The 57671-nt window shown below is 74.4% G+C and carries 42 protein-coding genes and 1 pseudogene (1 of these 43 running past the window's edge); 28 read left to right on the top strand and 15 right to left on the bottom strand.

The features are described from left to right. On the bottom strand, positions 1-481 hold the beginning of the coding sequence (locus tag ACZ60W_RS08710; protein WP_469754654.1) for a LacI family DNA-binding transcriptional regulator. It extends 605 nt beyond the left edge of the window; the window shows 481 of its 1086 coding nt (coding positions 1-481); its start codon is at positions 479-481; its stop codon lies off the left edge, out of view. A 166-nt stretch (positions 482-647) separates the two neighbouring features. Between ACZ60W_RS08710 and ACZ60W_RS08705 the strand changes: the two genes are divergently transcribed. Continuing rightward, positions 648-2579: a DUF2264 domain-containing protein gene (locus ACZ60W_RS08705; RefSeq protein WP_469754653.1), complete on the top strand. Its 1932-nt coding sequence runs from the start codon at positions 648-650 to the stop codon at positions 2577-2579. Positions 2580-2597: 18 nt separating this feature from the next. Here ACZ60W_RS08705 and ACZ60W_RS08700 read toward each other — a convergent pair whose 3' ends face one another. Both ACZ60W_RS08700 and ACZ60W_RS08695 read right to left on the bottom strand, forming a co-directional pair. Next, positions 2598-3371 carry an SDR family NAD(P)-dependent oxidoreductase gene (locus tag ACZ60W_RS08700; protein ID WP_469754652.1) on the bottom strand — a complete coding sequence of 258 codons (774 nt, stop codon included), beginning with the start codon at positions 3369-3371 and terminating at the stop codon, positions 2598-2600. A 28-nt stretch (positions 3372-3399) separates the two neighbouring features. Next, positions 3400-4074, bottom strand: a complete 675-nt coding sequence (locus ACZ60W_RS08695; protein ID WP_469754651.1) for an MOSC domain-containing protein — start codon at positions 4072-4074, stop codon at positions 3400-3402. A gap of 80 nt (positions 4075-4154) precedes the next feature. Here ACZ60W_RS08695 and ACZ60W_RS08690 point away from each other — a divergent pair, with 80 nt between their 5' ends. Beyond that, complete coding sequence (locus ACZ60W_RS08690) at positions 4155-5048, top strand: LysR family transcriptional regulator (RefSeq protein ID WP_469754650.1); 894 nt, start codon at positions 4155-4157, stop codon at positions 5046-5048. Positions 5049-5319: 271 nt separating this feature from the next. Here ACZ60W_RS08690 and ACZ60W_RS08685 read toward each other — a convergent pair. Further along, positions 5320-5640 (bottom strand): annotated as a pseudogene (locus ACZ60W_RS08685) (WhiB family transcriptional regulator); the annotation flags it as partial. A gap of 432 nt (positions 5641-6072) precedes the next feature. Here ACZ60W_RS08685 and ACZ60W_RS08680 point away from each other — a divergent pair. The 4 genes from ACZ60W_RS08680 to ACZ60W_RS08665 all read left to right on the top strand — a co-directional run bounded on the left by ACZ60W_RS08680 (position 6073) and on the right by ACZ60W_RS08665 (position 10404). After that, a complete protein-coding gene (locus tag ACZ60W_RS08680; protein WP_003948568.1) occupies positions 6073-6684 on the top strand; it encodes a response regulator transcription factor in 612 nt (203 codons plus the stop codon). Positions 6685-6927: 243 nt separating this feature from the next. Further along, complete coding sequence (locus ACZ60W_RS08675; protein ID WP_026058283.1) at positions 6928-7530, top strand: sigma-70 family RNA polymerase sigma factor; 603 nt, start codon at positions 6928-6930, stop codon at positions 7528-7530. A 140-nt stretch (positions 7531-7670) separates the two neighbouring features. After that, a complete protein-coding gene (guaB, locus tag ACZ60W_RS08670) occupies positions 7671-9173 on the top strand; it encodes an IMP dehydrogenase (protein WP_469754649.1) in 1503 nt (500 codons plus the stop codon). A 106-nt stretch (positions 9174-9279) separates the two neighbouring features. Beyond that, complete coding sequence (locus ACZ60W_RS08665) at positions 9280-10404, top strand: GuaB3 family IMP dehydrogenase-related protein (RefSeq protein ID WP_017239635.1); 1125 nt, start codon at positions 9280-9282, stop codon at positions 10402-10404. A gap of 67 nt (positions 10405-10471) precedes the next feature. Here ACZ60W_RS08665 and ACZ60W_RS08660 read toward each other — a convergent pair whose 3' ends face one another. Both ACZ60W_RS08660 and ACZ60W_RS08655 read right to left on the bottom strand, forming a co-directional pair. Beyond that, positions 10472-10966, bottom strand: a complete 495-nt coding sequence (locus ACZ60W_RS08660; protein WP_469754648.1) for a hypothetical protein — start codon at positions 10964-10966, stop codon at positions 10472-10474. Positions 10967-11055: 89 nt separating this feature from the next. After that, a complete protein-coding gene (locus tag ACZ60W_RS08655) occupies positions 11056-12297 on the bottom strand; it encodes a nucleotide sugar dehydrogenase (RefSeq protein ID WP_469754647.1) in 1242 nt (413 codons plus the stop codon). 300 nt (positions 12298-12597) lie between these two features. Between ACZ60W_RS08655 and ACZ60W_RS08650 the strand changes: the two genes are divergently transcribed. The 6 genes from ACZ60W_RS08650 to ACZ60W_RS08625 all read left to right on the top strand — a co-directional run bounded on the left by ACZ60W_RS08650 (position 12598) and on the right by ACZ60W_RS08625 (position 26027). Further along, positions 12598-14304: a glycerol-3-phosphate dehydrogenase/oxidase gene (locus ACZ60W_RS08650; protein WP_469754646.1), complete on the top strand. Its 1707-nt coding sequence runs from the start codon at positions 12598-12600 to the stop codon at positions 14302-14304. 302 nt (positions 14305-14606) lie between these two features. Then, positions 14607-16940 carry a serine/threonine-protein kinase gene (locus ACZ60W_RS08645; RefSeq protein ID WP_469754645.1) on the top strand — a complete coding sequence of 778 codons (2334 nt, stop codon included), beginning with the start codon at positions 14607-14609 and terminating at the stop codon, positions 16938-16940. 158 nt (positions 16941-17098) lie between these two features. Then, positions 17099-20434 carry a protein kinase gene (locus tag ACZ60W_RS08640; protein WP_469754644.1) on the top strand — a complete coding sequence of 1112 codons (3336 nt, stop codon included), beginning with the start codon at positions 17099-17101 and terminating at the stop codon, positions 20432-20434. 119 nt (positions 20435-20553) lie between these two features. Then, on the top strand, positions 20554-22302 hold the full coding sequence (locus ACZ60W_RS08635) for a serine/threonine-protein kinase (RefSeq protein ID WP_469754643.1): 1749 nt from the start codon (positions 20554-20556) through the stop codon (positions 22300-22302). Positions 22303-22477: 175 nt separating this feature from the next. Further along, on the top strand, positions 22478-24142 hold the full coding sequence (locus tag ACZ60W_RS08630) for a succinic semialdehyde dehydrogenase (protein ID WP_469754642.1): 1665 nt from the start codon (positions 22478-22480) through the stop codon (positions 24140-24142). Positions 24143-24215: 73 nt separating this feature from the next. Beyond that, positions 24216-26027, top strand: a complete 1812-nt coding sequence (locus ACZ60W_RS08625; protein WP_469754641.1) for a GMC oxidoreductase — start codon at positions 24216-24218, stop codon at positions 26025-26027. A gap of 679 nt (positions 26028-26706) precedes the next feature. Here the strand turns inward: ACZ60W_RS08625 and ACZ60W_RS08620 are convergent. After that, the gene (locus ACZ60W_RS08620; protein ID WP_469754640.1) at positions 26707-26997 is read right to left on the bottom strand and encodes a chorismate mutase; all 291 of its coding nucleotides are present in this window, start codon (positions 26995-26997) and stop codon (positions 26707-26709) included. A 324-nt stretch (positions 26998-27321) separates the two neighbouring features. Between ACZ60W_RS08620 and guaA the strand changes: the two genes are divergently transcribed. The 4 genes from guaA to ACZ60W_RS08600 all read left to right on the top strand — a co-directional run bounded on the left by guaA (position 27322) and on the right by ACZ60W_RS08600 (position 31870). Beyond that, positions 27322-28914 (top strand): glutamine-hydrolyzing GMP synthase, encoded by a 1593-nt coding sequence (guaA, locus tag ACZ60W_RS08615; RefSeq protein WP_469754639.1) that lies wholly within the window; start codon positions 27322-27324, stop codon positions 28912-28914. A gap of 117 nt (positions 28915-29031) precedes the next feature. After that, a complete protein-coding gene (locus tag ACZ60W_RS08610; RefSeq protein ID WP_469754638.1) occupies positions 29032-29820 on the top strand; it encodes a class II aldolase/adducin family protein in 789 nt (262 codons plus the stop codon). 177 nt (positions 29821-29997) lie between these two features. Continuing rightward, positions 29998-31230, top strand: coding sequence for a hypothetical protein (locus tag ACZ60W_RS08605; RefSeq protein WP_469754637.1), 1233 nt, complete (start codon positions 29998-30000; stop codon positions 31228-31230). Between the two features lie 91 nt (positions 31231-31321). Beyond that, complete coding sequence (locus ACZ60W_RS08600; protein WP_469754636.1) at positions 31322-31870, top strand: DoxX family protein; 549 nt, start codon at positions 31322-31324, stop codon at positions 31868-31870. Here ACZ60W_RS08600 and ACZ60W_RS08595 read toward each other — a convergent pair. Next, the gene (locus tag ACZ60W_RS08595; RefSeq protein WP_469754635.1) at positions 31777-32040 is read right to left on the bottom strand and encodes a hypothetical protein; all 264 of its coding nucleotides are present in this window, start codon (positions 32038-32040) and stop codon (positions 31777-31779) included. The two genes, ACZ60W_RS08600 and ACZ60W_RS08595, sit on opposite strands and share 94 nt — an antisense overlap. Continuing rightward, positions 32027-33361, bottom strand: a complete 1335-nt coding sequence (locus ACZ60W_RS08590) for a PspC domain-containing protein (protein ID WP_469754634.1) — start codon at positions 33359-33361, stop codon at positions 32027-32029. Before ACZ60W_RS08590 ends, ACZ60W_RS08595 begins: the two co-directional genes overlap by 14 nt. Before the next feature lie 156 nt (positions 33362-33517). Between ACZ60W_RS08590 and ACZ60W_RS08585 the strand changes: the two genes are divergently transcribed. Together ACZ60W_RS08585 and ACZ60W_RS08580 are read left to right on the top strand one after the other, a co-directional pair. Continuing rightward, entirely contained in the window at positions 33518-34780 is a 1263-nt protein-coding gene (locus ACZ60W_RS08585) for a PspC domain-containing protein (RefSeq protein WP_469754633.1), read from the top strand. Next, the gene (locus tag ACZ60W_RS08580; protein WP_469754632.1) at positions 34777-35490 is read left to right on the top strand and encodes a LuxR C-terminal-related transcriptional regulator; all 714 of its coding nucleotides are present in this window, start codon (positions 34777-34779) and stop codon (positions 35488-35490) included. The genes ACZ60W_RS08585 and ACZ60W_RS08580 overlap by 4 nt, the downstream gene beginning before the upstream one ends. A 27-nt stretch (positions 35491-35517) precedes the next feature. Here the strand turns inward: ACZ60W_RS08580 and ACZ60W_RS08575 are convergent, their stop codons facing one another. Next, positions 35518-36621, bottom strand: a complete 1104-nt coding sequence (locus tag ACZ60W_RS08575; RefSeq protein WP_469754631.1) for a C40 family peptidase — start codon at positions 36619-36621, stop codon at positions 35518-35520. A gap of 344 nt (positions 36622-36965) precedes the next feature. Here ACZ60W_RS08575 and ACZ60W_RS08570 point away from each other — a divergent pair, with 344 nt between their 5' ends. Then, entirely contained in the window at positions 36966-37319 is a 354-nt protein-coding gene (locus ACZ60W_RS08570) for a hypothetical protein (RefSeq protein WP_469754630.1), read from the top strand. Between the two features lie 134 nt (positions 37320-37453). After that, positions 37454-39901: a DNA helicase PcrA gene (gene pcrA, locus ACZ60W_RS08565; RefSeq protein WP_469754629.1), complete on the top strand. Its 2448-nt coding sequence runs from the start codon at positions 37454-37456 to the stop codon at positions 39899-39901. 72 nt (positions 39902-39973) lie between these two features. Here pcrA and ACZ60W_RS08560 read toward each other — a convergent pair whose 3' ends face one another. Together ACZ60W_RS08560 and ACZ60W_RS08555 are read right to left on the bottom strand one after the other, a co-directional pair. Beyond that, a complete protein-coding gene (locus ACZ60W_RS08560; protein ID WP_469754628.1) occupies positions 39974-41683 on the bottom strand; it encodes a M23 family metallopeptidase in 1710 nt (569 codons plus the stop codon). Between the two features lie 219 nt (positions 41684-41902). Then, positions 41903-42697: an esterase/lipase family protein gene (locus ACZ60W_RS08555; protein ID WP_469754627.1), complete on the bottom strand. Its 795-nt coding sequence runs from the start codon at positions 42695-42697 to the stop codon at positions 41903-41905. Positions 42698-43002: 305 nt separating this feature from the next. Here ACZ60W_RS08555 and ACZ60W_RS08550 point away from each other — a divergent pair, with 305 nt between their 5' ends. After that, entirely contained in the window at positions 43003-43416 is a 414-nt protein-coding gene (locus ACZ60W_RS08550) for a cobalamin B12-binding domain-containing protein (protein ID WP_366304704.1), read from the top strand. 249 nt (positions 43417-43665) lie between these two features. Here the strand turns inward: ACZ60W_RS08550 and ACZ60W_RS08545 are convergent, their stop codons facing one another. Both ACZ60W_RS08545 and ACZ60W_RS08540 read right to left on the bottom strand, forming a co-directional pair. Beyond that, the gene (locus tag ACZ60W_RS08545) at positions 43666-45333 is read right to left on the bottom strand and encodes a DUF5691 domain-containing protein (RefSeq protein ID WP_469754626.1); all 1668 of its coding nucleotides are present in this window, start codon (positions 45331-45333) and stop codon (positions 43666-43668) included. 38 nt (positions 45334-45371) lie between these two features. Beyond that, on the bottom strand, positions 45372-46721 hold the full coding sequence (locus ACZ60W_RS08540) for an SWIM zinc finger family protein (protein ID WP_469754625.1): 1350 nt from the start codon (positions 46719-46721) through the stop codon (positions 45372-45374). A gap of 191 nt (positions 46722-46912) precedes the next feature. Between ACZ60W_RS08540 and ACZ60W_RS08535 the strand changes: the two genes are divergently transcribed. The 6 genes from ACZ60W_RS08535 to sucD all read left to right on the top strand — a co-directional run bounded on the left by ACZ60W_RS08535 (position 46913) and on the right by sucD (position 54830). After that, positions 46913-47326 carry a hypothetical protein gene (locus ACZ60W_RS08535; RefSeq protein WP_469754624.1) on the top strand — a complete coding sequence of 138 codons (414 nt, stop codon included), beginning with the start codon at positions 46913-46915 and terminating at the stop codon, positions 47324-47326. Between the two features lie 121 nt (positions 47327-47447). After that, the gene (locus ACZ60W_RS08530; RefSeq protein ID WP_469754623.1) at positions 47448-48605 is read left to right on the top strand and encodes an ATP-binding protein; all 1158 of its coding nucleotides are present in this window, start codon (positions 47448-47450) and stop codon (positions 48603-48605) included. Then, on the top strand, positions 48602-50908 hold the full coding sequence (locus tag ACZ60W_RS08525; protein ID WP_469754622.1) for a DUF5682 family protein: 2307 nt from the start codon (positions 48602-48604) through the stop codon (positions 50906-50908). The genes ACZ60W_RS08530 and ACZ60W_RS08525 overlap by 4 nt, the downstream gene beginning before the upstream one ends. Next, the gene (locus ACZ60W_RS08520; RefSeq protein ID WP_469754621.1) at positions 50905-52296 is read left to right on the top strand and encodes a VWA domain-containing protein; all 1392 of its coding nucleotides are present in this window, start codon (positions 50905-50907) and stop codon (positions 52294-52296) included. The genes ACZ60W_RS08525 and ACZ60W_RS08520 overlap by 4 nt, the downstream gene beginning before the upstream one ends. A gap of 451 nt (positions 52297-52747) precedes the next feature. Next, a complete protein-coding gene (gene sucC / locus ACZ60W_RS08515; protein ID WP_033210588.1) occupies positions 52748-53926 on the top strand; it encodes an ADP-forming succinate--CoA ligase subunit beta in 1179 nt (392 codons plus the stop codon). A gap of 19 nt (positions 53927-53945) precedes the next feature. Beyond that, the gene (gene sucD, locus ACZ60W_RS08510; protein ID WP_056651031.1) at positions 53946-54830 is read left to right on the top strand and encodes a succinate--CoA ligase subunit alpha; all 885 of its coding nucleotides are present in this window, start codon (positions 53946-53948) and stop codon (positions 54828-54830) included. Positions 54831-54913: 83 nt separating this feature from the next. Here sucD and ACZ60W_RS08505 read toward each other — a convergent pair whose 3' ends face one another. After that, positions 54914-56197: a sigma factor-like helix-turn-helix DNA-binding protein gene (locus ACZ60W_RS08505; RefSeq protein ID WP_469754620.1), complete on the bottom strand. Its 1284-nt coding sequence runs from the start codon at positions 56195-56197 to the stop codon at positions 54914-54916. 119 nt (positions 56198-56316) lie between these two features. On the opposite strand from ACZ60W_RS08505, the gene ACZ60W_RS08500 reads away from it, so the two are divergent. Further along, positions 56317-57671: cell division protein PerM (locus ACZ60W_RS08500; RefSeq protein WP_469754619.1), on the top strand; the 1355-nt coding region annotated here is incomplete at its 3' end.

Below are 57671 nucleotides of genomic sequence, written 5' to 3'. Positions count from 1 at the left end.
GCACGGCCGGCACGGGGAGGCCGGCCAGCCAGTCCCCGTACGCGAGGCGGTCCTCGGGCCCCCGCCAGCCAGGGGCCACGAGCACGCCCTCGGCGCCGGCCGCGAGCAGCCCCTCGGTGCGGGCCCGGTCCTCCTCGGGCCGGTAGTCCGAGATGCGCAGCACCAGCCGGGCGCCGGCGCGGTCCGCCGCCTCGTGCGCGCCGCGGATGACCTCGGCGAAGTAGTACGTGGCGGAGGGGGCGAGCAGGCCGAGGACCAGGCCCTCGCCGGACCGCGCGCCGGCCGCGTGCTGCCCTTGCGGCCAGGAGACCTGTCCGTGCACCCGGTCGAGCAGCCCCTGCCCGGCCAGCGCCTCGACGTCCCGGCGGGCGGTGACGGGGGAGACCCCGAGGCGCTCGGCCAGTTCGGAGACGCGGGCGGTACCGCGCTCGCGCACCAGGGCCAGCAGTCGGTCGTGTCGTTCGGCAGCACTCTCGCGCACGGCGCAGTTCCCCCTCGCGGTGATGGTGGTCCCTCGACCCTAGTCCCAGAAATGATCGAACGACAGGACTTTCGATCATTCGCTCGTGATCTCTTGACGGTTCGATCGAAGCCCGTCCAGGATTCCGGGCGACGCAGACGCCGACAGGGAGCCCTCAGGGAGCATCATGCCCACGCCGCCCGAGAACCGTGAGCTCAGCCCGTACACCGGCTGGACCCGCCGCCACTGGGAGGCCACCGCCGACCGGCTGCTCCTCGCCGTCCGCCCGTACGCCTCGCCCGGACGCGCGCTGATCGACCTCCCCGGCCCCCGCCCCAGCTGGTCCGGAGCCCGCTCCGACGGCCTGGAGGGCTGGGCCCGCACCTTCCTTCTCGCCGCCCTCCGGATCGCGGGCGCCGGCGGCGAGGACCCGCACGGCCACCTCGACCGGTACGCCGGGGGACTCGCGGCCGGGACCCGGGACCCGGGACGGGACGACCCCGACTCCTGGCCCCAGACGACCGGCACCCGCCAGGCCGTCGTCGAAGCGGCCTCGGTCGCCCTCGGCCTGCGCCTCACCCGGCCGTGGCTCTGGGACCGCCTCGACGACCGCACCCGCCGACGGGTCGCCGACTGGCTCCTGCCCGCCCTCGGGCCGTCCCCCGTCGACAACAACTGGTGGCTCTTCGGGCTCACCGTCGCCGGCTTCCTCCAGGACGCCGGCGTCGAGACCGACCGCGCCGCCGCCACCGTCGACCGCTCCCTCGCCCGCGTCGAGGACTGGTACCTCGGCGACGGCTGGTACAGCGACGGCGACAACCGCGCCTTCGACCACTACAACGCCTGGGCCCTGCACTTCTACCCGGTCCTCCACGCCCACCTCGCCGGCGACCGGGAGCTCCTCGACCGCTACGGCCCCCGGCTCCGCGCCCATCTCGACGACTACGCCCACCTCTTCGACGCCGACGGCGCGCCCCTGCCCTACGGGCGCTCCCTCGTCTACCGCTTCGCCGCGGCCGCCGCCCCCTGGCTGGGCGCCCTCACCGGGCACACGCCGCTCACCCCCGGCGCCACCCGCCGCCTCGCCTCCGGCTCCCTGCGGTACTTCCTCGACCGCGGCGCCACCGACGAGCGCGGACTCCTCACCCTCGGCTGGCACGGACCGTACCCGCCGCTCGTGCAGGAGTACTCGGGACCGGGCTCCCCCTACTGGGCGTCCAAGGGGTTCCTCGGTCTCCTCCTGCCCGCGGACCACCCCGCCTGGACCGATCCCGAGGAGCCGCTGCCCGCCGAACGGGCCGACACCGTCCGCGCCTTCGCCCCCGCCGGGCTGCTCGTCCAGACCACCGCCGCCGACGGACTCGTCCGCCTCCACAACCACGGCAGCAACCACGTGCACAGCGCGGAGGGAGCCGAGGACGACCCCGGCTACGCCCGCCACGCTTACTCCACCCGCACCGGGCCCACCGGCCCGCCCGCCCCGGCCGACAACCACTTCGCCCTGCTCGTCGTCGGCGGGCCCACCCCGCGCGGCCCCGCCGTCCCGGCCGGCACCGGACCCGGCTGGGCCGCCTCGGTCCACCGGCCGCTGCCCGGCGTGCGGGTCCTCTCCGCGACCCTCGCGCACGGCCGGGCCGAGGTCCGGGCCCATCTCGTCACCGGTGCCCCGGAGGGGACCCCCGTACGGCAGACCGGCTGGGCGACCACCCCCGGCGGGCCGCACGCCCGGCTCCACCCGGCGCACGGCTACCCGGCCGGGCGGCCGGCCGGCGAACTCCCCACCGGGGAGACCCTCCAGGGACCCGGCAGCCGCACGCTCGCCCTGCACGGCACCACCAGCGGCCGCGAGAGCCTCTTCGTCGCGCTCGCCTCGCTCACCGGCGCGCCCGACCCCGTGCCCCTGGCCGACCTGGCGCGCGTCCGGGTCGACGGCCGCACCCTGCACGTGACCTGGCACGACGGCTCGACGACACGGCTGCCGCTCGACGCCCCTGTTGCGGCCGACGCGGCCGACGCGTCCGGGGCGACCGGGGCGTCCGGGACGACCGACGCGACCGGGGTGACCGGGGCCCCGGGCCTTTCCGGGGCGTCCGGGCCTTCCGCTGCGGGGACGGCGTGAACCGGGTGCGGAGGGGCGCTACTTCGGCCCGTACTTGCGGCCCGCCCGGGAGGAGACGCCGCCCAGCAGCCCGCGCGGCGCGAGCTTCACGACGCCCATGAGGGCCTTGTAGCGCGGGTCGGGGATCGACAGCGTCTTCCCCCGGTCCAGGTCCGCCAGCGCGGCGGTCACCAGCTTGTCCGCGTCGAGCCACATCCAGCCCGGGATGTTGTCCGTCCCCATCCCGGCCCGCTCGTGGAACTCGGTCCGCACGAAGCCGGGGCAGAGCGCCATCAGCCGCACCCCGCTGCCCGCGAGGTCGCGCGCCGCGCCCTGGGTGAACTGCACGACCCACGCCTTGGAGGCGCCGTAGGTGCCGCGGGGCACGAAGGCGGCCACCGAGGCCACGTTCACCACGGCGCCCCGGCCCCGCTCGTTCATCGACGCGGCGGCGGCCGAGGTCAGCCGCAGCACCGCCTCGCAGTGCACCGTGAGCATCTTCAGCTCGTCGGCCATGGAGACTTCCAGGAAACGCCCCTTGTTCCCGAAGCCCGCGTTGTTCACGAGCACGTCCACCGGGCGCCTCGGGTCGGAGAGCCGGGCCTCGACGGCTGCGATGCCCTTCTCCTCGGAGAGGTCCGCGGAGAGCACCTCGGCCTCGATGCCGTGGCGGTCGTGCAGTTCGGTCGCCTGCTCACGGAGCCGCTTCATGTCCCGCGCCACGAGCACGACGTCGTGGCCGTCCGCGGCGAGTCTCCGTGCGAAGGCGGCCCCGATGCCCGCGGTGGCGCCCGTAATCAGTGCAGTCGTCATACGGGCACGGTAGTGCCCCGTCGCGGCGCTACGGCCGGCCGTACTTCTCCGCGTACTGCCGGGTCAGCGCGAGCAGTCCCGACTCCATCCACTCCGCCGCGGCCAACATGTCGGGAAGCAGGGTGCGTTCGGCGGTCGCGGCCCGATGCAGCAGGGCGACGGTGACGTGATGGTCCGGCCGGTGCACCACCGAGACCGGGTCGCCGGCCCGCACCTCGCCGGGCACGACGACCCGCAGCAGCGCGCCGGGACCGGCGGTCGAGGCCGTGAACCGCTTGACCCACCCCTTCTCCCCGAGGAAGCCCTGGAAGGTGCGGCACGGGATGCGGCCGCCGGTGACCTCCAGGACCACCTCGTCGCCGATCCGCCACCGCTCGCCGATCAGGGCCCCGTTGACGTCGAGACCGAGGGTGGTGAGGTTCTCGCCGAAGGAGCCGTTGGCCAGCTCGCGGCCGAGCTCCCCCTCCCACCGGTCCATGTCCTCGCGGGCGAAGGCGTACGCGGCCCGGTCGTTCCCGCCGTGGAAGCGCAGGTCGCAGACGGCGTCCCCGGCGAGCCCGCCGCCGCCGACGCCGGGCGGCCCGGGCGCCGCGATCCGTACCGGGCCGTCGACGGGCCGCTTGTCGATGCCCGTCGTTCCCGTCGCGGAGTCGGTGTACTCCACGGCCCGGGCGCGGCCCACATTCACACTCAGCAAGGTCATGGGGGCACTTTAAGGGCATCGAACTCAAAGTCTATGGAGAACATTGGCCGCCTCATCCAAGATTCGCTTATGCTTGGACCATGATCGAGGCCCGCCACCTCCGCGTCCTGCGCGCCGTCGCCGCCACCGGCTCCTTCTCGGCCGCCGCGCGGGAACTCGGCTGCACCCAGCCCGCCGTCAGCCAGCAGATGAAGGCCCTCGAAGCCTCGGCCGGCACCCCGCTGCTGATCCGCACCGGCCGCGAGATGCGGCTCACCCAGGCGGGCGAGGTCCTGGTCCGGCACGCCTCCGGCATCCTCGCCGGGCTCACCGCCGCCGAGGAGGAGGTCGCCGCCATCGCCGGGCTCCGGGCCGGCCGCGTGCGCCTGGTGTCCTTCCCGAGCGGCAGCTCCACCCTCGTCCCGACCGCGCTCGCCGCGCTCCGGGCGGCACACCCCGGTACCCGGGTCTCGCTGGTCGAGGCGGAACCGCCGCGCTCGATCGACATGCTCCGCGAGGGCGACTGCGACGTGGCCCTCGCCTTCCGGTACGGCGCGGGGCAGGCCGAGTGGGACGACCTCGTCGTCCGGCCGCTGCTGGCCGACCGGCTCGTGGGCCTGGTGCCCGAGGGGCACCGGCTCGCCGGGGCGGACGCGGTCGGCATCGCCGAACTCGCCGAGGAGTCCTGGATCGCCGGCTGCCCGCGCTGCCGCCGCCAGCTCGTCGAGGTGTGCGAGGAGGCGGGGTTCACCCCCCGCATCGACTTCGCCACCGACGACTACCCGGCCGTGGTGGGCCTGGTGGGCGCGGGGCTGGGCGTGGCCGTCCTGCCGGAGCTGGCCATCGAGTCCGTCCGCCCCAAGGGCGCCAGGACCGTGACCGTGGAACCGGCCGTCGAGCGCGAGATCGTGGCCCTGACGCTGCCCGACCTCGCCCAGGTCCCGGCCGTCGCCGCCACGCTGGACGAGCTGACCCGGGCCGCCGCGCGCGCGTGACGGCGCTCCGCCCACGGCGCGCGGGGGCTCCCCGTGCCCGGATGGGGGCGTGAAGACTCACCGCCCCGGCGCGAGCCGGCGTGGCCGGCCGTCCCGCGCGGGCGCACGGGAGGGACCCCGGCCGCCACGCGCGCGCGGGCAGGCCCGACACGCGCGTGTGCGCGGTGTGCTGATCAATTGCAGAAACGTTCCTTCACATACGCTCCACGATCGGCCGGCCCGCGGCCGCGGCCGATGTCGTCATGGATGTCATGGGAGTCATGGGCGCCGTGCTCGCGGCCGACGCGGTCGTCGGTGCCGCCGAGATCAGGCGGTTCCGGGCGCGTCCCATGAGCTCTTCGCGTTCGTCCTCGGTGAGGCCGCCCCATACGCCGTAGGGCTCCCGCACGGCGAGTGCGTGTGCCGCGCACTCCGCGCGTACCGGGCACCGCATGCAGACCTCTTTCGCCGAGTTCTCACGCGCACTCCGTGCCGCGCCGCGCTCTCCCTCGGGGTGGAAGAACAGGGAGCTGTCGACGCCGCGGCAGGCCGCGAGCAGTTGCCAGTCCCACAGATCGGCGTTGGGTCCGGGAAGGCGGGAGAAATCTGCCATTGCGCTTGTCCCCTTGAAACCGTGTCGAACGGATAGGTGGGCGGGTGGATGGCTGATCGGCGGGGCCTCCGGGTCCCCGACAGGTCGAGGTGTGCACACCTACTGTCGAAGTAGATGTAAATATGACTCATTGCGAATCTAGCCACAGACACTGCGAAAAGGGAAGAAAAGCCGCTAAATGGGGCATAGCTTTCGATCTGGGACGAGTGACCCCGATGCTCTGCTCCGTGTGCGGCCCCTCACGTAGAGTGCCGAAGTCGTGCGTCCGGCCCGTAACTCTTTCGAGTGACCGTCGTTGAGTGGGTGGAAGCGGTTGAAGGAACAAGTGATCGGGCAGGTGTCCGAGAGCGTCAATCGCACAGGTGACGATTACGTACAGCCCTGGAGGCTCAAGGTGACGCGCTACAGCTGCGAGAGCCGCGGAGGTCAGGCATGACATCCGTCCTCGTCTGCGACGACTCCCCGCTTGCCCGAGAGGCGCTCCGCCGCGCGGTCGCGACCGTGCCCGGCGTCGAGCGCGTGACCACCGCGGCCAACGGCGAGGAAGTCCTCCGCCGCTGGGGCGCGGACCGCTCGGACCTGATTCTGATGGACGTACGCATGCCCGGTCTGGGCGGCGTCGAGACCGTCCGTCGGCTGCTCTCCGCGGACCCCGGCGCCCGCATCATCATGCTGACGGTCGCCGAGGACCTCGACGGCGTCGCGCTCGCGGTCGCGGCCGGCGCCCGCGGGTACCTGCACAAGGACGCCTCGCGCGCCGAGCTGCGGGCCACCGTCACCCAGGCGCTCGCCGACCCCACGTGGCGGCTCGCCCCGCGCCGGCTCCGCTCCGCCGAGATGGGCGCCGCGCCCACCCTCACCGCGCGCGAGATCCAGGTCCTGGAGGGCATGAGCCACGGCCGGTCCAACGCGGAGATCGGGCGCGAGCTCTTCCTCTCCGAGGACACGGTCAAGACGCACGCCCGCCGTCTCTTCAAGAAGCTGGGCGCGTCCGACCGGGCCCATGCCGTCGCCCTCGGATTCCGCTGGGGCCTGGTCCGCTGAACCGCAGGTCGCCCGCCATGTCCCCGTCCGGGTCCGCGTCCGTCGCGGGGCGGACGGGGCCGGCTTGTGTCACTTCCCGGCCGGATGACGCATCCTTGAGATGTGGAGTTCCTCGGGGACGAGTCGATCGAGCGGGAGGGGAGGGCGCGGGAGATGAGTTCCGGCGCACCTGCTCATAACGCTTCGGTGCACAACTACGGACGCGGTGCCGCGAACGCAGAAGCGTCGGGGCACCATGGAGCGATGCGCGACGACGAGACCGTCAGGTCCCCCATGCCCGCCGGGCAGGGGGAGATCGGCGCGCTCGTCGGTCGCGCGGTCGACGGCGACGCGCAGGCGACGCACGACCTGCTCGCACGGGTGCACCCGCTCGCCCTGCGGTACTGCCGCACCCGCCTCAACCGGCTGCCCGGCGACGCCCGGCACTTCGTCGAGGACCTCGCCCAAGAGGTCTGCGTCGCCGTCCTGATGGCGCTCCCGCGCTACAAGGACACCGGCCGGCCGTTCGAGGCCTTCGTCTTCGCCATCGCCGGCCACAAGGTCGCCGACCTCCAGCGCGCCGCCATGCGGCACCCGGGGTCCACGGCCGTGCCCTCCGACGAGATGCCCGAGCGGCCCGACGACTCCCTCGGCCCCGAGGAGCGGGCCCTGCTCAGCGACGACGCCGAATGGGCCAAGAAGCTGCTCGCCAACCTCCCGGAGAACCAGCGCGAACTGCTGGTGCTGCGGGTCGCCGTCGGACTGACCGCCGAGGAGACCGGCCAGATGCTCGGCATGTCCCCCGGCGCCGTCCGGGTCGCCCAGCACCGCGCCCTCAGCCGGCTCCGCGCACTGGCCGAGCAGTAAGTCTCGCCGGGCCCAGTCGTCCCTTTCGTACACGTGGGAACGTCCAAAGCTTCCCGGTGATCTTGATCGTGGAATGAGACACCGCTTCAGCCCGTTAGCATGGACATCCCGCACCGATCAAGGCCATTTGGGAAGGTGTCATGACTGCCAACGTCGACGGAGTGCCCGAGAAATTCGCGACACTCGGGCTGACCTACGACGACGTGCTGCTCCTGCCGGGCGCGTCCGACATGGCGCCCGACCAGATCGACACCGCCTCGTACATCTCGAAGAACGTGCGGGTGAACATCCCGCTCCTCTCGGCCGCGATGGACAAGGTCACCGAGTCCCGCATGGCGATCGCCATGGCGCGGCAGGGCGGTGTCGGCGTGCTGCACCGCAACCTCTCCATCGCCGACCAGGCCAACCAGGTCGACCTCGTGAAGCGCTCCGAGTCCGGCATGGTCAGCGACCCGATCACGGTGCACCCCGACGCCACGCTCGCCGAGGCCGACGCGATCTGCGCCAAGTTCCGCATCAGCGGCGTCCCGGTCACCGACCCGGCCGGCCGGCTCCTGGGCATCGTCACCAACCGCGACATGGCCTTCGAGACGGACCGCAGCCGCCAGGTGCGCGAGGTCATGACCCCGATGCCGCTGGTCACGGGCAAGGTCGGCATCTCCGGCGTGGACGCCATGGAGCTGCTGCGCCGCCACAAGATCGAGAAGCTGCCCCTGGTCGACGAGGCCGGCATCCTCAAGGGCCTCATCACGGTCAAGGACTTCGTCAAGGCCGAGAAGTACCCGAACGCCGCCAAGGACAAGGAAGGCCGGCTGCTGGTCGGCGCCGCCGTCGGCGTCGCCGGCGACGCGTACGAGCGCGCCCAGGCCCTCATCGAGGCCGGCGTCGACTTCATCGTCGTCGACACCGCCCACGGCCACTCCCGCCTGGTCGGCGACATGGTCGCCAAGATCAAGTCGAACTCCTCCGTCGACGTCATCGGCGGCAACATCGCCACCCGCGACGGCGCCCAGGCGCTCATCGACTCCGGTGTCGACGGCATCAAGGTCGGCGTCGGCCCCGGCTCCATCTGCACCACCCGCGTCGTCGCCGGCATCGGCGTCCCGCAGGTCACCGCGATCTACGAGGCATCCCTCGCCGCCAAGGCGGCCGGCGTGCCCGTCATCGGCGACGGCGGCCTGCAGTACTCCGGCGACATCGCCAAGGCGCTCGTCGCCGGCGCGGACACCGTGATGCTCGGCTCGCTGCTCGCGGGCTGCGAGGAGTCCCCGGGCGAGCTGCTCTTCATCAACGGCAAGCAGTTCAAGTCGTACCGCGGCATGGGCTCGCTCGGCGCCATGCAGTCCCGCGGCGAGCAGCGCTCCTTCTCCAAGGACCGCTACTTCCAGGAGGGCGTCGCCTCCGACGAGAAGCTCGTGCCCGAGGGCATCGAGGGCCAGGTGCCCTACCGGGGCCCGCTCTCCGCGGTCGTGCACCAGCTGGTCGGCGGTCTGCGCCAGTCGATGTTCTACGTCGGCGGCCGCACGGTGCCGGAGCTCCAGACGAACGGACGCTTCGTCCGGATCACCTCGGCGGGCCTCAAGGAGAGCCACCCGCACGACATCCAGATGACGGTCGAGGCGCCGAACTACAGCAGGAAGTAACACAGCGCGACGCGTGGGGGCGGTTCCGGCATGTGGCCGGAGCCGCCCCCCGCGCGTGTGTCGGGGATACTGGTAGGCGCAGACGTAGAGGGAAAGGCCACACATCGTGACTGAGATCGAGATCGGGCGCGGCAAGCGCGGCCGCAGGGCGTACGCGTTCGACGACATCGCCGTCGTCCCGAGCCGGCGCACCCGGGACCCGAAGGAGGTCTCGATCGCCTGGCAGATCGACGCCTACCGCTTCGAGCTCCCCTTCCTGGCCGCCCCCATGGACTCGGTCGTGTCGCCGCAGACCGCCATCCGGATCGGCGAGCTGGGCGGCCTGGGCGTCCTCAACCTGGAGGGTCTCTGGACCCGGTACGAGGACCCGCAGCCGCTGCTCGACGAGATCGCCGAGCTGGACGAGGCGACCGCGACCCGCCGTCTGCAGGAGATCTACGCGGCCCCGATCAAGGAGGAGCTGATCGGACAGCGCATCAAGGAGGTGCGCGACTCCGGTGTCGTCACCGCCGCCGCGCTCTCCCCGCAGCGCACCGCGCAGTTCTCCAAGGCCGTCGTCGACGCCGGTGTGGACATCTTCGTCATCCGCGGCACGACCGTCTCCGCCGAGCACGTCTCCGGTGCCTCCGAGCCGCTGAACCTGAAGCAGTTCATCTACGAGCTCGACGTCCCGGTCATCGTCGGCGGCTGCGCCACGTACACCGCGGCCCTGCACCTGATGCGCACCGGCGCCGCGGGCGTCCTCGTCGGCTTCGGCGGCGGCGCGGCGCACACCACCCGCAACGTCCTCGGCATCCAGGTCCCGATGGCGACCGCGGTCGCCGACGTGGCCGCGGCCCGCCGCGACTACATGGACGAGTCCGGCGGCCGCTACGTGCACGTCATCGCCGACGGCGGCGTGGGCTGGTCCGGCGACCTGCCGAAGGCCATCGCGTGCGGCGCCGACTCGGTGATGATCGGCTCCCCGCTGGCCCGTGCCACGGACGCGCCCGGCAAGGGCCACCACTGGGGCATGGAGGCCGTCCACGAGGACGTGCCGCGCGGCAAGCTCGTCGACCTGGGCATCGTCGGCACCACCGAGGAGATCCTCGCCGGCCCGTCGCACACCCCCGACGGCTCCATGAACTTCTTCGGCGCCCTGCGCCGTGCGATGGCCACCACCGGCTACAGCGAGCTCAAGGAGTTCCAGCGCGTCGAGGTCACCGTCGCGGACGCCCAGCACAAGCGCTGACGCCCGGTCGTCCCGACGCCGAGGGCCCCGCACCTGTCCGGTGCGGGGCCCTCGGCGTACGCGGGTTCTAGGCGGCGGCCTTCTTGGCGCCGGAGAACGCGGCGAAGGCGGCGAGCGCGAAGAAGAGGAACGTCAGCACGTCCTTGTCCGCGTTCCACACCTCCGTCAGCGTGCCGAACTCCTGGAAGAAGAGCTCCGAGGCGGAGACGTGCAGCTGCTTCGCCCCCAGGATCGCGATGCCGACGAGCTGGCCGAGGTAGACGCCGCCCAGCGAGAGCACCGCGCCCGCGACCGGCAGGACGGGGCTGCGGCCGCCGACCTTGCCGGCGGCGAGGCCCACGAGGAAGCCGACGCCGACGGCGGCCCAGCCGATCTCCCGCTCGATGCCGCCGATGACGGCCCCGTACACCACGCCGGTGAGGACCGCCGTGACGAGGGCGGCCACCAGGCCGAGCGCCACGTTGTCGCGGACCGGCGCGGGCGGCGGCGCCGTCGGGTACGGCTGCGGGGCGGCGCCGTCGGCGAACGGGTTGCCGGACGGCGGCGGAACGGGCTGAGACATGCGGTGATCCCCCCAGGGACACGGGCGCACGGATGTGCGAACAAGAGCCCGGAGGCTAGCAGTCCGCCCACCGCCCCGCCCAGGGGATTTCAGAGGCGGTGGGCCGCCCCGGCGGGGGTGGCGCCGCGGGTGTCGAGCAGCAGCTGTGCCTTGACCGCGAGCCCCTGGAGGTCGTAGGTGCGGTGGTGCTGGAGGAGGATCGTCAGATCGGCGTGGGCGGCGGCCTCGTAGAGCGAGTCGGCCCGGGGGACGGGCAGCTCGCGGACGCGCCAGTCGGGGACGTGCGGGTCGTGGTAGCTGACGGTCGCCCCCAGGTCCATGAGGCGGCGGGCGATCTCGTCGGCGGGGGAGCCCTGCCGGTCGGGGAGGTCGGGCTTGTACGTGATGCCGAGCAGGAGCACCCGGGCGCCGCGGGCCGACTTCCCGTGCTCGTTGAGGAGGGTGGCGGCGCGCTGGACGACGTACCCCGGCATGCGCTCGTTGACCTGGCCGGCGAGCTCGACCAGACGCAGCGGCCGGTGGGCGCCGACGGTGTCGACGGGGACGCCGTGCCCGCCGACACCGGGGCCCGGGCGGAACGCCTGGAAGCCGAACGGCTTGGTCTCGGCGCAGCGGATGACGTCCCAGAGGTCGACGCCGAGCTCGTTGCAGAGGACCGCCATCTCGTTGACGAGGGCGATGTTGACGTGCCGGAAGTTGGTCTCCAGGAGCTTGACCGTCTCCGCCTCGCGGGGGCCACGCGCGCGTACCACCTTGTCGGTGAGCCGGCCGTAGAACGTGGCGGCGGACTCGGTGCAGGCCGGGGTGAGGCCCCCGATGACCTTGGGGGTGCCGGCGAAGCCGTGGGTGCGGCTGCCGGGGTCGATGCGGCCGGGCGAGTACGCGAGGTGGAAGTCGCGGCCGGCGCGGAGGCCCGAGCCGGTCTCCAGGAGGTCGCGGAGGAGGCCCTCGGTGGTGCCCGGCGGGACGGGGGACTCCAGGAGGACGGTGGTGTGGGGGCGGAGCCGGGCCGCGAGCGCGCGGGCCGCGTCGGTGACGGCGGTGAGGTCGAGGGTGCGGTCGGGGCCGAGGGGGGTGGGGGCGCAGAGGACGGCGGTGCGGACCCGGCCGAGTTCGGCGGGGTCGGTGGTCGGCCGGAAGCCCCCCGCGAGCATGCGGCGGATCTCGGGCGTGGTGAGGGAGCCGTCGACGGGGGAGCGGCCGGCGGCGAGTTCGGCGAGGGGGCGGGGGTCGGTGTCGTAGCCGACGGTGTCGATGCCCGCGGCGGTGGCGGCCTGGGCGAGGGGCAGTCCGTGGTGGCCGAGGCCGATGACGGCGAGATCAGCGGGCATGGGGGGTGAGCCGTCCTTCCCTGTAGCCGGAGGGGACGCGAGGCGCAAGCCCGGTGGACAGAACGAGTCGCCCGCAATGTCAGACTAGGCGTAAATATGACCGACATGCGGCATTGTGCGTCCCAAGGTCGCCGAGTGTTATCCACAGGGTGGCGGCGAGGCGGTGGCTGAAGTCACCGGACCGGGACAGAATCAGGACTGTGAGCCGGGCCACAGAGGCCCGGTTCGTGCGGTGCCCACCGCTCGTGCGGGAAGACGACCCCGCACGGAACGGACGGGGGACGACGGGAGGCAGCAGCCGTGAGGACAGCGACACTGGGACCCGCCGAGCGCGTCGAGGCGCTCGCGGCCATGGCCGAGCACGAACTCGACGTACTGGTGGTCGGCGCCGGCGTGGTCGGCGCGGGGACGGCGCTCGACGCCGTCACGAGAGGGCTCACCACCGGCATCGTCGAGGCCCGCGACTGGGCCTCCGGCACCTCCAGCCGGTCCAGCAAGCTCATCCACGGCGGCCTGCGCTACCTGGAGATGCTCGACTTCGCGCTCGTCCGCGAGGCCCTCAAGGAGCGCGGACTCCTCCTGGAGCGGCTCGCCCCCCACCTGGTGAAGCCGGTCCCCTTCCTCTACCCCCTCCAGCACAAGGGCTGGGAGCGGTTCTACGCCGGCTCGGGCGTCGCGCTCTACGACGCGATGTCCCTCTCCTCCGGCCACGGCCGCGGACTCCCCGCCCACCGGCACCTCTCCCGGCGCAACGCCCTGCGCGTCGCGCCCTGCCTGAGGAAGGACGCCCTCGTCGGCGCCCTGCAGTACTACGACGCCCAGATGGACGACGCCCGCTTCGTCACCACCCTCGTCCGCACCGCCGCCTCCTACGGCGCCAGGGCCGCCAGCCGGGCCCGCGTCGTCGGGTTCCTGCGCGAGGGCGAGCGGGTCGTCGGCGCCCGCGTCCAGGACGTCGAGGCCGGCGTCGCGTACGAGATCCGGGCGAAGCAGATCGTCAACGCCACCGGGGTGTGGACGGACGACACCCAGGCGCTCATCGCCGAGCGCGGCCAGTTCCACGTCCGCGCCTCCAAGGGCATCCACCTGGTCGTCCCCAAGGACCGCATCCACTCCACCACCGGGCTCATCCTGCGCACCGAGAAGTCCGTGCTCTTCGTCATCCCCTGGGGACGGCACTGGATCGTCGGCACCACCGACACCGACTGGGACCTCGACAAGGCGCACCCCGCCGCGTCCAGCGCCGACATCGACTACCTCCTGGAACACGTCAACACCGTGCTCGCCACCCCGCTCACCCGCGACGACGTCCAGGGCGTCTACGCGGGGCTGCGCCCCCTCCTCGCCGGCGAGTCGGACGCCACGAGCAAGCTCTCGCGCGAGCACACCGTCGCCCACCCGGTCCCGGGCCTGGTCGTCGTCGCCGGCGGCAAGTACACGACGTACCGCGTCATGGCCGAGGACGCCGTCGACGCGGCCGTCCACGGCCTCGACCAGCGCGTCGCCCCCTGCGTCACCGAGGACACCCCGCTCCTGGGCGCCGAGGGCTACCGGGCCCTGTGGAACGCGCGGGCCAGGATCGCGGCCCGGACCGGACTGCACGTCGTCCGCATCGAGCATCTCCTCAACCGCTACGGCTCCCTGACGCAGGAGATCCTCGACCTCGTCGCCGCCGACCCCGGCCTCGGCGAGCCGCTCGCGGCCGCCGACGACTACCTGCGCGCCGAGATCGTCTACGCCGCCTCGCACGAGGGCGCGCGTCACCTCGACGACGTCCTCACCCGGCGGACCAGGATCTCCATCGAGACCTTCGACCGGGGCACCCTCAGCGCCCGCGAGTGCGCGGAACTGATGGCGCCGGTCCTCGGCTGGGACGACCTCCAGATCGAGAAGGAGGTCGAGCACTACGAGAAGAGGGTCGAGGCGGAGCGGGAGTCGCAGCGCCAGCCCGACGACCTGACAGCCGACGCGGCCCGGCTCGGCGCGCCGGACATCGTGCCGATCTGACGGCCCGCCCGGCGAGGAGGGGCCGCGCCCGCCGGTCCCGACCGGACGGTGGCCGGGGCCCGGCCGGAGGGCGGTCGGGGACGGGCGGGGACGGAACGGACGCCGATCTGACAGGACGTCCGGGTCGTCCGTAATCCTGCGGGAACCTGGAGGGTGTGCGGAAGCGTCGTCATCCCGGAGTACGGACCCGGGGGCGCCACCCGTCCCGAGGTGAGGGACAATGGGCTCTCTTCCAGGGCGGGTTACCGCATCGCGCGGGAAGCGGCAGACGCGGCGCAGATCAGGGATCGCAGAGGGGACGCATGTCGGAGGCGGAGCAGTCGCGGGACACGGCGAAGGACCCCGGGCGGGACGCCGCCGCGGGGGCCGCGACCGACGGCGACCGAGGAGCGGTCCCGGCCGCGCGTGAAGCGGGACGGGACGAGCAGGACACGCAGGTCGGACGGGGTGCGAAGGCCCCGGAGGACGCGCGTCCGGGGCAGTCCGCGGAGGCTGCCGAAGGCCCCGGGGACGACCGGGGCACGAAGGGCGGCACGGACGCGCCGTCTGACGGAGCGAAGGATTCCGGTGGGGGCGACGCCGCCGCCGGGACCGCCTCCGCGCCGGCCGGCGCCCCCGTCGGGGACGTGCCGACCGGACGCCTCCGCGGCACCGAGCCGTCGACCGGCCGGGCCGGCTTCGGCGCCGGGGACGGCGACGGCGAGAGCGGCCGCGCGGCCGGCACCGCCCGCACGTCCGGCGGCGACCGGCTGCGCAAGGCCCCGGTGGGCGAGGGACGGCTCCTCGCCGGCCGCTACCGGCTCGGCGTGGTCCTCGGCCGCGGCGGCATGGGCACCGTGTGGCGCGCGGTCGACGAGATCCTCGGCCGCACGGTCGCCGTCAAGGAACTCCGCTTCCCCACCAGCATCGACGACGACGAGAAGCGCCGCCTCATCACCCGGACCCTGCGCGAGGCGAAGGCCATCGCCCGGATCCGCAACAACGGCGCCGTCACCGTGTACGACGTCGTCGACGAGGACGACCGCCCCTGGATCGTCATGGAGCTCATCGAGGGCAAGTCCCTCGCGGACGCCGTGCGCGAGGACGGCGTCCTGACGCCCCGGCGCGCCGCCGAGGTCGGCCTCGCCATCCTCGACGTGCTGCGCTCGGCCCACCGCGAGGGCATCCTGCACCGCGACGTGAAGCCGTCCAACGTGCTGATCGCCGAGGACGGCCGGGTCGTCCTGACCGACTTCGGCATCGCCCAGGTCGAGGGCGACCCCTCGATCACCTCCACCGGCATGCTCGTCGGCGCCCCCTCCTACATCTCCCCGGAGCGCGCCCGCGGCCACAAGCCCGGCCCCGCCGCCGACCTGTGGTCCCTGGGCGGCCTGCTCTACGCGTCGGTCGAGGGCAGCCCGCCCTACGACAAGGGCTCCGCCATCGCCACCCTCACGGCGGTCATGACCGAGCCGGTCGACCCGCCGAAGAACGCGGGACCCGAGCTGGAGCAGGTCATCTACGGCCTGCTCGCCAAGGACCCGGCGCAGCGGCTCGACGACGCCGGCGCCCGGATCCTGCTGCGCGCCGTGCTCGACGCGCCCGAGGCGGCCCCCGTCGCCTCGCCCGAGGTCACCAAGGTCGTGCCGCTGCCGCCCCGGCCCGCACACGTGCCGGCGGCGCCCCCGGTGCCGCCGACCCCGGCGGCCGACCGCAAGCAGGGCTCAGAGGCCCCCGCCGACCGGATGCGGGGCGCCCTGAACTCCGTGCGCAACGCGGCCGCCTCCGGCGCGCCGAAGCCCGCGACGAGCCGGCCCGGCGGCAAGCCCGCCGCGGCCCGCGCGACGCTGACCGACGTCGTGCCGCGCCGCACCCTGGTGATCATCGCCGCGGTCGCGGTCCTCGCCGTCCTCGGCACGATCCTGGCCGTCTCCCTCGGCGGGGGCGGCGACGCGGGCAACCAGGGCAAGGGCAGCGGTGGCACGACCGCCTCGGCCGGCACCACGGCCGGCGGTGACGGCGGCGACGGCTCCGACGGCGGCAAGGGCCAGACGCCCGGCGGCCCCGGCCAGCAGGGCGGCGCCCAGCCCGGTGACACCAACTCCACCGGCGCGACCGGCGCGAACGGCACGACGGGCGCCACGGACGGCTCGAACGCCACCGGCACGCCCTCGGCCAAGCCCGGCGGCGGCACGCAGCTGCCCGCCGGCTACGCCCTCGTCACCAACGCGAAGTTCCACTTCTCGATGGCGATGCCCTCCACCTTCCGGCTCCGCGCCATAGCGGGATACGACTCCGGCGGAATATTCAGCGAGAGCGGCGGCTTCCCGCGCGTCCAGGTCGACTTCAACGACAGCCCGAAGGACGACGCGGCCGCCGCCTGGCGGCTGGCGATGGCGGGCGTCGCCGCCACCAGCAACGACTACCGGCACATCGGGATACGACAGGTCGCGTACAAGGGGTACCCGACCGTCGCCGACTGGGAGTTCGAGCGCGTCCAGAAGGGCATCCGCGTCCACGTGCTCAACCGCGGCTTCAAGGTGGACGCCCGGCACGGCTACTCGATCATGGTCAGCTGCAAGGCGGACGAGTGGAACGGCGCGGAGTGCCGGACGCTGCGGGAGACGGCGTTCGCCACGTTCGCGCCCAAGGACTGACCGGTGCCACGTATCGTGAGAGTTCGTGGACCGTACGCAGCCGAACAGAGCCGTTAACTGCACGGTGCCGGACCGGAATTGACGGACCCGCGTGATCCCGCACGATCCCGAGGGATCCGCGGGCCCACGGGGGGCCACCGCGCGCGTGGGGAGGCGTCGTGGACGACTACGCGGGAAGGGTGCTCGCGGACCGCTACCGCCTGCCCCTGCCGCCGGCGGACGCGGACACGTACGCGCTCACCGAGACGCGCGCGTTCGACACGTACAGCGGCCAGGAGGTCATGGTCCGCCAGGTCCCGCTGCCCGAGTTCGTCGACGCCGAGGTGCTCGACGGCGACGGCGGACCCGCGGACCCCTACGGCGGTGCGGGCCGGGCCACCCGGCGGCCCGCCGAACCCGTCGTGCGCCGCGCGATCGAGGCGGCCCAGGCCGCCGCGCAGATCCCCGACCACCCCCTCCTCGACCAGGTCTTCGACGTCTTCGCCGAGGCCGGATCGCTGTGGATAGTGAGCGAGGTCGTGGCGGCCAGGCCGCTCGCCGCGCTCCTCGCCGAGCGCCCCCTCAACCCCTACCGCGCCGCCGAGATCGGCGCCGACGTCCTCACCGCCCTCCGTGCCCTCCACGCCCACGGCTGGGTCCACCGCAACATCACCGCCCACACCGTCCTGGTCTGCGACGACGGCCGCGTCGTCCTCACCGGCCTCGCGGCGGGCGCCGCGGAGGAGGCCCTCTGCGGATACGCCCCGGTGCCGTCCGAGACGGAGCCCTCCGCGCCCGACCCCTTCGCGCCGGGCGCGTCCGACGTCGGCGCGCCGGAGCCCGGACCGTCCGATCCCGAACCGTCCGGACCGTACGAGCTCGGACCGTCCGCGTCCGGGCCGTCCGAGCCCGGATCGCCGCCGACCGGTCCGTTCGCGATCGAGCCGTTCGCACCCGATCCGTATGCTCCCGAGCCCTACGCGGCCGACCCGTACGCGGGCGCGCCGGACCCTGACGACCAGGGCACCGCGTACGACCGGAGCACCGCGTACGACCAGGGCGCGTACGGCCGGAGCGCCTACGACCCGGGCACGTACGCGCCGGACCCGTACGGACCGGACACCGGGCCCCACGACGACCTCCGCCCGTACGCCGCCGAGCCCGGCGCCCACGAGCCCTACGCCCTGGAGCCCTCCGCGTCCGGGCCGCCCGCCGGTGACCCGTACGCGCCCGTGTGGCACGCGCCGACGGAGGAGTACGGGGTCGAGGTCCACGGGACCGAGGTCCACGAGGCCGAGGTGGACAAGGACGTCACGTACGAGGACGTCGAGTACGGCGACGAGGGGGACGAGGGCCCCGGTCCGGCCGGCGCCGGGGCGGACGGCGCGCCGGGGGACGCTCCCGCCGCCGGAGCCTCGTGGGACGACGACGCGCCGGACGACGACGACACGGACGCCTACGACGACGTCCCGTACGGCGCGGCTCCCTACGGGGCCGACCCCTACGGCCGCGCGACCCCCGTGCCGCCCGCCGGGACGCAGCCGGCCGCCGCGCCGCCGACCGCCGACGTGCGGGCCGCGCGCGCGGGCGCCATCGCCGCGTACCGCGCGGGCGCGCGCGCCGCGGCGCGGCTGGGCGAGACGGGCGCGCTCCCGGCCCAGCGCCCCGCGCCGCCGGAGCGGGAGCCGGAGCCCGAGCCGCGGCCCGGGCCGGACCCGGCCGAGCCGCCGCCGCAGGCGTCCGCCGCTCCGCCCGGGCCGCAGTGGTGGTCGCAGGTGGACGACGAGGACGACGAGGACGACGACGAGGACGACGGAGACGAGCCGTACGGCGGCGGCCCGCGGCAGGGCCCCCCGCCGCGCGTGATGCTGGCGGGCAGCTGGAGCGACGGCCCGCACGCGTCGCGGGACGGCTCGGGGCCGGTCCCGGCCGGCGGCGGCTCCGTGCTGCCCGGTTCGGGGCGCCCGGCGCTGCCCGCCGGATACACGGCCGCGACCCCCGGGGCGCGGCTGCCGGCCCCCGCCTCGCCGCGGGACGACGGCGGGGAGCGGGCCCCGGCGCACCGCGGGCCGACGACCCGGCTCGACGCCGAGCGGGCCCGGCAGACCCGGATCGCGGTGGTCGGCGCGGTCACCGAGCGCTGGGCGCCCGAGCAGGCCGGCCCGGTGCACGAGAACTGGCGCCTCGCGCCGCCGATCGGCCCCGCCACCGACCTTTGGGCGCTCGGCGCCCTCCTCTACCGGGCCGTCCAGGGCCACGCCCCCTACCCGGAGGACAGCGCGGCCGAACTCGTCCAGCTGGTCTGTGCCGAGCCGCCGGCGTTCGCCGAGGAGTGCGGGCCGCTGCGCCCGGTCGTGGAGTCCCTGCTCCGTCAGGACCCCGGGGAGCGGCCGGACTTCGAGGAGCTGCGCGGCTGGCTGCGGTCCCTCGTGCGGTCGGCGCCCGAGCCGGACGCGGGCGTCGGCGTCGTCCCGCTGCCGTCCTTCGACGAGAAGCGGCTGCCGATCGTGCGGCGGCGCGGCGAGCTGGTGCGCCGGTGGCGCGGGGGAGCGGGCGCGGGCCGGCACCGCCACAAGCGAGGCAGGGAGCCGCGCGCCGCGGCCGCCCGCGAGGAGGTCCGCGAGCACGACCGGGCGTACGGGCACGGCGTGCCGCCCGGCCACGGCCGCGGACCGGTGGACCCGCCCGGTGCTCCGCGGGAGGACCACACCGAGTACACCGAGTACGCCGAGTACGAGGAGTACCGCGAGGAGATCCCGCAGCGGGCCCCCCGCGCCCCGCGTCCGTCGTCCGCCCGCGGCTCCGGTTCCCCGCGGTCCCTCGGCCGGACGCTGCTGGTCCTGGTCTTCGTGCTGCTCGGCGGCGCGGTCGCGTACGCGGTGTTCTTCCTGCCCGGCAAGGGGGAGGCGCCCACCGGGGCGACCGGTTCCCCGACCGGCCCGGCGCCCACGGCGCGCCCCGGCGGCACCTCGGCCGGGCCGTCCGCCGAGCCGTCGGGCGGACCGGGCACGGCGTCCGCGAAGCCGCCGACCACTCCGCCCGCCGCGGACCCGTCCGCCCCGGCCCCGGCCGCCGGTTACACGGTGCGCCAGGACCCGGAGGGCTTCCGGATCGGGGTGCCGAACGGGTGGCGGCGCAGTCCGATCAACGACGCGGGCCAAGTGCGCTACAGCAACGGCGAGTTCACGATGATCGTCGTCCCCGGCCGGGACAGCGTGCGGGACAACGGCGGCGACCCGCTGGAGTACCAGAGCAGCCGGGAGCGCGAGCTGGAGCCGTGGCGGGCGTCGAGCTGGTCGGGGGCGGAGCGCACGCGCCGCGTCGACATCGGCAGGACCGCGACGGCCACCGGCAGTTACTGGTGGCTGGACGGCAGCGGGCGGGAGGTCTTCGTCCGCAACCTCGCCCTGATCGACGGCGGCCGGTACCACGTGGTGCAGGTCATCGGCCCGTACACCGAACGCGACAAGGTCAGCGCGATCCACGAGGAGGCCACCCGGGCCTTCACGCCGTGACGGTGAAGCGGAAGCGTTCCCACCGCCCCCTGGTCACAGTGCTGTTCCTATGACCGCCCCGAGGTTCCGCCCCCCGTCCCCCCCTCCGTAACCTGTTCTCCGAAGGAATGCGGGGGCACGTGGAACATTCTCAGAGCACAGGTGCGGGACTGCTGCTCGCCGGGCGTTACCGGCTGGGCGAGTCCATCGGACGCGGCGGCATGGGCAAGGTCTGGCGCGCGCACGACGAGGTCCTGCACCGTGTCGTGGCGGTCAAGGAGTTGACGGCGGGCCGGTTCGTGGCCGAGGCCGACCGGCTCGTCCTGCACGCCCGTACGCAGAAGGAGGCGCGGGCGGCCGCCCGGATCACCCATCCGGGTGTGGTCACCGTCCACGACGTCCTGGAGCACGACAGCCGGCCGTGGATCGTCATGCAGTACGTCGACGGGCCCTCGCTGGCGGACGCCGCCAAGGAGACCGGCACGATCGAGCCGCGCGAGGCGGCCAGGATCGGGCTGCACGTCGTCGGCGCCCTGCGCGCCGCGCACGCGGCCGGGGTGCTGCACCGGGACGTCAAGCCGGGCAACGTCCTGCTCGCGCGCGACGGACGCGTGCTGATCACGGACTTCGGGATCGCGGCCATCGAGGGCGACTCGACCATCACCCGCACCGGGGAGATCGTCGGCTCGATCGACTACCTGGCGCCCGAGCGGGTGCGCGGCGGTGACCCGGGGCCCGCCTCCGACCTCTGGTCGCTCGGCGCGACGCTGTACACGGCGGTGGAGGGCGTCTCGCCGTTCCGCCGCAGCTCCCCGATCAGCACCATGCAGGCCGTGGTGACGGAGGAGCCGCCGCACCCGGAGAAGGCGGGCCCCCTGGCGCCCGTCATCGTCGCGCTGCTGCGCAAGGACCCGGACCAGCGGCCGCGTGCGGACGAGGCCGAACGGATGCTGCTCGACGCGATGGAGGGGCGCAGGCCGGAGGCGGCGCAGGCGTACGTGCCGACCCAGCGCGTCGCCTGGGAGGAGCTGGAGACACCGGAGGGCGGGAGCTCCCCGGCGGCCGGTGCCGCGGCGGACGACGCCCGGTCGGGCGACACGGCCCGTCAGCCCGGTGTCGAGGGCGCGGAGCCCGCTCCCCGCGGCTCCACCAGCGCCTGGCCCCACCCGGCCGACGCCTCCCCCTCGTCCGGGCGGCCCCCCGTTCCCCACCCGTCGCAGCCGCCCACCCTGGTGCCGTCGTCCCCGCCGTCGGGGTCCGGCCGGGGCCGCTGGCGCACCGCCGTGCTGGCGGCGCTGCTCGCCGGTGTCGTCGCGGGCGGGGCGGTCTTCGCCGCCATGAACTACGCCGGGGGCGACCGCGCCGGCGGCGGCGGCGGACGGACCACGGCCACCGGCCCGGCCTCCGCCCCGGCCTCCAAGGAGGCCGTGAAGGACGTCCCGGAGGGCTGGCACCGGGTCGACGACCCCAAGGGCTTCAGCATCCTCGTGCCGGACGGGTGGAAGCGGCAGACCGAGGGCGACCAGGTCGACTACACCCCGGACAACGGCCGTCACCGCATCCGGATCAGCATCGACAGGTCCCCCGACTTCGAGAACCCGTACATGCACGCGATCGACCTGGAGCGGGTCCTCCAGCGGCGGATGAACTACCAGCGGGTCAAGCTCCTCCAGAACACCTACCGCGACCAGGTCCGCTCCTGCCTCTGGGAGTTCACCTGGACGGAGAAGCAGACCTTCCCGGGGCCGCGGCGCGCGATCGACCAGATGTACTACGAGGACGACGGCACGGAGTACGCGATCTACATGTCCGCGCCGGAGTCGAGCTGGGAGACCACGCGGGAGCAGTTCGACATCGTGCTCCAGCACTGGCGCGCGCCGGTCGACTGAGCGGTCCGCACGGACGGCCGCCGGGCGGGCGGAAATCTCCCCGCCCGGCCTCCGTCGGCCGTAAGCCGCTGATCAGGGCTTATGTGCCAGTGATCGCTGGCGCGATGTGTGCGCCCGGTGAAAACGCGTTACCGACGGGTACCCAAAGGGCGGAAGGCGGCCTACGCTCGCCCTCATGACGGACTCGCAGGCCCCCGCCGCCCCCACGGTTTCCGACGCACCCGCAGCGAAGGGCGGAGCGGCCGCCCCCGCCGGTGCGACCAACCCGGTCGCGCCCGCGCCCGCCGGCGCGCGGACCGCCGCCGACGTCGTGACGCCCGAGGTGGTCGCCCGCCTCACCCGCGGCGTCGCCGGCTCCGGCCGCACCGCCAACCACACCCCCTTCACCGGGGAGAAGCTGGCGGACCTGCCCGAGTCCACCCCCGAGGACGTCGCCGGGGCCTTCGCGCGCGCCCGCGCCGCCCAGCCCGCCTGGGCCGCCGTCCCGGTCAAGGCCCGCGCCGCCGTCCTCCTCCGCTTCCACGACCTCGTCCTCCAGCGCCAGGCCGAGGTCCTCGACCTCATCCAGCTGGAGACCGGCAAGGCCCGGCTGCACGCCCACGAGGAGGTCCAGGCGGTCGCCGTCGCGGCCCGCCACTACGGCCGCCGGGCCGCCGCCTACCTGCGCGCCAAGCGCCACACCGGCGTCGTCCCGACCCTGACCAAGGTCACCGAGCTGCGCCAGCCCCGCGGGGTCGTCGGCCAGATCGCCCCCTGGAACTACCCGCTGGAGCTCTCCGTCGGCGACGCCCTGCCCGCGTTCGTCTCGGGCAACGCGGTCGTCATGAAGCCCGACACCGAGACCGCGCTCACCGCGCTGTGGGCCCGCGACCTGCTCATCGAGGCCGGACTGCCCGCCGAGGTCTTCCAGGTCGTCCTCGGCGAGGGCCCGGTCGTCGGACCCGAGGTCGTCAAGCACGCCGACTACGTCTCCTTCACCGGCTCGACCCGCACCGGCCGCGAGGTCGCCCAGGGCGCCGCGGCCCGGCTCGTCGGCGTCTCCCTCGAACTCGGCGGCAAGAACGCGATGCTCGTCCTCGCGGACGCCGACATCGAGAAGGCCGCCGCCGGCGCCGTCCGCGCCTGCTTCTCCTCGGCCGGCCAGCTCTGCATCTCCATCGAGCGGCTGTACGTGCACGCGTCCGTCGCCGACGCCTTCCTGGAGCGCTTCGCCGCCCGCACCCGGGCCATGCGCCTCGGCAGCTCCCTCGCGTACGGCGCCGACATGGGCTCCCTCGTCGGCGAGCGGCAGCTGGAGACCGTCAGCCGGCACGTCGAGGAGGCCGTCGCCAAGGGCGCCCGGCTCGTCGCCGGCGGCGTCGCCCGCCCCGACATCGGCCCGCTCTTCTACGAGCCGACCATCCTCGACGGCGTCGAGGCCCCGATGGCCGTCTGCGCCGAGGAGACCTTCGGCCCGGTCGTCTCCGTCTACCGCTTCACCGACGAGGACGAGGTCGTCGACCTCGCCAACGCCACCCCGTACGGGCTGAACTCCTCCGTCTGGACGAAGGACTCCCGCCGCGGCCACGCCGTCGCGGCCCGGCTGCGCACCGGCACCGTCAACATCAACGAGGGATACGCCCCCGCCTACGGCAGCGTGCAGTCCCCGATGGGCGGCATGAAGGACTCCGGACTCGGCCGCCGCCACGGCTCCGAGGGCATCCTCAAGTACACCGAGGCGCAGACCGTCGCCCAGCAGCGGCTGATGCCCCTCGCGCCCTCCTTCGGCATGGACGACGAGAAGTACGCCGCCTTCATGAGCGTCTCCCTGAAGGCGATGAAGGCCCTGCGCCTGCGCTGACCCCCGCCGGGGCGGTCTCCGCGGCCGCCCCGGACTCCCCGCCCGATTCCGCCCTTTCCGTACGAGGAGAGCCATGACCGCGGTACCCCCTACCCAAAATCAGGAGCAGGCCGAGGACGCCGCGTACGACTACGACGTCCTCGTCGTCGGCTCCGGCTTCGGCGGGTCCGTCACCGCCCTCCGCCTCACGGAGAAGGGCTACCGGGTCGGCGTCCTGGAGGCAGGCCGCCGCTTCACCCGCGCGACCCTGCCGAAGAACTCCTGGGACCTGAAGAACTTCCTGTGGGCCCCCGCCCTCGGTCTTTACGGCCTCCAGCGCATCCACCTGCTCGGCAACGTCATGGTGCTCGCCGGCGCCGGCGTCGGCGGCGGCTCCCTCAACTACGCCAACACCCTCTACGTGCCGCCCCGGCCGTTCTTCGACGACCCGCAGTGGAAGGACATCACCGACTGGCAGGAGGAGCTGAGCCCGTACTACGACCAGGCCCGGCGGATGCTCGGCGTCCGGCTCAACCCGACGATGACGCCCTCCGACGAGCACCTGAAGTCGGCCGCGCAGGCGATGGGCATCGGCGACACCTTCCACATGGCCCCGGTCGGCGTCTTCTTCGGGGACGGCGACGACGCCGACGGCACGGCGAGGGCGAAGCCCGGCGGCGAGGTCGCCGACCCGTACTTCGGGGGCGCCGGGCCGGCCAGGCGCGCCTGCACCGAGTGCGGCGAGTGCATGACCGGCTGCCGCCACGGCGCCAAGAACACCCTCAACGAGAACTACCTCCACCTCGCGGAGAAGGCCGGCGCCACCGTCCACCCCATGACCACCGTCGTCACCCTCACCGAGGACTCGCGCGGCGGCTTCGCCGTGAAGACCCTCCCCACCGACCGGCGCAGGAAGGGCGAGGGCCGCACCTTCACCGCCCGGCGCGTGGTCGTCGCGGCCGGCACCTACGGCACCCAGACCCTGCTGCACCGGATGAAGGACACCGGCCTGCTGCCCCGGATCTCCCAGCGGCTCGGCGAGCTCACCCGCACCAACTCCGAGGGCCTGGTCGGCGCCCAGACCACCGACCGCCGGTACCGGAGGAAGCACGGCAAGGACAAGGTCGACTTCACCCGCGGCGTCGCCATCACCTCCTCGATCCACCCGGACGAGAACACCCACATCGAGCCGGTGCGGTACGGCAAGGGCTCCAACTCCATGGGCGGCCTGACCGTCCTCCAGGTGCCCTACGGCGCCCACCGGGTGCGCAACTGGTTCCTCAGCCTGCTCCGGCACCCCACGCTCGCCGCCCGCTCGCTCTCCAACCGCCACTGGTCGGAGCGGACCATCATCGGCCTCGTCATGCAGTCGCTCGACAACTCGCTGACGACCTACCGCAAGCCCGGCGGCCTCGGCAAGGGCCTGCTCACCGCCCGCCAGGGGCACGGCGCGCCCAACCCGGTCCAGATCCCGGAGGCCACCCGCGCCGCCACGCTGCTCGCCGAGGAGATCAACGGCTTCGCCGGCTCCAACGTCGGCGAGCTCATGGGCACCCCGCTCACCGCCCACTTCCTCGGCGGCTGCCCGATCGGCGCCGACGCCGAGTCCGGCGTCATCGACCCCTACCACCGGCTGTTCGGCCACCCGGGGATCTCCGTCGTCGACGGAGCGGCGGTCTCCGCCAACCTCGGCGTCAACCCGTCCCTGACGATCACCGCCCAGGCCGAGCGCGCCATGTCCTTCTGGCCGAACAAGGGCGAGGAGGACCTCCGCCCCCGGCAGGGCGAGGCGTACGAGCGGCTCGCGGCGGTCGAACCGAAGTCGCCCGTCGTCCCCGCCGGGGCCTTCGGCGCGCTGCGGCTGCCGTTCCTCGGGATGCCGGCCGTCCCGCCGAAGAAGCCCTGACCCCTCCGGCCCCGGGGACCCCGGTCATGGAAAGGGCGCTGCACCCCCCTCCGAGTGCAGCGCCCTTCCAGTTCTTGGTGGTGCTGCATAGATGACCCGCGACCGGGGGGATTGGTTGTAGCGGTTGCACGGGATCTCCGTGTGACGCGCGTCACGTGCGGGATCCGGGAGACGGCGAGGGCCCCGTGGCGCGATTCCGGTCGCGGCACGGGGCCCTCGGGGGTCGGCACCGGTGTCAGGGCAGCGGCGGCGCCGAGCGGGGCGGCGCCGGGGGGTTGCGCCGCGGGAAGGGGATCGGGGGAGACGGGGACGGGAGGGTCGGGAGATCGGCCGATTGCGGTCGGCCCCGGGCGTCCCCGGGACCGGCCGCTTTTTCTGGGTGACCGGGCTGCTGTCCCCTGCTGTCCGGTCACGTGCGCTGGTGCGAGGTCCCACGGCGTACCTGAGGTACGCCACACGCCCCAGCGAAGCCACGCGTGGTTTCTTCGGGCCCGCCCCTGGCTGGCACGGACACCCGGACCAACGAAGCCGGGTCGCGGCCGGTCACGCGCCGTACGGGTGAGAGCGGGCCCGAACTCAGATGCGGGCGATGGCCCGGCAGGGGCGGGCCATCGCCCCCTCGGCGCCCCCGGCACACGTCCCCCGGCCCGCGGGGCCCCGGCCACCGGGTCCGGACGGGTCAGATGCGGCCGCGGCACAGCTCCAGCATCGTCATCGCCAGCGCGGTGCCCGGCTTGCCCAGGGCGTCCCTGTAGTGGCCGAGCACCTCCATCTCGCGGGCGAGGTTCACACGGCGCCCGCCGGAGGAGATGCGGGCCTCCTGGATGATGGCCGAGACGGCCATCCGTTCCTGGATGAGACCGATGATCCGGTCGTCGAGCGCGTCGATCCGCTCGCGGGCGTCGCCGATCAGCGTCGCCGCCTCGTCGGTGCGGGCGCCGGTCTTCTCGGTCTGCGTCGTCGCGGTCATGTCGGGGCTCCTCGTGAGGTGGGGTGCCCCGGAGCGACACGGCCCGGAGAAAGCAGAACGCCCCGGGCCTTGTCGGCCCGGGGCGCCTGGGAAGTCGCTTGTCAGTTGCTCAAGCAGCACGACCATGGCAGCCGGTGGGCCGGTTGCCATAGGTAAAGACGTAGGTCGTGAGCTTGCGCATGGCGACAGTATGGACCCCGCCGGCGGGCCGGGGCCAACCCGGGTTCGGATGGTGAGACGAAAAGCGCGAGCGGCGCGCCGGTAGAATCGACAAATAGCACCCCCCTTCGGGGGACCCTCTCCTACCGCCGGAAGGCCGCCGTAGTGTCCTCAGCGACCCCCGCTGCCGCGCCCGACGTCTCCAACCCGGACGTAGTCCTCGTTGTCGACTTCGGCGCCCAGTACGCCCAGCTCATCGCCCGCCGCGTCCGTGAGGCCCGGGTCTACAGCGAGATCGTCCCGTCCACCATGCCGGTGGCCGAGATGCTGGCCAAGAACCCGAAGGCGATCATCCTCTCCGGCGGCCCGTCCTCCGTGTACGCCGAGGGCGCGCCCCGCCTCGACCGCGCGATCTTCGAGGCGGGCGTCCCCGTCTTCGGCATGTGCTACGGCTTCCAGCTGATGGCGACGACCCTCGGCGGCACCGTCGACAACACGGGCGCCCGCGAGTACGGCCGGACCGGTCTGCACGTCTCCAAGGCCGGCTCCACCCTCTTCGAGGGCACCCCGGTCGAGCAGTCGGTGTGGATGTCGCACGGCGACGCCTGCTCCGCCGCTCCCGAGGGCTTCGCCGTCACCGCCTCCACGGACGTCGTGCCGGTCGCCGCCTTCGAGAACGACGAGAAGAAGCTCTACGGCGTCCAGTACCACCCCGAGGTGCTGCACTCCACGCACGGCCAGCAGATCCTGGAGCACTTCCTCTACCGCGGCGCCGGCATCGAGCCGAGCTGGACCACGGGCAACGTGATCGAGGAGCAGGTCGCGGCCATCCGCGCCCAGGTCGGCGACAAGCGCGCGATCTGCGGTCTCTCCGGCGGCGTCGACTCCGCCGTGGCCGCCGCGCTCGTGCAGAAGGCCATCGGCTCGCAGCTCACCTGCGTGTACGTCGACCACGGTCTGATGCGCAAGGGCGAGACCGAGCAGGTCGAGAAGGACTTCGTCGCCTCGACCGGCGTCAACCTCAAGGTCGTCGACGCGCAGGAGCGGTTCCTCACCGCCCTCGCCGGCGTCTCCGACCCGGAGACCAAGCGCAAGATCATCGGCCGCGAGTTCATCCGCGTCTTCGAGCAGGCCCAGCTGGAGATCCTCCAGGAGGACGGCCCCGAGGTCGCCTTCCTGGTCCAGGGCACGCTCTACCCGGACATCGTCGAGTCCGGCGGCGGCACCGGCACCGCCAACATCAAGTCCCACCACAACGTGGGCGGCCTCCCCGAGGACCTGGAGTTCGAGCTCGTCGAGCCGCTGCGCCAGCTCTTCAAGGACGAGGTCCGCATGGTCGGCCAGGAGCTCGGCCTGCCGGACGAGATCGTCCAGCGCCAGCCGTTCCCCGGCCCCGGCCTCGGCATCCGCATCGTCGGCGAGGTCACCAAGGACCGTCTCGACCTGCTGCGCGAGGCCGACGCCATCGCCCGCGAGGAGCTGACGGCCGCCGGTCTCGACCGCGAGATCTGGCAGTGCCCGGTCGTCCTGCTCGCCGACGTCCGCTCGGTCGGCGTCCAGGGCGACGGCCGCACCTACGGCCACCCGATCGTGCTGCGTCCCGTCTCCTCCGAGGACGCGATGACGGCCGACTGGTCGCGCCTGCCGTACGACGTGCTGGCCAAGATCTCGACCCGCATCACCAACGAGGTCGCCGACGTCAACCGCGTCGTCCTCGACGTCACGAGCAAGCCCCCGGGCACCATCGAGTGGGAGTAGTCGCACCCGCTCCCTGAGCCCACCGGAGCCGTCGCCCCCGCGTCCGTCGCGCGGGGCGGCGGCTTCGTCGCGTCCGGCCTCTGGTGAGTTGCCCGGCCGGGCGTTACCTTCCGGCGCATGAGCGTGATACCGGACCCCGTCCCCGTCGAACGGCTCCACTTCGCCATGCCGCCCGTCCACGCGTCGGCCGAGGAGGAACGCACCCACCGCAGACAGCGGCTCGCGGGCGCGCTCCGGCTCTTCGGGCGGCTCGGGTACGAGGAGGGCGTCTCCGGCCACATCACCGCCCGCGACCCCGAACACCCGGACTGCTTCTGGGTGAACCCGTTCGGGGCGCCGTTCGACGAACTCACCGCGAGCGACCTCATCCTGGTCAACGGCGACGGACAGGTCGTCCACGGCGCCCACCACGTGAACCAGGCCGCCTTCACCGTCCACGCCCAGGTCCACCGGGCCAGGCCCGACGTCGTCGCCGTCGCGCACACCCACTCCTCGCACGGGCGGACCCTCGCCGCCCTCGGTGAACTCCTGGACCCGATCACGCAGGAGGCGTGTGCCTTCTACCAGGACCACGCGCTCTACGACGCCTACACGGGCGTCACCGTCGACGCGGAGGAGGGCCGCCGGGTCGCCGTCGCCCTCGGCACGTTCAAGGCCATCGTGCTCCGCAACCACGGGGTGCTCACCGTCGGCGGCTCCGTCGACGCGGCGGCCTGGTGGTTCATCGCCCTGGAGCGCTGCGCCCGGATCCAGCTCGCCGCGCGCGCGGCCGGCAAGCCTGTCCTGATCGACCACCGGGACGCGGTCGCCACCCGGGAGCAGCTCGGCAGCGACCTCGTCGCCTGGATCAACTACCAGCCCCTCTGGCGCAGGATCAGCCGAGCGGAGCCCGAACTCCTGTCGTAGCATCATCGCCTCACCTTTCCGTACGTCAATGCGACGGCGTGGAAATCACTCTCCGGCGGGGCGCACGCGGCAGGCGCGAAAGCCGCCGGTGCGGCACAATTCCCAGCATTCAAAGGTGGTTTGGGCCTGCGGGACGCACCGGCACCTGTCGTGAAGCGAGCTCGGGAAGTGAGCACCGTGGCGGTTCAAGAGGCGAGACGGTACGGCGACCACGCGACGGCCTGCGCCGGCTGCGCCCACTGCGGACAGGCCGGCCACCGGCGTGCCGTCGCCGCCTTCCTCGCCCGGCGCGACGAACTCGCCGCCGGCCACGGCGTCCCCGCCGCCGTGGCCCACTCGCCGGTCGCCGCCCGTCAGTGGGTCTCCGACGAACTCGCCCAGTCCGCCCGTGCCGTCGCCGTCCGGGGCCGGGAGGCCGGGCTCGCCTGGCTCGACCGGGTGCGCCGCGGCTGCCTCGGCGCGGTCTGGGGCGCCGTCCTCGCCCTCCTCCTCGGCCAGGCCCTCACCGCCGTCCGCGCCGGCTGGACCGGCGCCCGTACGGCCGGTCTCTGCACCGCCCTGGTCCTCGCCCTGCTGCTCAGTGCCGCCGCCCACGCCCACCGGGCGCGCGGCGGTCTGCTCGCGCCCCTGATCGGCGAGGACAACCGGCTCTCCACCACCCGCGCCGTCGCCGCCGCCTGGTTCCTGTTCCTCGGCTTCACCCTCCTCTTCCTGGCCCTCCGCCCGACGGGCGGAGCCGCCTTCGGCCTGGCCCGGGGCGCGGGCCTCCTCACCGTCCTCGCCCTGGTCTCGGCCGTCACCGTCACCGCCCGTCTCGCAGTCGCCGTGGGCATCGCCTCCCAGCGGCTCCAGAAGGTCCGCGCCGAACGCCCCCGCGCCGCCGACCTCGTCTGCGACGACGACGGCCGCGCCGGCCTCGCCGACGTCCAGTACCTCCTCGTCTCCGCCGCCGTCCTGGTCCTCGCCGCCGTCGGCCTCGCCCGCGACCCCGCCCGGCTCCCCGAGGTCCCCTGGTCCCTCGTGCTGCTCCTCGGCGTCTCGGCGGCCTGGCACCTCGCCGCGAAGTGCACCGAGGGCGTCCGCCCCACGATCCACTCGGTGGTCCGGTCCCGGGAGGCCGGCGACCTCGACGCGCCGATCCGCACGGGCGACGACATCGAGATCCGAGGCCGCGGCTTCGTCCCGCCCGGCGCCGGAGCCCCCGAGCCGCTGACCCGTCTGGTCGTCCGCATCGGCCCCGTCCACGCGCACGTGCCGCTCGTCCCCGTCCCGGGCGGCTTCGCCAACCCCACCGACGCCACCCTGACCGTCCCGCTCCCGGTGGACGTGGAGCCGGGCCTCGTGGAGGTCTCGGTCGTCACGGCCGCGGGCGTCGAGACCAACCGGGTCACGATCGACGTGGTCGACTGACCGTCCGGCCCCCCATCCCTCGTCACCCGGGCCCGCTCCGGGGAGAATCGTTTCGCGAACAGTCGTACGGGGCGTGGAGAGGTGGCCGGCGATGGCGGGACGGACGGACCGGGCGGACGACACGGGTGACGCGGACGACACGGGCGGCCGCGCCGGGTGGCGCACCCGCCTCGACGCCTGGAAGGCGGTCGCCTCGCGCTACGCCCTGCTTCCCCTGCGGATCTTCCTCGGGGTCACCTTCGTCTACGCGGGCCTCGACAAGCTCACCGACCCGGACTTCTTCGCGGACACCGGCACCGGCTCCATCGGCGAGATGATGCGCGGCGTCCGCGACTCCTCCGCGATCCCCGCCATGGTCGACCTGGCCCTCAAGAGCCCGGCCGGCTTCGGCTACGCCATCGCCCTCGGCGAGCTCGCCGTCGGCATCGGGACCCTGCTGGGCCTCTTCGGCCGGCTGGCGGCGCTCGGCGGCGCCCTGATCTCGCTGAGCCTCTGGCTGACCGTCAGCTGGCAGGTGGACCCGTACTACCTCGGCAACGACCTCGCCTATCTGATGTCCTGGCTCCCGCTGCTGCTCGCCGGGGCCTCGGTGCTCTCCGTCGACGCCTTCCTCGCGGAGCGGCGCCGACGCACGCGGTAGGCGATCCAGGTCGCGAGGCCGGCCGCGCCCAGTCCGCCGCAGAGCACCGGGACGCCCGCGTACCACGGCGTCGTCCAGGCGCCCGCGGCGTCGCCCGCGTAGAGCGCGGCGAAGGCGAGGGCGGTGAGGCCGGCGAGGAGCCGGCCCGGGCGGAACTCATGAAGCAGCACGGATGACCTCCACCTGTCCGACGGCGACCTCCAGCGAGAGGTCCAGGGTGCCCGCCGGGACGGTCCCGGCCGGCGGTGCGAGCGTCCGGGTCACGTCACGGTCCGGCGCGACGTCGATGTCGTTGGGAGGCTCGCCCGGCAGCTGCAGGTCTCCGACGCCGACCTGGGCGCGCAGCGTCACGACCGCGTCCTTCGGGACGATCACCTTGAGCTGCCCCGCGCCCACCTCGGCCGACGTCGAGACGCTCGTGCCCGCCGGGAGGGGGAGCCCCGACAGGTCGAGCAGGCCGACGCCCGTGCCCAGCTCGTACCGCGGCTGCACGGCGGCGACGGACGCCGGCGCCCACGTCTCGCGGACCCAGTCCGTGGTGATCTGCTGCGGCAGCGCGGTCGCCCCGGCGAGCAGCGCGGCCGTGACCACCGTGCGGAAGACCGTGCCGAACCCGACGCGGCCGAGGAAGCTGCTGACGACCAGGCCGAGGCCGAACACCGCGAGGGCGGCGGCCAGACCGGTCTGCAGGCTCGTGCCCAGCGGCCGGGTCTCCCACGTCAGCGCCGTGCCGAGCACCGCCGCGACCGCGGCGAGCAGATGGATCGGACCGGCGATCGAGCGCGGGCTGCGGCGGACCGAGGGCCGGGGCCGTCCGGGGGCGGCGGGAGGCGGGCCCCACTGACTGCCGGGCTTCGGCACCTCGCCGCCCACCCGGCCGTCCTCGTCCAGGACGCCGTGCGGCCCCCAGAGGTAGCCCACGGCCACCTTGCCCGTCGAACCGTCCTTGACGATCGGGTCCTTCCACCAGGAGGGGAACTCGACCAGCGGAGGGGCCTTCGTCTCGGGCGCCGCCAGGGCGGCGGCCGCCGCCTCCACCCGGCTCTCCGGCTCCACCACGCCGCTCTGCCGGCGCCGCGACCAGACCGCCGCCGCGGCCACCACCGACGCCACCAGGAGGCCCGAGCCCAGCATCGTCCCGCTGTGCAGCATCGACAGGAAGATCCCGCACCCCACCAGCGCCATCAGCAGCGCGGCCAGCGAGGCGCCGGAGACCCGGCCGGTCAGCAGCTTCCGGCCCTCGCTCTCCTCCTCGCCCACGAGCGGGAGCAGCAGCCAGGCGAAGCCGTAGAAGATCAGGCCGATGCCCCCCGGCACCGCCAGCACCCCCACCGCGACCCGGAAGAACACGGGGTCGAGGTCGAAGTACCGGCCGAGACCGCCGCAGACCCCGCCCACGACCTTGCTGCGCCGCGAGCGCATCAGGGGCGGGGAGGGAACGGCCTCCGCCGGCGGCGGGGCCTCGTGCTGCGAAGGCGTCGAACTCGTCATGCGTCCATGGTGACGGCCCGTGACGCCCGGCGGCACCGGGGGCGACCCTGGCCCGACCCTGATATTCGGCGGCCCGTCGCCCCCGAGCCGGTACCAGGGGCGATCTCAGGGCCGACCCTGATGTCCCGGGCGGGCCGCACGTGTGACGATCGGTGCATGTCCGCAGCCGCTCGTGTCACCGACACCGACGAACCGCCCGTGCGCAGGCTCTACCGGAGCGCCGACGGGCGGTGGCTCGGCGGCGTCGCGCGCGGCCTCGCCGGGCACCTGGGACTGCCGGTCGTCTGGGTGCGGACCGTCTTCGTCGTCCTCTTCTTCATGGACGGCCTGGGCCTCGTGCTCTACGCGGCCTTCTGGATCGTCGTCCCGCTCGGCGTCGGCGGACGCAAGGCCCCGCGCCCCGTCTTCGAGACCTCCGCGGACGGCCGCCGCCGACTCCGCAAACCCGACCGGGGCCAGATCCTCGCCCTCCTGGCCCTCGCGGTCGGCGGCGCGGTCCTCATCGGGAACATCAGCCTGGACCGGGAGTCGGGACGGTACATCTGGCCCGGCATCCTCATCTGCGTCGGCGTCGCCCTGGTCTGGCGGCAGGCGGACAACGCCCGCCGCGCCAGCTGGACCGACGCCGGACGCCGCCGCCGCGCCCTCCAGCTCGTCCGCGGCCTCGTGGGCGTCGCCCTGGTCGGCACGGGACTCGCGGTCTTCGTCGTCGTCCGCGGCTCCGTCGCCCAGCTGGGGACCGCCCTCACCGCCGCCGTCGCGGTCCTCACCGGCATAGCCCTGCTCGCCGGCCCCTGGCTGGTGCGGATGTCGCAGGACCTGACCGAGGAGCGCACCCTGCGCATCCGCGCCCAGGAGCGCGCCGAGGTCGCGGCCCACGTCCACGACTCCGTGCTGCACACCCTCACCCTGATCCAGCGCAACGCGGAGGACGCCGGCGAGGTCCGCCGGCTCGCCCGCGCCCAGGAGCGCGAGCTGCGGAACTGGCTCTACAAGCCGGAGGGCACCGGCAAGGACGAGGAGCCGGAGACGGTCGCGGAGGCGGTGAAGAAGGCCGCCGCCGAGGTGGAGGACAAGCACGGGGTGCCGCTGGAGGTCGTCGTCGTCGGCGACTGCCCGCTCGACGAAGGACTGGCGGCGCAGATGCAGGCCGCACGCGAGGCGATGGTCAACGCCGCCAAGTACGGTGGCGAGGGAGGGGCCGTTCAGGTGTACGCGGAGGTCGAGGGCCGCACGGTCTTCGTCTCCGTCCGGGACCGGGGACCGGGTTTCGACCTGGACGCGGTGCCCGAGGACCGGATGGGCGTACGAGAATCGATCATCGGCCGGATGCAGCGCAACGGCGGCTCGGCCCGGCTGCGGTCCGTGCCGGGCGGGGGCACCGAAGTGGAGCTTGAGATGGAGAGGGCGGACGGATGAGCGACGAGACCGGCGCGAGCGGAACCGAGGCGGGGGCGGCGGGCGCGGAGCGCCGGGTGCGGGTGGTGCTCGTCGACGACCACCGGATGTTCCGCACCGGCGTGCAGGCGGAGATCGGCCGGACCGAGACCACGGGCGTCGAGGTGGTCGGTGAGGCCGCCGACGTCGACCAGGCGGTCACCGTCATCACGGCGACCCGCCCCGAGGTCGTCCTCCTCGACGTGCACCTGCCCGGCGGCGGCGGGGTCGAGGTGCTGCGCCGCTGCGCGAGCCTGATGAGCGCGGCCGAGGACCCGGTGCGCTTCCTGGCCCTGTCCGTCTCGGACGCGGCCGAGGACGTCATCGGGGTGATCCGGGGCGGGGCGCGCGGCTACGTCACCAAGACGATCACCGGCACGGACCTGGTGGACTCGGTCTTCCGCGTCCAGGAGGGCGACGCCGTCTTCTCGCCGCGCCTCGCCGGGTTCGTCCTGGACGCCTTCGCCTCGACGGACGCGCCGCCGGTGGACGAGGACATGGACCGGCTCACCCAGCGGGAGCGGGAGGTGCTGAGGCTGATCGCCCGCGGTTACGCGTACAAGGAGATCGCCAAGCAGCTCTACATCTCGGTGAAGACGGTCGAGTCGCACGTCTCCGCGGTCCTGCGCAAGCTCCAGCTCTCCAACCGCCACGAGCTGACCCGCTGGGCGACGGCCCGCCGCCTGGTCTGAGCGCGTCACCCATCGGTCTGATCCGGCTCATCCCACCCGGGTCGCCCCGGCGAAGGGCATCTCGTCGATCGGGGCGATCCGGATCGGGGCGCCGGGCCGCGGGGCGTGGATCATCTGGCCGCCGCCGATGTAGAGCCCGACGTGGCTGATGCCGGAGTAGAAGAAGACCAGGTCGCCGGGGGCGAGCTGGGAGCGGGAGACGCGCCGGCCGGCGTTGATCTGGGTGTAGGTCGTGCGCGGCAGGGAGACGCCGGCCGCGCGCCAGGACGCCTGGGTGAGGCCGGAGCAGTCGTAGGCGGAGGGCCCCGTCGCCCCCCACACGTACGGCTTGCCGAGCTGGGCGCGGGCGAAGGAGACGGCCGCGGCCGCCCGGGAGTCCGGCGCGGTCACCGGGCCGCGCTCGCCGCCCGAGGAGCGGTCGGCCCGGACGGCGGGGGCGCCCGCCGCGCCCGTGGCGGCGGTGCCCGCCGCGGCCCCTGAGCGGTTGCGGACCGCGGCGGCGGCCTCGTACCGGGCCCGTTCCTCCGCGGTGAGCCGGGACAGGAGCGTCCGGGCCGCCGAGAGCTTGCCGATCACGGCGGCCTTCTGCCGCCGCAGCTCCGCCTCGTGCCCGCGCAGTGCGGTCAGGCGCCCCGCCGACTCCTCGCGCAGCTGCCGGAGGGCGGCGAGCTCGCGTCGTACGGCGCCGATGGCGACGGCCTGCCGGTTCCCGGCCTTCTCCGCGAGCGCGGCCCGCTCCAGGTACTGGTCGGGGTCGGAGGTGAGGGCGAGCCGGACCGCCGGGTCGAGCCCGCCGGAGCGGTACTGGGCGGCGGCCATGGAACCCAGCGCGGTCCGCGCGGTGTTCAGGCGGTCGGTCCTGCGGGCCGCCTCGTCGCGCAGCCGGTCGAAGGCGGCACGGGCCTCGTCGGACTTCTCCTTGGCCCCGTTGTACCGCTCGGTCGCGACCTCGGCCTCCTGGTACAGCCGGTCGACCTTCGCCTTGACCTCGGCGGTGGAGGGCCGCGGGGCCGCGTGGCCGGACCCCTCGAAGAGCGTCGCGGTCGCCGCGGAGGCGAGGGCGAGCGTGGCGGCGGTGCGGACCGCCTGGCCACCGAGGGGGGACGGTCGGGACTTCCGGTGCGCTGCCACGGGGGCGGGTCACATCCTCTCCCTGCGGGGGACGGGGCCCGCCGGGCCGGCGGCGGCCGCCACAGGGGAGACGGACCGCCGCCGGGTTTTCTCGGCGGGGATGACCGGCGACCGCCGGATCGCCGACGGTGGTGGGGAGCCGGCCACCTGGTGGAGGACGCTAAACCTGGGGTCACGCCCCTGCGGAGAGTTGACCGCTATTGACGTCAGTTGACGGGTCAGGGACCGGTGTCGTCCGTTCCCGGGGCGGGCCGGGGGAGATCGGGGTGGAGGACCGACCGAAGCGGGGGAAGGGGTGGACCCGGCCGGAGGGCGGTGCTAGGGCCCCGGTTAGGCTCCGCCCCATGGACGTCCTCATCAATGTCTTCGTCGCCCTGCACGTCATCGGCATCGCCTCGCTGCTCGGCGGGTTCCTCACGCAGATGAAGGCGATGGGCACCGGAACGGCCCGCTTCACCCCCGCGATGCTGCACGGCGCGCTGACCATGCTGGTCACCGGAGTCGCGCTCGTCGGCCTCAACCAGGCCGACGACCAGACCGTGAACAACCTCAAGATCGGCATCAAGCTGGCGATCCTCGTGATCGTCCTCGGCCTCGTCTACGTCAAGCGGGACGAGGAGAAGGTCGACAAGGGCCTCTTCGCCGCCGTCGGCGGCCTGACCACGGCGAACATCTTCATCGCGACCCTCTGGGTCTGATCCGCGACGGCCGCGCGTCGGCCCGTCCCGGCCACCGGGCGGGCCCGCCGCGGCGGGCGGGTGTGAGCCCTTCCACACGGACCGTCCCGAAGGCGGACCCGGATGTCGGCGCGGCGTCCTAGACTCGTGAGGCGATGAGCAGCCTCTTTGACGACAGCTTCCTGGCCGGCCTCCAGAACCACTCCTCGGAGGAGCCCCCGCCCCATGCCGAGGACGACGAGCACGGCTCCCCGGCCGGGGAGGACGTCCCGCACGACCTCTTCGGGGAGCACTTCGACGCGCCCCCGCCCCGCGACGCGCACTACCGCGACGGCGCCCCGCGGCCCGTCGTCGACCCCGCCGCGCTCCTGGAGGGGCTGAACGAGCAGCAGCGCGCCGCCGTCGTCCACACCGACACCCCGCTGCTCATCGTCGCCGGCGCCGGTTCCGGCAAGACCCGGGTGCTCACCCACCGCATCGCCCACCTCCTGGGCACGCGGCACGTGCACCCCGGCCAGATACTGGCGATCACCTTCACGAACAAGGCCGCGGGCGAGATGAAGGAGCGCGTCGAGCAGCTCGTCGGGCCGCGCGCCAACGCCATGTGGGTCATGACCTTCCACAGCGCGTGCGTCCGCATCCTGCGCCGCGAGTCGAAGAGGCTGGGCTTCACCTCCTCCTTCTCGATCTACGACGCCGCCGACTCGAAGCGGCTGATGTCCCTGGTCTGCCGCGACCTGGACCTCGACCCGAAGAAGTTCCCGCCGAAGTCCTTCAGCGCCAAGATCTCGAACCTCAAGAACGAGCTCATCGACGAGGAGTCCTTCGCCGACCAGGCCGTCGACGGCTTCGAGAAGACGCTCGCCGAGGCGTACCGGATGTACCAGGCGCGGCTGCGCGAGGCCAACGCCCTGGACTTCGACGACATCATCATGACGACGGTCCACCTGCTCCAGGCGTTCCCCGACGTCGCCGAGCACTACCGCCGCCGCTTCCGCCACGTGCTGGTCGACGAGTACCAGGACACCAACCACGCCCAGTACACCCTCGTGCGCGAGCTCGTCGGCACGGGGTACGAGGACCTCGGCCCCGCCGAGCTGTGCGTCGTCGGCGACGCCGACCAGTCGATCTACGCCTTCCGCGGCGCCACCATCCGCAACATCCTCCAGTTCGAGGAGGACTACCCGGACGCGACGACGATCCTGCTGGAGCAGAACTACCGCTCCACCCAGACGATCCTCTCCGCGGCCAACGCCGTCATCGAGCGCAACGAGTCCCGCCGCCCCAAGAACCTCTGGACGAACGCGGGCGCCGGCGCGCAGATCACCGGCTACGTCGCGGACACCGAGCACGACGAGGCGCAGTTCGTCGCCGACGAGATCGACCGGCTCACCGACGCGGGCGAGGCCAAGGCCGGGGACGTCGCCGTCTTCTACCGGACCAACGCCCAGTCCCGCGTCTTCGAGGAGATCTTCATCCGCGTCGGACTGCCCTACAAGGTCGTCGGCGGGGTGCGCTTCTACGAGCGCAAGGAGGTCAGGGACGTCCTCGCGTACCTGCGCGTCCTCGCCAACCCCGAGGACAACGTGCCGCTGCGCCGCATCCTCAACGTGCCCAAGCGGGGCATCGGCGAGCGCGCCGAGGCGATGATCGACGCCCTCTCGCTGCGCGAGAAGATCACCTTCCCGCAGGCCCTCAAGCGGGTCGACGAGGCGTACGGCATGGCCGCCCGCTCGGCGAACGCCGTCAAGCGCTTCAACGCGCTGATGGACGAGCTGCGCACGGTCGTCGAGTCCGGCGCCGGACCCGCCGTCGTCCTGGAGGCCGTCCTGGAGCGGACCGGCTACCTGGCCGAACTCCAGGCGTCGACCGACCCGCAGGACGAGACCCGGATCGAGAACCTCCAGGAACTCGCCGCCGTGGCGCTGGAGTTCGAGCAGGAGCGCGGCGAGGAGCCCGCGACGCTCGCCGAGTTCCTGGAGAAGGTGGCCCTGGTCGCCGACTCGGACCAGATCCCGGACGAGGACGAGGAGGGCCGGGGCGTCATCACCCTGATGACGCTGCACACCGCCAAGGGCCTCGAGTTCCCGGTCGTGTTCCTCACCGGCATGGAGGACGGCGTCTTCCCGCACATGCGCGCCCTCGGCCAGGCGAAGGAGCTGGAGGAGGAGCGCCGCCTCGCGTACGTGGGCATCACGCGCGCCCGGGAGCGGCTCTACCTGACGCGCTCCTCGATGCGCAGCGCCTGGGGCCAGCCGTCGTACAACCCGGCCTCGCGCTTCCTGGAGGAGATCCCGGCCGCGTACCTGGAGTGGAAGCGGACCGGTCCGATGGTGAAGCCCGCCGGGCCCACCTCGGGGATCACCTCCTCGCTCTCCTCCTCCCGGTCCCGCTCCGGTCCCTCCGGGTTCGCCACCCGGCGCGCCGGGGAGAAGCCGGTGATCTCCCTCCAGATCGGCGATCGCGTCACGCACGACCAGTTCGGGCTCGGCACGGTCATGACGGTGACCGGGGCGGGCGCGGACGCGCAGGCGACGATCGACTTCGGCGACGAGAAGCCGAAGCGGCTGCTGCTGCGGTACGCGCCGGTCGAGAAGCTGTAGGACGCCGCCCGTGAGGAAAGGGCCCCGGCGGGTGCCGGGGCCCTTTCTCGTGGAGCGGGTGGGAGGAGACGCTCAGCTGGTCGGGTCGAGGCCGTGGCTGCGCAGCCAGGCCAGCGGGTCGATCGCGGACGTGCCGTTCGGCCGGACCTCGAAGTGCAGGTGCGGGCCGGTGGAGTTGCCGGAGTCGCCCGAGTACGCGATGACGTCGCCGGCCTTGACGTGGCCGGAGCGGATCTTGGCGCTGCTGAGGTGGCAGTACCAGGTCTCCGTGCCGTCGGGGGCGGTCACGATCACCATGTTGCCGTAGGCGCTGTTGAGCTGGGTGCGGACGGTGCCGTCCGTCGCGGCCATCACGGGCGTGCCGGTCAGGACGGGGAAGTCGATGCCGGTGTGCACGGACATCCAGTTGACGCCGGACTGGCCGAAGCGCGCGCTGAGCCGGTGCAGCTTCACCGGCAGCATGTACTTGGGGCGCAGCGCCTCCTTGCGCGCGGCCTCCTCGTCACGCTTCTTCTTCTCGGCCTCCTGGCGGATGCGGAGGTCGATGCGCTCCTGGGTGCGGCTCGCGCGGTCGCCGAAGTCGCGGGCGTCCTCGCTGAGCGCGGCGAGCTGGGTGTCGAGCGCGTTGTTGGCGGCGACCTGCTTCACGGAGGCCGGGTCCGCGGCGGCGAGGGCGGTGGTGTTGTCCTTCTGGCCGCCGTCGGCGGAGCCGGTGAGTCCGCCGACGGAGGCGGCGGCGATGCCGGCGACGCCCATGACACAGGCGGAGGGGACCGCGACGGTCAGCAGCGCGGACCGCTTGGCGGGGGTGCGGCGTCGGCCCCGGTTGCCGCCGGAGGTGCGGCGCACGGGCCGGCCGGCGGGCGGGGCGTCGGTGCGGAGTTCGGCGGCGGGCCCGGTGTCGGCCGGGTACTCGGCGTCGTGGAGGTCCCGGAGTTCCGCGTCGAGGTCCGTGCCGCTCTCGACGTCGAGGTCGGAGTCGTGGTCGTAGTCGTATGCGGGCGTGTCGTCGGTGGCGGCGGGGCCGTCCTCCGCCTCGCCCTCGGCGACGTACTCGAAGGAGAACGCGGCGGTGTGCTCGGCGCCGTGCTCCGGCTGCGGGGCGTCGTGCGGGGTGTACTGCTGCGGGACGTGCGGCTCGGCCTCCGGGGCCGCCTGGTTCCACGCGGTCGCGTCGTAGGTCCCGGTGCCGTTGTCGGCGGCGAAGGCGGGGGCGGCCCACTGTCCGGTGGCGTCGTAGGACTCGTAGCCGTACGCGCCCTGGGCGGCGTAGGCGCCGGCGTGGACGGTCTCGTACTGGCCGGTCCCCTGGGCCTCGGTCCAGGCGGAGGCGTCCCACTGTCCGGTGGTGTCGTACTGTCCGGTGGTGTCGTACTGGCCGGGCGTGTCGTACGACGTGCCGGTGGCGTACTGCCCCGACGTGTCGTAGCCGCCCGTCGCGTACGCGCCGGTGGCGTCGTAGGAGGCGGCCGCGTTCCACTGGCCCGTGGTGTCCCACTGCCCGGTGGTGTCGTACTGGCCGGGCGTGTCGTACGGCGTGCCGGTGGCGTACTGCCCCGTCGTGTCGTACGTGCCGCCGGTGTCGTACTGCCCCGTGGTGTCGTACTGGCCCGTCATGTCGTACGAGCCGGTGCCGCCGCCGTACTGGCCGAGATCCCACTGGCCGCTGTGGTCCGCCTGGCCGCCGGCGTAGGAGCCGTAGAGCGGGTCGGCGGGGAAGCTGCCGGTGGAGTGGGCGCCGTCTCCGGCGTACCCGGCGTGGGGGTGCTGGTCGTTCACCAACGTCTCTCTCGCCTCGGCAGCAGGACCAGTCCGGGGCGGGCCCGACGAGGGGTGTCCCGGGGGAAGCAGTGGCGCGACTGTACCCGGCGGTACGCGCGGCGGACAATCTTCCGAGGGGTTCACGCCCGCAGGAAACGGGCAATCGGCCGTGTTTCGCCAGCTCACGGAGAGAGCTTTGGCCTTGTGTTCGAGGAACGTTCGAAGAACGGTGCCGGACGATCAGGCGACGGAGCCCGCCGCCGGCCCCTCCTCGTGCACCGCGGACGCCTCCGTCCCGTCGCCGTCGAGGGCCTCCAGGACCCCGGCGGCCACCGTCGGGTGGACGGGCAGTGCGAGATGGCCGATCCCGCTGACCCGGACGTTGTGCGCCCGGAGGTCGGGATGGTCGAGCCGGGCCGTCTCCACCGGCACCATCACCTGGTCCAGATCGCTCCAGAAGCTCACGAACCGGGTGCGGCAGCCCGGCGCGGGGGCGGCCAGCTCCCTCAGCACCTCCGAACCCGGCCGCATCTGCCGGACCAGCGGGTGCGCGTCGGCGAGCGGGGCCGCCACGGACGTGCCGGAGTGCGGGGTGCCGAGCATGACGAGGGAGCGCACCCGCGCGTCGCCGCCGAGGCGCTGCACGTAGTAGCGGGCGACGAGCCCGCCCAGGCTGTGGCCGACGATGTCGACCTCGGCGTGTCCCGTGCGGGCGCGGATCTCCTCCACCCGGCGGCCCAGCTCCTCGGCGGCGGCCCGCAGGTCGCAGGTGAGCGGGGAGTAGTTGAGCGACTCGACACAGTCACGGCCGTGCCGGGCCAGGGCCCGGCGGAGCAGGACGAAGACCGAGCGGTTGTCCACGAAACCGTGGAGCAGGATCACCGGGCGCCGGCCGGAGAGGCGCACGGCCGGGGGAGCGGCGGGGGCCAGGCGCTCGGCCGCGATGCCCGAGGGGTAGAGGACGAGATGGCCGGTGAGCACCGCCAGTTCCAGGACGGTGGCCTTCACGAGGGTGGTGACCTTGGCGAGCTCCATGGCCGGCCTCCCGAACGGCACGCGGGGCCGAACGGTACGCCGGTGCCGGGCCTCCGTGCCGTACGGACGACGGCGCGGAGGCGACGACGACCTCGTCGCGGCTCCCTTTGCGACCGTGCCCCGCTTGCGGCTGGTGGGCCCAGGAGGCGGGCCCGAAAGCGGGGTACGACGCAGAGCGAACATGTCCCACGTGTGATTTCCCCCTCCCCGTGCGCCGCGAAACTGCCGGGTGCGGGATGCTGGGGATAACGTTCGTTCACTCTTTCCCCGGCAATGAGGCGCGGGGGTCGCATGTGGAGGCAGTGATGGGTGTGACCGGAGCCGGTCCGATCCGCGTGGTGGTGGCCAAGCCGGGTCTCGACGGACACGACCGTGGGGCCAAGGTGATCGCGCGGGCCCTCCGCGACGCGGGTATGGAGGTCATCTACACCGGGCTCCACCAGACGCCCGAGCAGATCGTCGACACCGCGATCCAGGAGGACGCCGACGCGATCGGTCTGTCGATCCTCTCCGGAGCGCACAACACGCTCTTCGTGAAGGTCCTGGAGCTCCTCAAGGACCGCGACGCGCTCGACATCAAGGTCTTCGGCGGCGGGATCATCCCGGACGCCGACATCCCGCCGCTGAAGGAGAAGGGCGTCGCCGAGATCTTCACCCCGGGCGCGACGACGACGTCCATCGTGGACTGGGTGAACGCGAACGTGCGCGTCGCCGCGTAGCTCGCGGGCCGTCGCCCCCCTGGGCGCACGCCCCTCCCCGGGCACGCGCCCCCTCGGCACCTCTCCCCGGGTGCCCGCATTCCCGCCGAGGCCCTTCCGCACGGGAGGGCCCCCGGTCTTCCCGGGCCCGGCCGGGCCTCGGCCTTGCCTGGGCCGGGCTCCAGCCCTGCCTGGGCCCGGGCCCCGCCCCTGCCTGGGCCGGGCTTCGGACCAGGCTCAGCCGGTCTCGGGCCGGGCGCCGGCCGGTTCTCACCCCGGATGCTCCCCGAGCAGTTCGGCGCGCATCGCGGCGCGCAGCCGGAGGGTGGAGACCAGGCGCCGGAACGCCTCCGACCAGTAGCCGCCCGCGCCGGGAGAGGTGTCCTCGGCCTCGTCCGGCAAGGCCGTCAGGGAGTCCAGCTGCCGGGCCGCCGCCGGATCGAGGCACCGCTCGGCCAGCCCCATCACCCCGCTGAAACTCCACGGATAGCTGCCCGCGTCCCGGGCGATGTCCAGGGCGTCGATCACGGCCGCCCCGAGCGGCTCGTCCCACGGCACGGCGCAGACACCGAGCAGCTGGAACGCCTCGGAGAGACCGTGGGCGGCGACGAACGAGGCCACCCAGCGGGCCCGTTCGGCCGTCGGCAGCATCGAGAGGAGCTGGGCGCGCTCGGCCAGCGACGAGGTCCCCGGGCCGGTCGCGGGCGGCGCCGCGGGGGAGCCGAGGAGGGCCCGCGACCAGTCCGCGTCCCGCTGGCGCACGGCCGCCCGGCACCAGGCCGCGTGCAGCTCGGCCTGCCAGTCGTCGGCGACCGGCAGGGCCACGATCTCCTCCGGCCCGCGGCCGCCGAACCGGGCCGGCCAGCAGGACAGCGGCGCGGCCTCGACGAGCTGGCCCAGCCACCACGACCGCTCACCCCGGCCCGTCGGCGGGGTCGCCACCAGACCGTCCCGCTGCATCGCCGCGTCGCACTCGTGGGGGGCCTCGACGGCGACCACGGGCGCCCCCGCCGTCCGGTCGAGGCCGACACAGGTCGCGGCCCGGCCGGCCATGCGGCCCGCCAGCGCGGAGGCGGGCAGCGCGGAGAGCAGCTCGGCGGCGGTCGACCGGACGTTGCGGCTGCGGTCGGCGAGGGCCGCCTCCAGGAACTCCTCGTCCGCGTCGGAGAGTCCGGTCCGCAGCGAGTCGAGGAACATCAGCCGGTCCTCCGCCCGCTCGGCGGGCCAGGTCGAGGCGAGGAGGGCGAGACCCGCCGCCGCGTCCCGGGTCCGTACGGCGGTGAGCAGGGCGACCCGCTCCGCGAACAGTCCCTCGTCCCAGAGCGCGCGGACCTCCTTCGGGTCCTCGGTCGACGGCAGCCGCCCCGCCGCCCCCGCCCCGCGGAGGGCGAACCTCCACTCGGGGTTGAGCCGGGCCAGCCACAGGCCGCGCGGCCCGGCGAGCCGCAGCGCCTGCGGCCGCAGATCGGTCCGGGCGCGGGCCGCGTCGAGCAGGGCGGGCAGGGCGGCGTGCGGCGCCCGGTGGCCCAGCTCGTTCGCCAGGGCCAGCCACTGCGGGAGCAGTTCGGCGAGGTCCGGGGCCGCGCCGCGCCGCCCGGCGGGCGCGGGAGCGGCCCGTCCGGCGAGCAGCTGGTCGAGCCGGACCCGGGCGGCGGCGGGCAGCGGACGGCGCGGATCCTCGGGCGCACGCTCCGGCGGCGGAGCGGCGGGGCCCGGCCGCAGCCCCGCCCGGCGCCGCACGGTGTGCAGCGCGGCCGCGTCGAGCAGGGCGCCCGGCACGTCCGCCGCCGTCCCCGGGACCGTCGGTCCGGTGGGCGGCCGCCGGTCCGTGCCGAGCAGCGCCGCGGTGACGAGCTCCTCCCAGGCGCGGGCCGGGTCGTCCGAGGCGCCCCCGGGGCGGGCGGCCGGCGGGGCGGAGGGGGTCGTGGCGGTGTCCATCGGGTTCCTCCGGTCGGTCGGGCGGTGGTGGCCGGACGTCATACGAGGGGGACGGTCTCGGCGGGAGCCTCCGGGGACCAGGCGGCCAGCGGGGTGAAGCCGCGGTGGCCGCACTCCCCGAAGACGGTGACGGGGCCGCCGCCGGACAGGGCGACGAGCCGCCAGAGTCCCGGGCGCGCCTGGGCGGCAGGGGTCAGGGGCAGGGCCTCGCGGCCGTCCGCGTCGGCGAGCTGCCAGCCGTACTCCGCGCGGGTGGGCACGACCTGGCGCAGCGTCACGGGCCAGGAGTCCAGCCACGGGTCGTCGCGCAGCGCCCGGCCGTACGCGCCGAGGGCGGCGTCGACCGGGCCGCCCGGCGGCGGGGAGGCGGGGCCGGCGACCGGGACGAAGTGCTCGCCCGGCTCCGCCCGCAGCCCGCCGGAGGCCGGGTGCGGGGTCAGCTCGCCGTCGAGGACCGCGCCCACGGGGAAGGCCAGGGCGGGGGCCCGGCCGCCCGCACCGAAGGAGAGGACGAGGGCCGTGCGCCGGCTCGCCGTGCCGTGGAGCCAGATCCGGCGCGTCGTCAGCCGGGCGTCGGCCGCGTCGTACTGCGCGAGGACGAGCCAGTGGTCGCGCACCGGCGGGCCCTCGACCGCCGGGTGGAGGCCGACCCTGGTCCGCACGGTCGCGGCGAAGGGGTCGGGCAGCCGGTCGGCGGTGAGCCAGGCCCGGTCCAGGAGGTGGGTCAGCGCGCACTCCTCCAGCAGCCGCACGGGCCAGCCGGGTCCGGAGCCCGGGATCGCCCCCAGCTCCCGGACGCGTCCCGCGAGTCCGGGCGCCTGGGCGTCGACCATGCGGGCGGCGGTCTCCTCCCACAGCCCGTACCCCGCCTGCTCGGCCGTCGCCAGTCCGCCGCGCATCAGATCGGCGAGGCGCTGCTCCAGCTCCCGGGCGCCCGTGGTGATGCGGGCGGCCCGGCGCTCCGCCCTGCGGCGCGCCGCCTCGGGGTCGGCCGGCCCGGGGGGCGCGGCGCCCGTCCCGTCCCCGCGGGGCGCGGCGCCGGCGTCCCCGGCGCGCCGGGCGAGCCACTGCTCCGCCCAGTCCGGCGCGACGGCCTCGCCGGCCGCCGTCGCGTCCGAGGTCTGGAGCAGCAGCAGGCCCAGGGCGTGCTTGCAGGGGAGTTTGCGGCTGGGGCAGGTGCAGGCGTACGCCGGGCCGGTGGTGTCGACGACCGTGCGGTACGACGCGCCCCCGCTGCCCGCGCACAGACCCCAGACCGCGCCCCCCGCGCGGCCCGTGCCCGACCAGGGCCCCGGCGTGCCGAGTCCGGACCCCGCTCTGCGTGACGCGTCGTCAGGAGCGAGTGCCAGCACCTGTTCCGCCGTACGGCGCACCCCCATGGCATTCATGTCTCCGACGGTAGGGGCCGCCACTGACAACGCCGCAGGGAGTGGCTCCGGCCTGGGGGTTCGGCTGTGGGGGAGTGCGGGGCGGGGTGACCTGACGACTCCGGGAGGACGATTTGACTTTACCGTTCCTTTACGATTCCCTGCGCGGTACCGACCGTTTGTACGCACCACCTTGTTGGGGGACCCCCGCCATGAAGCGCACCGCCCGTACCGCCGCCTCGGCCCTCGCCGTCGCCGGTCTCGCCCTCGGCCTCGGCGCCTGTTCGGCGGTCGCCGACAAGGCCGCCGAAGAGGTCGACAAGACCGTCAGCCAGACCTACGAGGTCACCTACGAGGTCAGCGGCAAGGGCGTGGAGTCGATCGACTACCACGCGGGCGACGGCACCGCGATGGCCCCCGAGGTCGTGTCCGAGAAGAAGCCCGCCACGCCGTGGAAGAAGACGGTGAAGCTCCAGGGCATCATGCCGCCGGCCGTCATGCCGATCTCGCTCGACCCCGCCGACCTCACCTGCAAGGTCATCTACCAGGGCAAGGTCATCAAGGAGGCCAAGGCGGAACAGGCGATGGCCGGCGGCTGCGTCGCCGTCTCGCCGATCGTCGGCTGACCCCCGCTCAACTCTCCCGCGCGGGACCCCTCCACGCCTCCGACCGGCGACGACCGCCCGATGTCAGTGGCATGGTGCACCGTGGATCGCACAACAGGTCGAACGATCTGAAGGGGGATCCATGCCCGTGCCCGAAACCCTCGCGCAGCCCGGTTCCGGTGTCGAGACGGACACCGGACCGCAGCGGCCGCAGACCGCCACCGACGTCCTGCGGCCGCACGCGGAGCACGCCTTCGCCGACGAACTCGCGGCGCTCGCCGCCGCCGACGACCGCCCCCGGCCCGCCCGCTGGCGCCTCTCGCCCTGGGCCGTCGCCACCTACCTCCTCGGCGGCACCCTCCCCGACGGGACGGTGATCACCCCCAAGTACGTGGGACCCCGGCGCATCGTGGAGGTCGCCGTCACCACGCTCGCCACCGACCGGGCCCTCCTGCTGCTCGGCGTCCCCGGCACCGCCAAGACCTGGGTCTCCGAGCACCTCGCCGCCGCCGTCAGCGGCGACTCCACCCTCCTCGTCCAGGGCACCGCGGGCACCCCCGAGGAAGCCGTCCGCTACGGCTGGAACTACGCGCGGCTCCTCGCCGACGGCCCCAGCCGCGACGCCCTCGTCCCCGGCCCCGTCATGCGGGCGATGGCGCAGGGCCTGACGGCCCGCGTGGAGGAACTCACCCGCATCCCCGCCGACGTGCAGGACACGCTCATCACGATCCTGTCCGAGAAGACGCTGCCCGTCCCCGAACTCGGCCAGGAGGTCCAGGCCGTCCCCGGCTTCAACCTCATCGCCACCGCCAACGACCGCGACCGCGGCGTCAACGAGCTCTCCAGCGCCCTGCGCCGCCGCTTCAACACCGTCGTCCTGCCCCTGCCCGCCACCGCCGACGCCGAGGTCGACATCGTCGCGCGCCGCGTCGACCAGCTCGGCCGCTCCCTCGCCCTGCCCGCCGCCCCGGCGGCCGTGGACGAGATCCGCCGGGTCGTCACCGTCTTCCGCGAGCTCCGCGACGGCCTCACCACCGACGGGCGCACGAAGCTCAAGTCCCCCTCGGGGACGCTCTCCACGGCCGAGGCCATCTCGGTCGTCACCGGCGGCCTCGCCCTCGCCGCCCACTTCGGCGACGGCGTCCTGCGCCCCGCCGACGTCGCCGCGGGCATCCTCGGCGCCGTCGTCCGCGACCCGGCCGCCGACCGCGTCGTCTGGCAGGAGTACCTGGAGACGGTCGTCCGGGAGAGAGACGGCTGGAAGGACTTCTACCGCGCCTGCCGCGAGGTGAGCGCGTGACCGCCGTCGCCACGGCCCCGGCCGCGGTGACGGGCCCGGGCCGGACCACGGGACCGCTGCTCCTCGGGGTGCGCCACCACGGCCCGGGATCCGCGCGGGGCGTCCGCGCGGTCCTGGAGGCGCGGCGGCCCGCGGCCGTGCTGATCGAGGGACCGGCCGAGGCCGACGCCCTCGTGGCCCTCGCCGGCGAGGAGGACATGCGGCCCCCCGTCGCCCTGCTCGCGCACGCCGTGGACGATCCGGGGCGGGCCGCGTTCTGGCCGATGGCGGAGTTCTCGCCCGAGTGGGTCGCGATCCGCTGGGCCCTCGGCCGGGGGGCCGTCGTCCGCTTCGTCGACCTGCCCGCCGCGCACACCCTCGCCGCCTCCGACCCCACCTGGGACGACGGCGAGGACGAGGTCGCCACCGGGGAGCCGCGGATCGACCCCGTCGCCGAACTCGCCGTGGCCGCCGGCTACGAGGACGCCGAGCGCTGGTGGGAGGACGTCGTCGAACTGCGCGGCGACGGCGATCCCGCCGCCCCCTTCGAGGCCCTCGCCGAGGCCATGGGCGCCCTCCGCGAGGCGTACGGACACGGCGGCCACCCCCGCGACCTCGTCCGCGAGGCGCACATGAGGCTCCGGCTGCGCGAGGCCCGCAAGGAGTTCGGCGACGACGTCGCCGTCGTCTGCGGCGCCTGGCACGTCCCCGCCCTCGCCCGGAAGACCACCGTCGCCGCCGACCGGGCCCTGCTCAGGGGCCTGCCCAAGGTACGGACCGAGACGACCTGGGTCCCCTGGACCCACCGCCGGCTCGCCCGGCGCTCCGGATACGGCGCGGGCATCGAGGCGCCCGGCTGGTACGGCCACCTCTTCACCGCCCCCGACCGGCCCGTCGAACGGTGGATGACCAAGGTCGCCGGGCTCCTCAGGGCCGAGGACCACCCCGTCTCACCCGCCCACGTCATCGAGGCCGTCCGGCTCGCCGAGACCCTCGCCGCCCTGCGCGGCCGGCCGCTCCCCGGCCTCGACGAGACCACCGACGCGGTCCGCGCCGTCCTGTGCGACGGCTCCGACGTGCCCCTCGACCTCGTCAGGGACCGCCTCGTCGTCGGCGACGTCCTCGGCCGGGTCCCCGACACCGCCCCCGCCGTCCCGCTGGAACGGGACCTCGCCCGCCGCCGGCGCACCCTGCGCCTCAAGCCCGAGGCGCAGGAGCGCACGCTCGAACTCGACCTGCGCAAGGAGACGGACGGCGAGCGCAGCCGGCTGCTGCACCGGCTGCGGCTCCTCGGCGTCGACTGGGGCGAACCGGCCGCGGGCCGCGCCGGCACCGGCACCTTCCGCGAGACCTGGCGGCTGCGCTGGGAGCCCGAACTGCACGTCCGCGTCGCCGAGGCCGGCGTCTGGGGCACCACCGTCGAGGCCGCCGCCACCGCCAGGGCCGAGGCCGGGGCCCGGGGCGCCGCCACCCTCTCCGACGTCACCGCCCTCGCCGAGCGCTGCCTGCTCGCCGGAGTCGCCGACGCGCTCCCCGTCGTCATGCGGGCGCTCGCCGACCGGGCCGCCCTCGACACCGACGTCGCCCACCTCGCCCAAGCCCTCCCCGCCCTGGCCCGCGCCCTCCGCTACGGCGACGTCCGCGGCACCGGCACCGAGGCCCTGGCCGACGTGGCGGCGGGGCTCGCCGAACGGATCTGCGTCGGCCTCCCGCCCGCCTGCGCCGGACTCGGCGCCGACGCGGCCGCCGCCCTGCGCGAGCGGATCGACGAGGTCCACCAGGCGCTCGGCCTGCTGCCCGATGCCGCCGGCCTCGCCGACCGCTGGGCGGACGTCCTGCGCCGGATCGCCGGCCACGACCGGGTGCCCGGCCTTCTGCGGGGCCGGGCGGCCCGGATCCTCCTCGACGACGGGCGGATCTCCGACGAGGGGGCCGCCCCGCTCATGAGCCGCGCCCTCTCCCCGGGGACCGCGCCGCCCGACGCGGCCGCCTGGATCGAGGGCTTCGTCGGCGGGGCGTCCGGCGGCGGCCTCCTCCTCGTCCACGACGAACGGCTCCTCGCCCTGGTCGACGCCTGGCTCGCCTGCGTGCCGGCCGCGGCCTTCACCGACGTCCTGCCGCTGCTGCGCCGCACCTTCTCCGCGTACGAGCCCGCCGTCCGCCGCACCCTCGGCGAGCTGGTCGCCCGGGGCCCGCGCGCCGACGGCACCGAGCGCCCGGCACCCGGCGCGCCCCCCGGCTTCGCGGCCGGCCTCGACCGGGAACGGGCGGACGGCGTCCTGCCCCTCCTCCACCTCATCCTCGGCTCGGAGGCCCGCGCATGACCACCACCCGGACCACGGCCCCGGCCGCCGACGCCGCCCCGGCCGGCGCCACCACTCCGACACCGACGAGCCCTCCGTCGAGTGCCCCGACCAGCACCCCTGCGCCCACCCCGCCCACCTCGCCCACGGACCCCACCCCGCCCACCTCGCCCACGGACCCCGCCACGTCCACGACCCCGCCCACGGACCCCGCCCCGTCCACGGCCCCGGATCCGACCGCCGACTCTGCGACCCCCGACCCCGCGGCCGCCGACGAGCGGCTCCGGCGCTGGCGGCTCGTCCTCGGGGGAGGGGAGGCGGAGGGGACGGGGCGGGCCCTCTCGGGCACCGACGCGGCCATGGACGCGGCGCTCACCTCGCTCTACGGACGCCGGCCGCAGGACGACCGCGGGGGACGGGAGCGCGGGGCCGGGCTCGGGGCGTCCGCGCCCTCCGTCGCCCGCTGGCTCGGCGACATCCGCACGTACTTCCCCGGCCCCGTCGTGCAGGTGATGCAGCGTGACGCCATCGACCGCCTCGGGCTCGCCCACCTCCTCCTGGAGCCGGAGATGCTGGCGGCCGTCGAGGCCGACGTGCATCTCGTCGGCACCCTGATCTCGCTCGGCAAGGCGATGCCGGAGACGACCCGGGAGACCGCGCGGGCCGTGGTGCGGAAGGTCGTCGACGACCTGGAGAGGCGGCTGGCGGGCCGGACGCGGGCCACGCTCGACGGCGCGCTGGACCGCTCCGCGCGGATCAGCCGCCCCCGCCACAGGGACATCGACTGGGACCGGACGATCCGCGCCAACCTCGGGAACTACCTGCCCGAGCACCGCACGGTCGTCCCGGAGCGGCTGGTCGGGCACGGACGCGCCTCCCGGGCGGTGAGGAAGGAGGTGATGCTCTGCATCGACCAGTCCGGCTCGATGGCGGCCTCTCTCGTCCACGCCTCCGTCTTCGGCGCCGTCCTCGCCTCGATGCGGTCGATCGCCACCCGGCTCGTCGTCTTCGACACCGCCGTGGTCGACCTGACCGACCGGCTCGACGACCCGGTCGACGTCCTCTTCGGCACCCGGCTCGGCGGCGGCACCGACATCAACCGGGCCCTGGCCTACTGCCAGGAGCGGATCACCCGGCCCGCCGACACCGTGGTCGTCCTCATCAGCGACCTGTACGAGGGAGGGATCCGCGACGAGATGCTGAGGAGGGTGGCGGCGATGAAGGCGTCCGGCGTCCAGTTCGTGGCGCTCCTCGCCCTCTCCGACGAAGGCGCCCCGGCCTACGACCGCGAGCACGCGGCGTCCCTCGCCGCGCTCGGCGCCCCGGCCTTCGCCTGCACCCCCGACCTCTTCCCGGAGATCATGGCGGCCGCCCTGGAGAAGCGCCCCCTGCCGGTGCCGGCCGTGTGAGCGCCCGGGCCGCACCCCCGCCGGCGTGCGGATTCCGTCGCCGCGCGGCACCCGGGCGGGTGCGGAATCCGCAGGCTCCGGACCACCCGCACGGGTGCTCGCGGGGTGACTGAGTCCCATATCACACAGGTCTCGAAACGACCCTCACCCGTGATCCGGGCGCGTCGTGAGGGGCCGCGAGGCCAAGCCCCACCTGCCGGGGGCGCCGCCCGCCGATACCCCCCACCCCCTACGGACCGCCTCCCCGCCCCTACGATCTGTGACCCGTATCACCGCTCTGGTGTGATCTGCGATTTAGGGACCTACGGCCCTCGGCGATAACCTGCGAGACGGACATGCCGCGTCCACGGTCACCGTGTACGCCTCCCTTGTGACAGAGCAGTCACGTTGCCCTTCGCGGCACGCCCACGCAGACAACGAACCGCGATCATCAGAAAAGGGACGGACGCGCGTGGACCTGTTCGAGTACCAGGCGAGGGACCTCTTCGCCAAGCACGGTGTACCGGTGCTGGCCGGTGAAGTCATCGACACGCCTGAGGCGGCGCGCGAGGCCACCGAGCGTCTTGGCGGCAAGTCGGTCGTCAAGGCGCAGGTGAAGGTCGGCGGCCGCGGCAAGGCCGGCGGCGTGAAGCTGGCGGCGAACCCGGACGAGGCCGTCGCCCGCGCGACGGACATCCTCGGGATGGACATCAAGGGCCACACGGTCCACAAGGTGATGATCGCCGAGCTGTCCCCGGAGATCGAGGCGGAGTACTACGTCTCGTACCTCCTCGACCGCACCAACCGCACCTTCCTGGCCATGGCCTCGGTGCAGGGCGGCATGGACATCGAGGAGGTCGCGGAGAAGACCCCCGAGGCCCTCGCGAAGGTCCCGGTCAACGCCGTCGACGGCGTCGACATCGAGAAGGCCCGCGAGATCGTGGCCCTGGCGAAGTTCCCGGCCGACGTGGCCGAGGGCGTCGCCGAGGCCCTGGTCACCCTGTGGAAGACCTTCGTCGCCGAGGACGCGCTCCTCGTCGAGGTCAACCCGCTGGTGAAGACCAAGGACGGCCGCATCCTGGCCCTGGACGGAAAGGTGTCCCTCGACGAGAACGCCGACTTCCGCCAGCCCGACCACGAGGCGCTCGAGGACAAGGCCGCAGCCAACCCGCTCGAGGCTGCCGCCAAGGCCAAGAACCTCAACTACGTCAAGCTCGAGGGCGAGGTCGGCATCATCGGCAACGGTGCCGGTCTGGTCATGTCGACCCTGGACGTCGTCGCGTACGCCGGTGAGAACCACGGCGGCGTGAAGCCGGCCAACTTCCTCGACATCGGCGGCGGCGCCTCCGCCGAGGTCATGGCGAACGGCCTGGAGATCATCCTGGGCGACCCGGACGTCAAGTCCGTGTTCGTCAACGTCTTCGGCGGCATCACCGCCTGTGACGAGGTCGCCAACGGCATCGTCCAGGCCCTGGAGCTCCTCGCCTCCAAGGGCGAAGAGGTCACCAAGCCGCTGGTCGTGCGCCTCGACGGCAACAACGCGGAGCTGGGTCGCAAGATCCTGTCGGACGCGAACCACCCGCTCGTGCAGCGCGTGGACACCATGGACGGCGCGGCCGACAAGGCCGCCGAGCTCGCGGCTGCGAAGTAAGGGACGAGGTCAGAACACCATGGCTATCTTCCTGACCAAGGACAGCAAGGTCATCGTCCAGGGCATGACCGGTGCCACGGGCATGAAGCACACCAAGCTCATGCTGGGTGACGGCACCAACATCGTCGGTGGCGTGAACCCGCGCAAGGCCGGCACGACCGTCGACTTCGACGGCACCGAGGTCCCGGTCTTCGGCTCCGTCGCCGAGGCGATGAAGGAGACCGGCGCCGACGTCTCGGTCCTCTTCGTCCCGCCGGCCTTCGCGAAGGCCGCCGTGGTCGAGGCGATCGACGCCGAGATCCCGCTGGCCGTCGTCATCACCGAGGGCATCGCCGTCCACGACTCCGCCGCCTTCTGGGCGTACGCGCAGTCGAAGGGCAACAAGACCCGCATCATCGGCCCGAACTGCCCCGGTCTCATCACCCCGGGCCAGTCCAACGCCGGCATCATCCCGGGCGACATCACGAAGCCGGGCCGGATCGGCCTGGTCTCGAAGTCCGGCACGCTGACGTACCAGATGATGTACGAGCTCCGTGACATCGGCTTCTCGTCGGCCGTCGGCATCGGTGGCGACCCGGTCATCGGCACCACGCACATCGACGCCCTCGCGGCGTTCGAGGCGGACCCCGAGACCGACCTGATCGTCATGATCGGCGAGATCGGCGGCGACGCCGAGGAGCGTGCGGCCGACTTCATCAAGGCCAACGTCACCAAGCCGGTCGTCGGCTACGTCGCGGGCTTCACCGCGCCCGAGGGCAAGACCATGGGCCACGCCGGCGCCATCGTCTCCGGCTCCTCCGGCACCGCCCAGGCGAAGAAGGAGGCCCTGGAGGCCGCGGGCGTCAAGGTCGGCAAGACGCCGACCGAGACGGCCAAGCTGGCGCGCGCCATCCTGGCGGGCTGACAGCGGCTCCACGCCGTACGAGAGGGCCCCGCCCTCGCCCGGGAGACCGGGCGGGGCGGGGCCCTCTCGCGTGCCGCGGCCGGCTAGTCGGCCGCCGGGAGGAGCCGCTCGGGCCCCGGGTTGGGCTCGGAGCGCAGCTTGTCGCGGAGCTCCAGGTCCTCCGGGCGGAGCTTCTGCGGGCCGCCGCGCACCGGCACCCCGTTGACGGTCTCGCCGGGGGCGTTGACCGGGATGTAGCGGGTCGGCGCGGTCGCGGCCGTGAAGCCGGTGACGCCGATGAGGACCGCCGTCACCCCGAGCACCGCCCGGGTCCAGGTGCGGCCCCGCTTCTCGCTCCCGCTGCGGACCGTGCGGGCCGCCGGGAGGGAGGCCGCCGGGGTCTCCTCGACCAGCCGGCCGAGCCGTTCCTGCAGCGCCTCGGGCTCGGCCAGTTCGGGGAGCCGTTCCCCGAGGACCGTGCGCGCGTGCAGCAGCCGGTGGGCGGCGGCGGGGGTGCTCGCCTCGGTCTCGGCCGCCGTCTCCGGCAGGTCGAGACCGAGTCCGTCGTACAGCAGGACGGTGCGGCGGTAGGGCGGCGGCAGTTCGAGGAGCGCGTCGAGCAGCGTCCGCCGGTGCGCCTCGGACGGCGGGGCGTCGGGGTGCTTGTGGGCGCGCCGCAGCCGGTGCCAGGGCGAGAGGGCGTACTCGTAGGCCGCCGCCCGCACCCAGCCCACCGGGTCCGCGTCGACGGCGACCTCGGGCCAGTGGTCCCAGGCGTGGTGGAAGGCGTGGGCGACGGACTCCTCGGAGAGCCGGCGGCGGCCGGTGAGCAGGAACGTCTGGTGGACGAGGCCGGGCGCGGCGTGCGCGTACAGCGCGTCGAACGCCTCCTCGGGGGTGAGGCCCGGCACGGCCGGGACCGCCGCGGGGGGCTGGGGCCGGGACTCGGTCCGGCGCGGTTCGGCCGAGGGGGTGAACCCCTCCGCGGCCGACGGTTTCAGGCGTTCCTGCGGCCGTGACGGGCCCCTGCGGGCGGGCCCGGAGGAGCCGGCCGGGGCGGGGGAGGGGCCCCGCGGCGGCGTGGCCGCCCGCTGGGCGGCGCCCGTCGGACGCAGGCGCGTCTCCCTCTGCGGGGATGCCGCCGTTCGGGTCGGCGCGGACGGCGGCGGCGCGTCCTCGGCCGCGCCGAGCAGCTTCGCGTACGCCTCCCGCTTGCGGCCGCGCGGCGCCGAGCGTCCGGTCTCCCATGCCTTGACCGTGGCCTTCGTGACGCCCATGGCCTCGGCGACCTGCTCCTCGCTCAGGGCGAGGGCCTCGCGCAGCCTGCGCCGCTCCTTAGGGGTCGGCAGGGTGAAGGAGGGGGCGGAATCCGCGGTGCTCCGGCTCATCGGGGTCGACCTCCCGCAGCGCTTCTGTGGGCGGAAAAGTACATAAACGTATCTTGAGCGACACAACGGAACTTTGCCTGTTACGGGGCGCAGGCGCGTGTCGTTGGCAGCATGACCCCGTGACCCACGTGACCGAGCACCCCCTGGTCCAGGGCGGCCGTTCCGCCGCGCTCGCCACCGCCTGCGTCCGCGGCGCGGTCGCCGCGGGACTCGGCCTCGGCGCGCTGGCGGTCCTGGTGGTCGCGGCCTGGATCAGCTCCCCGTACCCCGACGGCGGACCGAACGGCGCCCTCCACCTGGCCGCCGGCCTCTGGCTGCTGGCCCACGGCGTCGACCTGCTCCGCACCGACACCGTCTCCGGCGTCCCCGCACCCCTCGGGGTCGTCCCGCTGCTCCTGGCCGCCCTGCCCGTCTGGCTCGTCCACCGGGCCGCCCGCGACACCCTCGACACCGGTGGGGACGCCGGCCGGCCGCGCCCCTCCGCGAGCGGGACGGTCGCCGCGGTCACCGGCGGGTACCTCCTCGTCGCGGCCGCGGTCGTGGTCTACAGCGAGAGCGGCCCGCTCCCGGCCGACCTGGTCACGGCCGGCCTCTGGCCGCCCGCCGTCGTGACGGCCGCGGCGGCCGCCGGTGCCTGGACGGCGCTCGGCCGTCCGCTGCCCGGCCTCCCGCAGGCGGTCGCCGCCCTGCGCGCCGCGGGCCACGGACTCGCCCTCCTGCTCGGCGGTGGCGCCATGGCCGCGGCCGTCTCGCTCGCCTGGCACGCGGCCGCGGCGCAGGCCGTCTTCACGGGCCTCGCGGGGGAGTGGTCGGGGCGGCTGGCCGTCCTGCTGCTCGTCCTGGCCCTGCTGCCGAACGCGGCCGTCTGGGGCGCCGCGTACGGACTCGGTCCGGGCCTCGCCCTCGGCACGGGCGCCCTCGCGACCCCGCTGGGCCTGGCCGGCGACCCGGCGCTGCCGCCCTTCCCGCTGCTCGCCGCGCTGCCCGCCGAGGGACGCGGCACCTGGGCCCACTGGCTCACCGCCGCCGTCCCGCTGGCCGCCGCCGTGGTCCAGGGCGCCGGCGTGGGCAGGGCCGCGCGGGCCTGGGACCTGCGGGACGCGGTCCTCACCGCCCTCGGCGCCGCCGGGGCCTGCGGGGCGGCCGTCGCCGTCCTCGCCGCCGCGGCGGGCGGTCCGGTCGGCACCGGCCGGCTCGCGGCGTTCGGGCCCTCGTGGTGGCAGACGGGCGCCGCCGCGGTCCTGTGGGGCGTCTGCCTCGGGGGCCCGGTGGCCCTGGGCGTACGGGCGTGGGGCCGCCGGACTCCGCGTCCGAAGCCCCTGCCGGCTCCCGCGAACGGGGCGGCGTCCGTGCCGGCGCCCGCCGCCGCGTCCGGGGCCGGGGGGGGGGGGGGGGGGGGGGGGGGGGGGGGGGGGGGGGCGGGGGGGGGGGGGTGGGGGGGGGGCCTGGAAGTTCACCCAAGCCCCAAAAAAAC

The organism is Streptomyces sp. NPDC104202 (assembly GCF_055584185.1).
Note: the sequence above shows the minus strand (reverse complement) of the source record. Positions and strands in the feature narration are given on the sequence as shown.

Coding starts and splice junctions, on each gene's coding strand:
- ACZ60W_RS08705 (WP_469754653.1), top strand. CDS start 648: ATGCCCACGCCGCCCGAGAACCGTGAGCTCAGCCCGTACACCGGCTGG.
- ACZ60W_RS08700 (WP_469754652.1), bottom strand. CDS start 3,371: ATGACGACTGCACTGATTACGGGCGCCACCGCGGGCATCGGGGCCGCC.
- ACZ60W_RS08695 (WP_469754651.1), bottom strand. CDS start 4,074: ATGACCTTGCTGAGTGTGAATGTGGGCCGCGCCCGGGCCGTGGAGTAC.
- ACZ60W_RS08690 (WP_469754650.1), top strand. CDS start 4,155: ATGATCGAGGCCCGCCACCTCCGCGTCCTGCGCGCCGTCGCCGCCACC.
- ACZ60W_RS08680 (WP_003948568.1), top strand. CDS start 6,073: ATGACATCCGTCCTCGTCTGCGACGACTCCCCGCTTGCCCGAGAGGCG.
- ACZ60W_RS08675 (WP_026058283.1), top strand. CDS start 6,928: ATGCGCGACGACGAGACCGTCAGGTCCCCCATGCCCGCCGGGCAGGGG.
- guaB (WP_469754649.1), top strand. CDS start 7,671: ATGACTGCCAACGTCGACGGAGTGCCCGAGAAATTCGCGACACTCGGG.
- ACZ60W_RS08660 (WP_469754648.1), bottom strand. CDS start 10,966: ATGTCTCAGCCCGTTCCGCCGCCGTCCGGCAACCCGTTCGCCGACGGC.
- ACZ60W_RS08655 (WP_469754647.1), bottom strand. CDS start 12,297: ATGCCCGCTGATCTCGCCGTCATCGGCCTCGGCCACCACGGACTGCCC.
- ACZ60W_RS08645 (WP_469754645.1), top strand. CDS start 14,607: ATGTCGGAGGCGGAGCAGTCGCGGGACACGGCGAAGGACCCCGGGCGG.
- ACZ60W_RS08630 (WP_469754642.1), top strand. CDS start 22,478: ATGACGGACTCGCAGGCCCCCGCCGCCCCCACGGTTTCCGACGCACCC.
- ACZ60W_RS08625 (WP_469754641.1), top strand. CDS start 24,216: ATGACCGCGGTACCCCCTACCCAAAATCAGGAGCAGGCCGAGGACGCC.
- ACZ60W_RS08620 (WP_469754640.1), bottom strand. CDS start 26,997: ATGACCGCGACGACGCAGACCGAGAAGACCGGCGCCCGCACCGACGAG.
- ACZ60W_RS08610 (WP_469754638.1), top strand. CDS start 29,032: ATGAGCGTGATACCGGACCCCGTCCCCGTCGAACGGCTCCACTTCGCC.
- ACZ60W_RS08600 (WP_469754636.1), top strand. CDS start 31,322: ATGGCGGGACGGACGGACCGGGCGGACGACACGGGTGACGCGGACGAC.
- ACZ60W_RS08590 (WP_469754634.1), bottom strand. CDS start 33,361: ATGACGAGTTCGACGCCTTCGCAGCACGAGGCCCCGCCGCCGGCGGAG.
- ACZ60W_RS08585 (WP_469754633.1), top strand. CDS start 33,518: ATGTCCGCAGCCGCTCGTGTCACCGACACCGACGAACCGCCCGTGCGC.
- ACZ60W_RS08580 (WP_469754632.1), top strand. CDS start 34,777: ATGAGCGACGAGACCGGCGCGAGCGGAACCGAGGCGGGGGCGGCGGGC.
- ACZ60W_RS08570 (WP_469754630.1), top strand. CDS start 36,966: ATGGACGTCCTCATCAATGTCTTCGTCGCCCTGCACGTCATCGGCATC.
- pcrA (WP_469754629.1), top strand. CDS start 37,454: ATGAGCAGCCTCTTTGACGACAGCTTCCTGGCCGGCCTCCAGAACCAC.
- ACZ60W_RS08555 (WP_469754627.1), bottom strand. CDS start 42,697: ATGGAGCTCGCCAAGGTCACCACCCTCGTGAAGGCCACCGTCCTGGAA.
- ACZ60W_RS08550 (WP_366304704.1), top strand. CDS start 43,003: ATGGGTGTGACCGGAGCCGGTCCGATCCGCGTGGTGGTGGCCAAGCCG.
- ACZ60W_RS08545 (WP_469754626.1), bottom strand. CDS start 45,333: ATGGACACCGCCACGACCCCCTCCGCCCCGCCGGCCGCCCGCCCCGGG.
- ACZ60W_RS08540 (WP_469754625.1), bottom strand. CDS start 46,721: ATGAATGCCATGGGGGTGCGCCGTACGGCGGAACAGGTGCTGGCACTC.
- ACZ60W_RS08535 (WP_469754624.1), top strand. CDS start 46,913: ATGAAGCGCACCGCCCGTACCGCCGCCTCGGCCCTCGCCGTCGCCGGT.
- ACZ60W_RS08530 (WP_469754623.1), top strand. CDS start 47,448: ATGCCCGTGCCCGAAACCCTCGCGCAGCCCGGTTCCGGTGTCGAGACG.
- ACZ60W_RS08520 (WP_469754621.1), top strand. CDS start 50,905: ATGACCACCACCCGGACCACGGCCCCGGCCGCCGACGCCGCCCCGGCC.
- sucD (WP_056651031.1), top strand. CDS start 53,946: ATGGCTATCTTCCTGACCAAGGACAGCAAGGTCATCGTCCAGGGCATG.
- ACZ60W_RS08505 (WP_469754620.1), bottom strand. CDS start 56,197: ATGAGCCGGAGCACCGCGGATTCCGCCCCCTCCTTCACCCTGCCGACC.